56 protein-coding genes (2 of these 56 cut by a window edge) are annotated in these 56,575 nt (G+C 58.3%); 16 read left to right on the top strand and 40 right to left on the bottom strand.

What is annotated here, in order from left to right:
- The 3 genes from J2S62_RS04685 to J2S62_RS04675 all read right to left on the bottom strand — a co-directional run.
- Positions 1 to 1,596, bottom strand: partial view of a peptide ABC transporter substrate-binding protein gene (locus J2S62_RS04685; RefSeq protein ID WP_310171968.1) — the 5' portion only. It extends 42 nt beyond the left edge of the window; the window shows 1,596 of its 1,638 coding nt (coding positions 1-1,596); its start codon is at positions 1,594 to 1,596; its stop codon lies beyond the left edge, outside the window.
- A gap of 240 nt (positions 1,597 to 1,836) precedes the next feature.
- On the bottom strand, positions 1,837 to 2,202 hold the full coding sequence (locus J2S62_RS04680) for a GntR family transcriptional regulator (RefSeq protein ID WP_310171964.1): 366 nt from the start codon (positions 2,200 to 2,202) through the stop codon (positions 1,837 to 1,839).
- Complete coding sequence (locus J2S62_RS04675; RefSeq protein ID WP_310171961.1) at positions 2,199 to 3,122, bottom strand: hypothetical protein; 924 nt, start codon at positions 3,120 to 3,122, stop codon at positions 2,199 to 2,201. The genes J2S62_RS04680 and J2S62_RS04675 overlap by 4 nt, the downstream gene beginning before the upstream one ends.
- 235 nt (positions 3,123 to 3,357) lie before the next feature.
- Here J2S62_RS04675 and J2S62_RS04670 point away from each other — a divergent pair, with 235 nt between their 5' ends.
- Positions 3,358 to 5,898 carry an ATP-dependent Clp protease ATP-binding subunit gene (locus J2S62_RS04670; protein ID WP_310171957.1) on the top strand — a complete coding sequence of 847 codons (2,541 nt, stop codon included), beginning with the start codon at positions 3,358 to 3,360 and terminating at the stop codon, positions 5,896 to 5,898.
- An 85-nt stretch (positions 5,899 to 5,983) separates the two neighbouring features.
- Here the strand turns inward: J2S62_RS04670 and J2S62_RS04665 are convergent, their stop codons facing one another.
- The 17 genes from J2S62_RS04665 to hemE form a co-directional block, all read right to left on the bottom strand.
- Positions 5,984 to 6,772 carry a GvpL/GvpF family gas vesicle protein gene (locus J2S62_RS04665; RefSeq protein ID WP_310171955.1) on the bottom strand — a complete coding sequence of 263 codons (789 nt, stop codon included), beginning with the start codon at positions 6,770 to 6,772 and terminating at the stop codon, positions 5,984 to 5,986.
- Positions 6,772 to 7,101: a gas vesicle protein K gene (locus J2S62_RS04660; protein ID WP_310171952.1), complete on the bottom strand. Its 330-nt coding sequence runs from the start codon at positions 7,099 to 7,101 to the stop codon at positions 6,772 to 6,774. The genes J2S62_RS04665 and J2S62_RS04660 overlap by 1 nt, the downstream gene beginning before the upstream one ends.
- Positions 7,094 to 8,047: a gas vesicle protein GvpJ gene (gene gvpJ, locus J2S62_RS04655; RefSeq protein ID WP_310171950.1), complete on the bottom strand. Its 954-nt coding sequence runs from the start codon at positions 8,045 to 8,047 to the stop codon at positions 7,094 to 7,096. The genes J2S62_RS04660 and gvpJ (J2S62_RS04655) overlap by 8 nt, the downstream gene beginning before the upstream one ends.
- Complete coding sequence (locus tag J2S62_RS04650) at positions 8,044 to 8,517, bottom strand: gas vesicle protein (RefSeq protein ID WP_310171948.1); 474 nt, start codon at positions 8,515 to 8,517, stop codon at positions 8,044 to 8,046. The genes gvpJ (J2S62_RS04655) and J2S62_RS04650 overlap by 4 nt, the downstream gene beginning before the upstream one ends.
- Positions 8,518 to 8,546: 29 nt before the next feature.
- Positions 8,547 to 8,987 carry a gas vesicle protein GvpO gene (locus J2S62_RS04645; protein ID WP_310171946.1) on the bottom strand — a complete coding sequence of 147 codons (441 nt, stop codon included), beginning with the start codon at positions 8,985 to 8,987 and terminating at the stop codon, positions 8,547 to 8,549.
- Between the two features lie 40 nt (positions 8,988 to 9,027).
- Positions 9,028 to 9,261, bottom strand: coding sequence for a gas vesicle protein GvpG (locus J2S62_RS04640; RefSeq protein ID WP_310171944.1), 234 nt, complete (start codon positions 9,259 to 9,261; stop codon positions 9,028 to 9,030).
- Between the two features lie 14 nt (positions 9,262 to 9,275).
- A complete protein-coding gene (locus J2S62_RS04635) occupies positions 9,276 to 10,025 on the bottom strand; it encodes a GvpL/GvpF family gas vesicle protein (RefSeq protein ID WP_310171942.1) in 750 nt (249 codons plus the stop codon).
- A gap of 23 nt (positions 10,026 to 10,048) precedes the next feature.
- On the bottom strand, positions 10,049 to 10,459 hold the full coding sequence (gene gvpJ, locus J2S62_RS04630) for a gas vesicle protein GvpJ (protein WP_310171939.1): 411 nt from the start codon (positions 10,457 to 10,459) through the stop codon (positions 10,049 to 10,051).
- A gap of 47 nt (positions 10,460 to 10,506) precedes the next feature.
- Positions 10,507 to 12,408 carry an SRPBCC family protein gene (locus tag J2S62_RS04625; protein ID WP_310171937.1) on the bottom strand — a complete coding sequence of 634 codons (1,902 nt, stop codon included), beginning with the start codon at positions 12,406 to 12,408 and terminating at the stop codon, positions 10,507 to 10,509.
- Positions 12,409 to 12,410: 2 nt separating this feature from the next.
- Positions 12,411 to 12,842 (bottom strand): hypothetical protein, encoded by a 432-nt coding sequence (locus J2S62_RS04620; RefSeq protein WP_310171934.1) that lies wholly within the window; start codon positions 12,840 to 12,842, stop codon positions 12,411 to 12,413.
- A gap of 220 nt (positions 12,843 to 13,062) precedes the next feature.
- Positions 13,063 to 14,361 carry a glutamate-1-semialdehyde 2,1-aminomutase gene (hemL, locus tag J2S62_RS04615; protein ID WP_310171932.1) on the bottom strand — a complete coding sequence of 433 codons (1,299 nt, stop codon included), beginning with the start codon at positions 14,359 to 14,361 and terminating at the stop codon, positions 13,063 to 13,065.
- A gap of 9 nt (positions 14,362 to 14,370) precedes the next feature.
- Positions 14,371 to 15,339: a porphobilinogen synthase gene (hemB, locus tag J2S62_RS04610; RefSeq protein ID WP_310171930.1), complete on the bottom strand. Its 969-nt coding sequence runs from the start codon at positions 15,337 to 15,339 to the stop codon at positions 14,371 to 14,373.
- A gap of 15 nt (positions 15,340 to 15,354) precedes the next feature.
- Complete coding sequence (locus J2S62_RS04605; protein WP_310171928.1) at positions 15,355 to 16,098, bottom strand: uroporphyrinogen-III synthase; 744 nt, start codon at positions 16,096 to 16,098, stop codon at positions 15,355 to 15,357.
- Complete coding sequence (gene hemC, locus J2S62_RS04600) at positions 16,095 to 17,099, bottom strand: hydroxymethylbilane synthase (RefSeq protein WP_310171925.1); 1,005 nt, start codon at positions 17,097 to 17,099, stop codon at positions 16,095 to 16,097. Before hemC ends, J2S62_RS04605 begins: the two co-directional genes overlap by 4 nt.
- The gene (hemQ, locus tag J2S62_RS04595) at positions 17,099 to 17,809 is read right to left on the bottom strand and encodes a hydrogen peroxide-dependent heme synthase (protein WP_310171923.1); all 711 of its coding nucleotides are present in this window, start codon (positions 17,807 to 17,809) and stop codon (positions 17,099 to 17,101) included. The genes hemC and hemQ overlap by 1 nt, the downstream gene beginning before the upstream one ends.
- Positions 17,810 to 17,854: 45 nt before the next feature.
- Positions 17,855 to 19,273, bottom strand: a complete 1,419-nt coding sequence (locus J2S62_RS04590) for a protoporphyrinogen/coproporphyrinogen oxidase (RefSeq protein WP_310171921.1) — start codon at positions 19,271 to 19,273, stop codon at positions 17,855 to 17,857.
- Entirely contained in the window at positions 19,274 to 20,407 is a 1,134-nt protein-coding gene (hemE, locus tag J2S62_RS04585) for a uroporphyrinogen decarboxylase (RefSeq protein ID WP_310171919.1), read from the bottom strand.
- Positions 20,408 to 20,538: 131 nt separating this feature from the next.
- Between hemE and J2S62_RS04580 the strand changes: the two genes are divergently transcribed.
- The 5 genes from J2S62_RS04580 to J2S62_RS04560 all read left to right on the top strand — a co-directional run bounded on the left by J2S62_RS04580 (position 20,539) and on the right by J2S62_RS04560 (position 25,522).
- Complete coding sequence (locus tag J2S62_RS04580; RefSeq protein WP_310171918.1) at positions 20,539 to 21,900, top strand: glutamyl-tRNA reductase; 1,362 nt, start codon at positions 20,539 to 20,541, stop codon at positions 21,898 to 21,900.
- A gap of 31 nt (positions 21,901 to 21,931) precedes the next feature.
- Positions 21,932 to 22,624 (top strand): TetR/AcrR family transcriptional regulator, encoded by a 693-nt coding sequence (locus tag J2S62_RS04575; protein WP_310171915.1) that lies wholly within the window; start codon positions 21,932 to 21,934, stop codon positions 22,622 to 22,624.
- Positions 22,625 to 22,719: 95 nt separating this feature from the next.
- Positions 22,720 to 22,944 (top strand): DUF3107 domain-containing protein, encoded by a 225-nt coding sequence (locus J2S62_RS04570; protein ID WP_310171913.1) that lies wholly within the window; start codon positions 22,720 to 22,722, stop codon positions 22,942 to 22,944.
- 177 nt (positions 22,945 to 23,121) lie between these two features.
- Positions 23,122 to 24,648, top strand: coding sequence for a DEAD/DEAH box helicase (locus tag J2S62_RS04565; RefSeq protein WP_310171911.1), 1,527 nt, complete (start codon positions 23,122 to 23,124; stop codon positions 24,646 to 24,648).
- Between the two features lie 7 nt (positions 24,649 to 24,655).
- A complete protein-coding gene (locus tag J2S62_RS04560) occupies positions 24,656 to 25,522 on the top strand; it encodes a DNA-methyltransferase (protein WP_310171909.1) in 867 nt (288 codons plus the stop codon).
- Here J2S62_RS04560 and J2S62_RS04555 read toward each other — a convergent pair.
- Positions 25,519 to 26,376: a PHP domain-containing protein gene (locus J2S62_RS04555; RefSeq protein WP_310171906.1), complete on the bottom strand. Its 858-nt coding sequence runs from the start codon at positions 26,374 to 26,376 to the stop codon at positions 25,519 to 25,521. The genes J2S62_RS04560 and J2S62_RS04555 overlap by 4 nt on opposite strands.
- A gap of 141 nt (positions 26,377 to 26,517) precedes the next feature.
- Here J2S62_RS04555 and J2S62_RS04550 point away from each other — a divergent pair, with 141 nt between their 5' ends.
- The gene (locus tag J2S62_RS04550; RefSeq protein WP_310171904.1) at positions 26,518 to 28,074 is read left to right on the top strand and encodes an aminopeptidase P family protein; all 1,557 of its coding nucleotides are present in this window, start codon (positions 26,518 to 26,520) and stop codon (positions 28,072 to 28,074) included.
- Here the strand turns inward: J2S62_RS04550 and J2S62_RS04545 are convergent.
- A complete protein-coding gene (locus J2S62_RS04545; protein WP_310171902.1) occupies positions 28,071 to 28,742 on the bottom strand; it encodes a general stress protein in 672 nt (223 codons plus the stop codon). The genes J2S62_RS04550 and J2S62_RS04545 overlap by 4 nt on opposite strands.
- Positions 28,743 to 28,823: 81 nt before the next feature.
- Between J2S62_RS04545 and J2S62_RS04540 the strand changes: the two genes are divergently transcribed.
- The gene (locus tag J2S62_RS04540) at positions 28,824 to 29,990 is read left to right on the top strand and encodes an Mrp/NBP35 family ATP-binding protein (RefSeq protein WP_310171900.1); all 1,167 of its coding nucleotides are present in this window, start codon (positions 28,824 to 28,826) and stop codon (positions 29,988 to 29,990) included.
- Here the strand turns inward: J2S62_RS04540 and J2S62_RS04535 are convergent.
- Together J2S62_RS04535 and J2S62_RS04530 are read right to left on the bottom strand one after the other, a co-directional pair.
- A complete protein-coding gene (locus J2S62_RS04535) occupies positions 29,983 to 30,627 on the bottom strand; it encodes a Sec-independent protein translocase family protein (RefSeq protein WP_310171898.1) in 645 nt (214 codons plus the stop codon). The two genes, J2S62_RS04540 and J2S62_RS04535, sit on opposite strands and share 8 nt — an antisense overlap.
- Positions 30,628 to 30,678: 51 nt before the next feature.
- Positions 30,679 to 31,710: an anti-sigma factor family protein gene (locus tag J2S62_RS04530; RefSeq protein WP_310171895.1), complete on the bottom strand. Its 1,032-nt coding sequence runs from the start codon at positions 31,708 to 31,710 to the stop codon at positions 30,679 to 30,681.
- Positions 31,711 to 31,905: 195 nt separating this feature from the next.
- Here J2S62_RS04530 and J2S62_RS04525 point away from each other — a divergent pair, with 195 nt between their 5' ends.
- Entirely contained in the window at positions 31,906 to 32,562 is a 657-nt protein-coding gene (locus J2S62_RS04525) for an O-methyltransferase (protein WP_310171893.1), read from the top strand.
- A gap of 4 nt (positions 32,563 to 32,566) precedes the next feature.
- Here the strand turns inward: J2S62_RS04525 and J2S62_RS04520 are convergent, their stop codons facing one another.
- Both J2S62_RS04520 and J2S62_RS04515 read right to left on the bottom strand, forming a co-directional pair.
- Complete coding sequence (locus J2S62_RS04520; RefSeq protein ID WP_310171890.1) at positions 32,567 to 32,740, bottom strand: DUF3117 domain-containing protein; 174 nt, start codon at positions 32,738 to 32,740, stop codon at positions 32,567 to 32,569.
- A gap of 48 nt (positions 32,741 to 32,788) precedes the next feature.
- A complete protein-coding gene (locus J2S62_RS04515) occupies positions 32,789 to 33,133 on the bottom strand; it encodes a DivIVA domain-containing protein (RefSeq protein ID WP_310171888.1) in 345 nt (114 codons plus the stop codon).
- Positions 33,134 to 33,306: 173 nt separating this feature from the next.
- Between J2S62_RS04515 and J2S62_RS04510 the strand changes: the two genes are divergently transcribed.
- Positions 33,307 to 34,260 (top strand): substrate-binding periplasmic protein, encoded by a 954-nt coding sequence (locus tag J2S62_RS04510; protein ID WP_310171886.1) that lies wholly within the window; start codon positions 33,307 to 33,309, stop codon positions 34,258 to 34,260.
- 47 nt (positions 34,261 to 34,307) lie between these two features.
- On the opposite strand, the gene J2S62_RS04505 is transcribed toward J2S62_RS04510, so the two are convergent.
- The 5 genes from J2S62_RS04505 to typA form a co-directional block, all read right to left on the bottom strand.
- A complete protein-coding gene (locus J2S62_RS04505; RefSeq protein ID WP_310171884.1) occupies positions 34,308 to 35,594 on the bottom strand; it encodes a citrate synthase in 1,287 nt (428 codons plus the stop codon).
- 131 nt (positions 35,595 to 35,725) lie between these two features.
- On the bottom strand, positions 35,726 to 36,856 hold the full coding sequence (dapC, locus tag J2S62_RS04500) for a succinyldiaminopimelate transaminase (RefSeq protein ID WP_310171881.1): 1,131 nt from the start codon (positions 36,854 to 36,856) through the stop codon (positions 35,726 to 35,728).
- Positions 36,856 to 37,182, bottom strand: a complete 327-nt coding sequence (fdxA, locus tag J2S62_RS04495; protein ID WP_310171876.1) for a ferredoxin — start codon at positions 37,180 to 37,182, stop codon at positions 36,856 to 36,858. Before fdxA ends, dapC begins: the two co-directional genes overlap by 1 nt.
- A 38-nt stretch (positions 37,183 to 37,220) precedes the next feature.
- Positions 37,221 to 37,745 (bottom strand): hypothetical protein, encoded by a 525-nt coding sequence (locus J2S62_RS04490; protein ID WP_310171874.1) that lies wholly within the window; start codon positions 37,743 to 37,745, stop codon positions 37,221 to 37,223.
- A complete protein-coding gene (gene typA / locus J2S62_RS04485; RefSeq protein ID WP_310171872.1) occupies positions 37,690 to 39,609 on the bottom strand; it encodes a translational GTPase TypA in 1,920 nt (639 codons plus the stop codon). Before typA ends, J2S62_RS04490 begins: the two co-directional genes overlap by 56 nt.
- A gap of 304 nt (positions 39,610 to 39,913) precedes the next feature.
- On the opposite strand from typA, the gene J2S62_RS04480 reads away from it, so the two are divergent.
- Positions 39,914 to 40,990 carry an acyl-CoA dehydrogenase family protein gene (locus J2S62_RS04480; protein WP_310171870.1) on the top strand — a complete coding sequence of 359 codons (1,077 nt, stop codon included), beginning with the start codon at positions 39,914 to 39,916 and terminating at the stop codon, positions 40,988 to 40,990.
- A 10-nt stretch (positions 40,991 to 41,000) separates the two neighbouring features.
- Positions 41,001 to 42,227, top strand: coding sequence for an MFS transporter (locus J2S62_RS04475; protein ID WP_310171868.1), 1,227 nt, complete (start codon positions 41,001 to 41,003; stop codon positions 42,225 to 42,227).
- Here J2S62_RS04475 and J2S62_RS04470 read toward each other — a convergent pair.
- From J2S62_RS04470 to J2S62_RS04450, 5 genes are all read right to left on the bottom strand, one after another.
- Entirely contained in the window at positions 42,224 to 43,753 is a 1,530-nt protein-coding gene (locus tag J2S62_RS04470) for a S1C family serine protease (RefSeq protein ID WP_310171865.1), read from the bottom strand. The two genes, J2S62_RS04475 and J2S62_RS04470, sit on opposite strands and share 4 nt — an antisense overlap.
- A 17-nt stretch (positions 43,754 to 43,770) precedes the next feature.
- A complete protein-coding gene (tpx, locus tag J2S62_RS04465) occupies positions 43,771 to 44,271 on the bottom strand; it encodes a thiol peroxidase (protein ID WP_310171861.1) in 501 nt (166 codons plus the stop codon).
- Between the two features lie 29 nt (positions 44,272 to 44,300).
- Positions 44,301 to 44,858, bottom strand: a complete 558-nt coding sequence (locus J2S62_RS04460) for a PACE efflux transporter (protein WP_310171855.1) — start codon at positions 44,856 to 44,858, stop codon at positions 44,301 to 44,303.
- A gap of 67 nt (positions 44,859 to 44,925) precedes the next feature.
- Complete coding sequence (locus J2S62_RS04455) at positions 44,926 to 45,741, bottom strand: alpha/beta fold hydrolase (protein ID WP_310171853.1); 816 nt, start codon at positions 45,739 to 45,741, stop codon at positions 44,926 to 44,928.
- An 89-nt stretch (positions 45,742 to 45,830) separates the two neighbouring features.
- Positions 45,831 to 46,484 carry a hypothetical protein gene (locus J2S62_RS04450; RefSeq protein ID WP_310171851.1) on the bottom strand — a complete coding sequence of 218 codons (654 nt, stop codon included), beginning with the start codon at positions 46,482 to 46,484 and terminating at the stop codon, positions 45,831 to 45,833.
- A 214-nt stretch (positions 46,485 to 46,698) separates the two neighbouring features.
- Here J2S62_RS04450 and J2S62_RS04445 point away from each other — a divergent pair, with 214 nt between their 5' ends.
- A complete protein-coding gene (locus J2S62_RS04445; protein WP_310171849.1) occupies positions 46,699 to 46,992 on the top strand; it encodes an amphi-Trp domain-containing protein in 294 nt (97 codons plus the stop codon).
- Positions 46,993 to 47,045: 53 nt separating this feature from the next.
- On the opposite strand, the gene J2S62_RS04440 is transcribed toward J2S62_RS04445, so the two are convergent.
- Positions 47,046 to 47,777, bottom strand: coding sequence for a DUF429 domain-containing protein (locus tag J2S62_RS04440; protein ID WP_310171847.1), 732 nt, complete (start codon positions 47,775 to 47,777; stop codon positions 47,046 to 47,048).
- Positions 47,778 to 48,247: 470 nt separating this feature from the next.
- Between J2S62_RS04440 and betT the strand changes: the two genes are divergently transcribed.
- From betT to J2S62_RS04425, 3 genes are read left to right on the top strand one after another with little or no spacing between them, the layout of a single operon-like run.
- Positions 48,248 to 50,500, top strand: coding sequence for a choline BCCT transporter BetT (gene betT, locus J2S62_RS04435; RefSeq protein ID WP_310171844.1), 2,253 nt, complete (start codon positions 48,248 to 48,250; stop codon positions 50,498 to 50,500).
- Positions 50,490 to 51,983: an aldehyde dehydrogenase family protein gene (locus J2S62_RS04430; RefSeq protein ID WP_310171842.1), complete on the top strand. Its 1,494-nt coding sequence runs from the start codon at positions 50,490 to 50,492 to the stop codon at positions 51,981 to 51,983. The genes betT and J2S62_RS04430 overlap by 11 nt, the downstream gene beginning before the upstream one ends.
- Before the next feature lie 23 nt (positions 51,984 to 52,006).
- On the top strand, positions 52,007 to 53,563 hold the full coding sequence (locus J2S62_RS04425) for a GMC family oxidoreductase (RefSeq protein WP_407649893.1): 1,557 nt from the start codon (positions 52,007 to 52,009) through the stop codon (positions 53,561 to 53,563).
- 46 nt (positions 53,564 to 53,609) lie between these two features.
- Here J2S62_RS04425 and J2S62_RS04420 read toward each other — a convergent pair whose 3' ends face one another.
- The 3 genes in view from J2S62_RS04420 to J2S62_RS04410 are tightly spaced (each overlapping or abutting the next) and all read right to left on the bottom strand, a layout consistent with a single transcriptional unit that may run on beyond the window.
- Positions 53,610 to 54,125, bottom strand: coding sequence for a Na+/H+ antiporter subunit E (locus J2S62_RS04420; RefSeq protein WP_310171836.1), 516 nt, complete (start codon positions 54,123 to 54,125; stop codon positions 53,610 to 53,612).
- The gene (locus tag J2S62_RS04415) at positions 54,122 to 55,930 is read right to left on the bottom strand and encodes a complex I subunit 5 family protein (RefSeq protein ID WP_310171834.1); all 1,809 of its coding nucleotides are present in this window, start codon (positions 55,928 to 55,930) and stop codon (positions 54,122 to 54,124) included. Before J2S62_RS04415 ends, J2S62_RS04420 begins: the two co-directional genes overlap by 4 nt.
- On the bottom strand, positions 55,920 to 56,575 hold the 3' portion of the coding sequence (locus J2S62_RS04410; protein WP_310171832.1) for a complex I subunit 5 family protein. Its footprint extends 847 nt past the window's final position; the window shows 656 of its 1,503 coding nt (coding positions 848-1,503); its start codon lies beyond the right edge, outside the window; it ends in the stop codon at positions 55,920 to 55,922. Before J2S62_RS04410 ends, J2S62_RS04415 begins: the two co-directional genes overlap by 11 nt.

The following is a 56,575-nucleotide window of genomic DNA, read 5'->3' as shown; positions in this document are numbered from 1 at the left end:
TCGCGGATCTACGTTGATACTCTCACCGTCGATGCGATCTGAATACACCGTGTGGAAGTCTTGGAACCACAGTGGGACAGCTGGCATATCTTCTAGCAGTATGTCTTCAGCTTGCTGATAGAGCTCGTCGGATTCGCCTTCTTCGGCGGCGTTGGCTTCGTCGATGAGGCTGTCGAACTCTTCGCTTGAGTAGCCGAAGTAGTTCGATGAGGCGTCAGTGGTGTAGATCGGTTCCAGCGCGTACTGCGGGCTGGGGTAGGACAGTACCCAGCCGAGACGGTATGGACCGGTGATCTCTTCGCTCTCCTGCAGATCCAGGTACTGCGCGAATTCCAAGGATTCGAAACTAATTGAATCGATCGGCAGATTCTGCTGCAACTGGTTCGCAACAGCTTCCATCCAATCCTCGTGCCCCGCACCCGAGTTGAAGTACAAGGTCAATTCGGAGGGTCCACCAGCTTGTTCATAGAGATCAGAGGCAGCTTCCGGATCAAATTGACACTGCTCACCACAGGCGTCCTCGCGACCTTGGGGCAGCGTGGGTGGAATGATGCTGTGAGCTGCCGTGTGGCGTTCATCAAAGATCGAATCGAGAATCGCTTGCCGATCAATGGCCATCGAAACCGCATGCCGGATGTCGGCGTCAGTGAATTCTTCCTGATACATCGGGAAGCCCAGGTAGGTAAACGATGAGGTTTCGGAGGCTACCCAATTGTCACCGAAGTCGGCTTCCAAGCTCGCAAACCGATTCGGTGGTGCGTTATCGACAATGTCGAGTTCGCCTGATTGAACGTCCATGTACGCGGTGTCCACATCGCTATAGATTCGCCATTCGATGCTCTCGGGTACACCCGGTTCCTCACCAGGCCAGTCTTCGTAACGGGTCATCTTGATTTCGACATCGTGAACCCATTCGCCATCCATCTGGTATCGGCCGTTACCGACCGGGGCGGATTCGAAGGTGTCGATGTCGTCTATGGCGTCTTGAGGAAGTGGATAGAACCCGGTGTAAGAAAGCATCATGGGCAGATCCCCGAAGGGCTCTACCAGTTCGATTTCTAGCGTGTAGTCATCAACAGCGCGTACGCCTTCCAGTTCTTCCACGTCACCATTGACGACTTCGTCGTAGCCGAGGAAGCTGTCGTAGAAGCCGGCGTTGGCTTGGGCATTGTCGGGATCCACGGTCCAATTGAAGGTGTCGACAAAAGTCTGAGCATCAATGGGATCACCGTTGTGGAAGGTCCAGTCTTGGTTCAGCTCAAAGGTCCACGTGATGTTATCGTCACTCTCCCAGCTCTCGGCGACCCCGGGGACGACTTCAATATCTTCGTAGTCAACTGAAGTGAGCCCGGTAAAGAGTTGTTCGAGAACTTTAGACCCGCACACTTCGGTGCTGTTACCGGGCAGTAAATTCTGCGGTTCACAGTTGTAAATCGAGACAGCGCCGCCCCCGTCAACGGGCTGGGCTGCCTCGCCATTAACAGCACCGTCATCGGTGCCACCGTCTCCCCCATTGCCGCCCGGGGCACAGGCTGAAAGGGCCAGCGCTGAGGCAGCTGTTATGGCAAGGGCACCTACTAATTTGCGATGTTTCATGCGTCGATCCTCCATCAAGGTGCGATGTGATACTCATTACTACAAGTAGTGATGAGTGTGATACATATTACATGAATGACACGCTAATTTCAGGTATCCCTGCAGATGAACCACTGATTTAAGCGAGAGTGGAGCTATGTTAGCAACCATGCACCTGCCGGACGTGGCAGTGGTGCCAGTTCGCCTAACGAGGGCGCTGAAATCTACATCATGGTACTGGGAACCCACCCACCTCGCCTGTCAGTCGTGCGGTAAAGCCCGGTGCACTGCTGCGATAATCTCGTTAGGTGTTAGCCCTAGCTGCTGCATCCGTTGGACATAGTGGGCAGTCAGCTCTTGGGCTTTTGGCCCGTGCTCCCCTTGGGCTTGAGCGGCGACGATCGTTCCGTGGCGACCCCGAGTTTCGAGATAGCCTTCGGTTTCTAATTCCTTATATGCTCGAGCCACCGTGCCGGGAGCAACCCCTAGGTCTGCCGCCAACCGCCGCACCGCAGGGAGTCGTGTTTCTTCAGGTAGCTGACCAGACTGGATCTGCTGGATAAGTTGGCGTCGCAGTTGCTCATATGGTGGCACCTCAGCTGCCGGATCAAGGCGCAAAACCGTCACGACGACACCCCTGTCGGCCAGAGCTGGCGTTGTTCATAGCCCTTCCGTTGACCGGTCAGCCATGCTGACATCGGACCCCAGGCCATGACCGCGATCAATAGCCCATAAAAGGCCAGCGAGATGCCACCCATCATCCAGGCCAGTGGTTCGTTCTCACGGTAGAAGCCATCGAAGATGAGCGCTTCGCTGATGCAGATAAGCCAGAATACTAACGAAAGCCCGCCGACGGCGATCGTGAGGTTCGTGACTTGGCGCAACCCGTCAGCACGTTCGGCATCGTCCCAGGCGAGTTCGAGCTCGGATGCACTGCGAGCCGGTGCGTCCAGCACTTTCCGGATCGCAACGAAAGCGATACCCCATGTCACCAGCGCCGCAAACGCGATGCTACTGCCCATTAGCACACCGTTTACCCCGGGCATCTCGGGGAGCTGCTGCAGCAGGACGGCCCCGCCGAGCGAACCAATCACCATGACCAGAGGAACCAGCCAGAAGCCGAATCGTTCACCCCTGGTGAGGTAGTCCGATAACCCAATCGAACGGGTGCGCGCCACTGTCGGACGATCGGCTTCGGGGTCTGGCCGAAATGCTGCAATCGCCCAGGCACCACCAAGCGCCGTACCTGCGCCGGCGAGGAAAATCAGTAAAGCGGGGGCCACCCCGTCCTCATTGTCGAAAAACACGATGAAGATCAGCGTGGCGATCACGATGCCGGTGGCGCCGCCAATTCCCATGCCGCGCTGACGTCGCTTGATACGCTGAACCACCGCCGGCACCATAGCAGCCGGCAACGGCAGTCCCACCTGCTGGGCGTGCGCCGCAAGCTGCTTACGTTGCGGATTTCGACTCCCTCCTTGGGTCAGGGCGGTAGCCGGGATAACGAAGCACACCAAAGCTATAACGATCCAGATAGCGATACTCATGACGAACCTTTCAATGTATCAATACAATCACCGTACTCCTCCCAGCTTGATTGTGTCAATACAATCTATGAGCGCGCAGCAGGGACGCTGGCCGGATACCTGAGTCACTATGACTCAACTTTCTTGCAAAATTCGAACCTTTTCGGAATAATCCAAATCAACGATGCGTTACTTGAGTTAGATGCACTCAACTTTCGAGGTGGGCAGGATGCTCACCTGTACTAGGAGGACAAGAATGCCTGCATTTTTCGGCCCCGCCGGTTCAGATGGCGGATCCTTCGACGATTTTATTGCTCGCTTCCTACAGGGCCAGCGCCCGGGACGACAGGCGAGCCCCGTCGACATCAACCGCTTGCTGAGCAAGCGGACCCACGAGATCGTAACCAATGCTGCCAAATTTGCGGTAGAACGCGGTCAAACTGAAGTCGACGCACTGCACATTCTGCGCGTCATGCTCGAAGATGACCCTGCGGCAGCCGGCGTCCGCCAGGCTGGCGTCGAACCAAAAGCCATTATCAACGCTGTGGATGAGCAGCTACCCGCCCCGGTGGAAGATCAAGGTGCCTCTGCTGCAACTTTGAATGGCTCTGCACAAAAAGTGCTCTTGGATGCATACCAAGTGGCTCGCGGCATGGGTTCGACCTATATCAACCCTGAGCACGTGTTCTTCGCATTCGTGTTGAACCAGGACTCCCCTGCCGGTGGTCTGCTGGCTCAAGCCGGTGTAACCCCGCAGTCGCTGCAGGCTGGGGCCCAGCAAGCCCACGCCCAGCAAGCAGCCCAGCAACAGGCTGGGGGCGACTCTGAGGAGTCCATGCTTGAAAAATACGGCCTGGATCTGACAGAAGAAGCCAAAGCCGGTCGCCTGGATCCAGTTATCGGGCGCGACCAGGAAATTGAACAAACCATTGAGGTCCTGGCTCGTCGAACCAAGAACAACCCGGTACTCATCGGTGAGGCCGGTGTCGGCAAGACCGCCATTGTGGAAGGTCTGGCTCAAGCGATCATCGAAGAAAAAGTCCCCGCACAGTTGAAGGGGCGCCGTGTCATCAGCCTGGATCTTCCCGGCATGATTGCTGGGACCCGGTACCGCGGTGACTTTGAAGAGCGCTTGACCGGCGCGATCGAGGAGCTGGCGGAAGACAGCAACACGATCGTCTTTATCGACGAGCTGCACACGGTCGTCGGCGCCGGTGGCTCTGGTGAATCCGGTGGTATGGATGCCGGAAATATCCTGAAACCACGGCTTGCACGCGGTGACCTGCACATGGTCGGAGCGACCACGCTCAAAGAGTACCGCACGATTGAAAAGGACTCGGCGCTTGAACGTCGCTTCCAACCGATCACCGTGGGTGAACCTTCGGTTGAGGACGCGGTGCAGATTCTTCATGGGCTTGCCGATCGGTACGCAGACCATCACCAGGTGACCTACACCGATGACGCGCTACGTGCCGCCGTTGAATTATCAGACCGGTACATTACGGATCGGTTCTTGCCCGATAAGGCCATTGATCTGATTGACCAGGCCGGAGCCCGCTTGTCATTGCAGCGTGGTCCGGTTGGCGATTCGGCAACTGACATTGAAGCGCTGCGCTCGAAGTTGGCTGAGTTGGAAGCGGAGAAGAACTCTGCCGTCAACGCAGAAAACTACGAACGCGCCGGGGAACTCCGCGATCGGGTGCAAGAGGTCAGCCAGCAGCTGGCCGAAGCCGCCGCTCGCCCGGCCTCGACCTCATCGGTAGTCGATGAGGCCGCAATCGCTGAAATGGTCTCTCGTGCCACCGGTATCCCGGCGGCACGCATGACCGAGGCGGAGAAATCTCGTCTGGCGCGGTTGGAAGCCGAACTCCACGAACGGGTCATAGGCCAAGACGATGCGGTCACTGCGATCGCCCGAGCCGTGCGTCGTTCCCGCACCGGGATGGCTGATCCATCCCGTCCGGTCGGCAGTTTCTTGTTCCTCGGCCCGACCGGTGTGGGGAAAACCGAACTGGCCAAGGCCCTGGCTGAGTCGCTGTTCGACGACGAAGACGCCATGGTGCGTTTCGATATGTCGGAATTCGGCGAACGCCACACGGTGTCTCGTCTGGTCGGTGCCCCTCCGGGCTATGTGGGTTACGATGAGGCCGGTCAACTGACCGAACGGGTGCGTCGTCGTCCGTACTCGGTCATCCTACTGGACGAAATCGAAAAGGCACATCCAGATATCTTCAACCTGCTATTGCAGGTATTAGATGATGGACGCTTGACCGATGGACAGGGTCGCACCGTGGACTTCCGCAACACCGTGGTCATTATGACTTCGAACCTGGGCTCGGAGCACATGTCTTCGAATGCCCCATTAGGGTTCGTCTCCGGTGATGCCGAAAGCACTCAGCGTGACATCAAGCAGAAAGTTATGGGCCGGTTGCGTGAATTCATGCGTCCGGAGTTCCTCAACCGCATTGACGACACGCTGTTGTTCAACCCGCTGACCCGTGAGCAGTTGCGCGACATCGTTGGTATGCAATTGCAAGCATCCGAACAGCGCTTGGCCGCCCAGGACATCAGCCTGGAAGTCGATCAAGCAGCTCGGGACTGGATTGCCGAAGAAGGTTACGAGCCAGCTTATGGTGCTCGCCCGCTGCGTCGCGTCATTCAGCGCAAGCTGGACGATCAGGTGGCGGATCTGTTGGTTGCCGAAGCCGTTGGAGCTGGCGATACCGTACAGGTCACCGTGGAAGACGACGCGCTGGTTGCCAAACCGATTCGAGCAGAGAAGGCTATTGCCGCCTAATCTCCGCGTCTAGGCGGTAAAACATGACCAGGCCGGGTGGTTGCTGTGTTGACAGCAACCACCCGGCCTGGTCATGTTTGAAGGGCTACGCCTGTTCGCTCATTTCTGGCAGGTCAGAAAATGAGTATGGCGGCCATGGTCCGAGGTATCGGATGTTGATCCCCGGTTGGGTGTCTCGAATGTCGGCCAGCTCAACGCCCACCGCGTCGATTTGGTCTCTGTGGACCAACAGCGAGGCGGTCAGCACGGTGACGTTGCCCGGGGTTTTACCCAAGCGTGCGTTTTCGACCATGTCTTCTGCTAGGGCGACTAGTCGTTGCCGGTATTCGGGATAGAGTTCGTCCGCCATGCGATCTGCGACCTGTTTGGTGCGCTCTTCTATCCGCTTTCGGTAGAGCCGTTGCACGCCGGCCGGACGCGTCTCGGCCTCCTGGCGCATCTGCACGAGATCTTCGTGCGAGGCCGTGGCGGCTTCTTCGTCTAGTGAGATGTCGACGCGTAGCTCCACGTATTCGCGCAAGCGTTCGAGGTGGTCGCGAATGGTGGCACCGGATGCAGCCAGCCACTGTTCGAGTCGCTGTGCAGCATCCTGTTGGGTCTCAGGGTCCGGCGCGACGATCACGTTGAACGTCATCGGTAGCACCGTGCCGGCAGCGTGCCAAGCCTCATCCACGACCTGACTGTGTTCGAGGATCCAACGTTGCACATCAGAGTCAGCTCCCTGGTACGGCTCGGTTTCAGACTCGTGCACAATCGCGGTGATCCCGTCGCTATTGACGAGCCGAAGCTGCGCGCCATCGATTCCAGCTGGCAGCTCTGAGGTGGCGACACTGTCCGCGGGCACTAGGGCGTACACGTATAACCCGGTGGTCATTATGGCATCGCCTGCCCTTCTCCTTGTGCTTCTTCAGCCCACCGTGCGGGGTTGATTAATTTATCTATGACTTCATCCACCACATCATCGAGCCCACGGTGTAAGTCTTCCACTGAAGCGGTAATCCCGTGTTCGGCTTTGATCTCGTCCATAGCTTCATCGAGTTCCATGAGTGCGTCTCCGAGGCGTTCTTGTTCTTCTTCCGTGAGGTCTCCGCCCTCAAGACGACGCACTGCTTGGGTTTCTAGCGCCTCTTGGATCACCTCGACCAGGGTCACGACGAGAGTAAGCACCCCGTGTTTGAGACTGTTTTCATCGATTTCAAGCATCGGACCCCTCTTTCGTGTCGACATGCTGGGGCATTTTGGAGCGGAAGGTTTGTAGCCATTGTTCAGGCTGTGCGATCGCAAGATACGCGGCTGTGTTCTCACCCGTGAGGTATAAGACAGCGTTGTGACCGGAGGGGGCTTTGCGTTCGACCAGTTCGATACCGGTCAGTTCTTCCCACGCCAGGTTCACGGCGGGACGCGCATCAAGCGGTGCTTGCCATGTGAGACGATCATCGTCTACTTTTAGTGAACCGCCACGCCAGGTTTCTCCGCTGGCTCGGGTTTCCAGTGCCCAGGCATGAGTACTTGATTTCGTCTCGGCATCTGGGGTTGCTGGGGCCCCTGGCAGTTTTACCATCGGGCGGGATTGTGCGATCAGTTCGCGCATGCGTTGTGGTGCAGCAGCAGAGAGCATCGTTGTCGTCCCGTCTGCTGTCTCGACGAGTAGCCGGGTGCGAGTTTCTGAACCGATGGTGCGCTGGTCGTGAAGTCGCAATGCATAAATATGTGCCAAATCGATCTCCCACAGCACTTCTTTTGGGTCGCGTCGAAACACGACCAAGCGTTGGTTGGTCAGATACAGCCCACCTGGGCGCCACGTCTTGGCAAAGTCCTCTTGATAGTGGCCGCCCGCCATTTTGGCTACTATTTCCTCGCCTTCGGCCAGGGGGAAGTGGCGTGCTACCGATTTACGGACCCAAGCACGCGTTTTTTCGTCCCAGTCGCGCATCATGCCGTATTCCAGCATGGTTTCCATGCCGGCGATGGTGGCGCGCAGATTGACTCCGATGAGGGGAATGTCGGCGACGGAGATAATGAGATCAACGTTTAGGTAGGTACCCTTATCGAGCAGGACGGTTATGAGATCAGCCAGCGTTACATCAGGGTTCCGGACCGGCTCCATGGGGGCCCTTGACTCCGGGGGACGAGATGCCAGGTCACTCATGATTGCTTCCGTGCGGGTTCTTCTTCGTCCTCAGCCGTTGCTGCTGCCTGCTGGTCCTCATCCGTTTCTACGGCTTGTGCGCTCGAGTGAGCCGGTTGCGAATTGTTCTGGAGAGCCTGTGCCGACTGCCAGCCGCACCACGGGCAGAATTCGTTGAGGAGTTTATCGACCGGTGAGGATTTACCACATTCAGGACATGTTTCTTTGGTTTCGATTGCTTGTCGCCAGGCAACGGTTTCTGTATTCGTACCGGCGGGAAATTCCAGGCCGTAACGGGCCGCAGTTTCAAATGATGCCAAGGCAGCTCGAATACGGATACCCAGCAGTTCAACCCCTGCCACGGAGACCATGATGTCTGCATTGAGCACGAGGCCTTTGTCCAGGAGCGTCTCCACCACGTGAATGAGGGTGCCTTCACGGCTTCGTTGCGGTTCCATTCCGCGATTGGATCCACCACGTGCGACCGTCATGTAATGCAGCCTCCTTGAAGACCCGTCGATTAATCAGCTTGTGTGCGTCCTCGGAAGTAACGAGACTTACGGGAGTAGCCGGTAAGATCGCCGCTACCATCGACATCTACCTCATACTCGGCCATGATGTCGGCGGTATTCGGGATACGGGCAGATTCCACGACTTCAACCGTAATCCGCCAGCCATCCTCATGAGCTTCCAGACCCACGACTGATTCGGGCGTACGCGTGGTCAATAACTGGAGTTGTTTTAGTGCTGCCACCGTGGCCTTACTTGCTGAAATTTTTGGTTTCGATTGACGTTTTGTCGTTGTCTGCCCGCTCTTCGAAGTGTCAGAGGAGCGCGTTGAACTCTTGGTCTGAGTGCGTTGTTTCGGCGCGGATTCCTCACTGGAGGAGCTCGGGCGCCGTGTCCGAGTCGTTTGGCTCGTCTTCTTCGTCTCGCTGCTGTCTTGCCGCTGTTCCGTCATGTTTCTGCCGATCTGTTAGGGGTCAGCATCTGGGTAAGGGTTATTCCGCCTCGCGCCTGCGTGCCGTGAGCAGCCGCTGAACGAGTTCCTTTTCTTGCTCGGTTGCTTCCTCATCAGAAAGTCTGCCATCTTCACGTGCTCGGGCGACCTCTTCGAGTTGCCGACGAATCGCTCCGGGGTCATAGAACTGGCGCTCGGCTTCTTCTTTAAGTTGTTCAGCCACCCAAATAGTGCCCTTGATGGGGCCAAAAAATATGCCAGAAAATAACCCCATGTTCGTCCCTCCTGCTATTGCTCTCCTACGAAGTCGTAGGGGGCCTGCGGACCGAGTAATTGAAAGTGTATTCTGCGATGCAGCTGTCCGGCTACAGTCTCGAGAGCATTTTCAAATTCCGTAACAGTATCTCGGTGAACCAATACGGCTAGCTCAACAACGTCTTCGACTTGGCCAGCCTCTTGCTCTACGAGATCTTCGACCGTGGGTGAGACTGCATCGATGATTTGCTGTGCATGATCGACCCGAAGACGGTCGAAAGCACCTACGATAAGTTCGCCAAGCTCAATTCGTTCTTGCCGGGTCTCATCCTCGGTCGTTCCGGAAATTCGTTCCCGCAATCGTGCCACCTCAGGATCCTCTTCGATCAAGTCGCCTAAGACCGCATCGCGGATATAACGGGCCCGCACAGTATATTGTGCGGTCCCGTCTAATCGCTCTAAAGCCTCCAAATAGTTCGCTTCGTTCTCGACTAAGACCGTTTCGTGAAGCTCCTCAGCAGTCGGCACGATCGTTCCGAATGCCATTGGCAGGACGGGGATCTCAGCTGCAATACCATCTAAGACCGTACTGTGCGCCAAGAGGTTATCCGGGGTCCCTATCTCTGCATCCGGATCGACCGGAGTCACCACAACTGCCAAATCATCGAACCGGCTGACTTCTACAGGCGATCCTTCGATACCAATAAGCTGCGCCGGAAGCTCTGCGGAAGCAGGAATGATGCCGTACACGTACAGCTGGTCTGACTCCTCGTTCACGGTCATTTATGTCCTGTCTATACTTCTCGTTATTCAGAGGATTGTTTTTGACGCTTGGGAGCGGCTTTCTTCTGCCGTTCTTCGTCATCGTCATCGTCGTCAGAGGTCAGTGCATCTTTAATGCCTTCAACCGCTCCTCCGACTTTGCCTTTAGAACCGCTCTCGGTGACACCCTCCAACATTTCGGTAAGGTCTTTACCGCCCTGTTGCGTCAGGTCCAGACGGTTTGTGGCTTCCGCAAACCGCAGGTAAGTGTCAACGCTCGCGATGACAATTCTGGCGTCAATTGTCAGAATTTCGATCCCAACCAACGAGACGCGCACGTAGATGTCGATGACTAATCCTTTATCAAGAATCATCTCGACAACATCCGCAAGCGAGCTCGACGATGGACGATCAACATAACTTCCCTGAGAACGTCGTGTCGGCGTTTGTGTCATGGTGTCTGCCTTTCGCTCAGTAGCATGGGCCGACTTCAAGCAGCCGCTTAGCTACTCTTGGGGGATTTCCGGGTCGTACTGGATCGTTTGCTATTTGAACTCTTCGTATTCTTGGAGCCACCGGACGAGCTCTTAGACTTCGACGATCTCGAGCTTCTGGACCGTCCGCCGGTATTTTTCGAACGACCGCCGGCAGATGAGTTTCTTGTTCCACCGGAAGTCGATTTCTTGGATGAACTCCGCGTAGATCTCGAGCGCGTCGAAGATCTCGTATCGGAAGTTTCCTCACCGTCGTCTTCGGCAGAACCTTCAGCCTCTTCTTCCTCGGCGGGTTCTTCCTCAGCGACTGGCTCCTCGTCTTCAACTGGCTCTTCTTCGCCCGCTTCTTCCTCGAGGGCTTCCTCGTCCTCTGCGGGTTCCTCCCCCGCGGCAGCTGCTTCGGAGTCCTCTTCTACAGGCTCGTCTTCCTCAGCGGGCTCTTCTTCAGCAGGTTCTTCATCCTCAACCAAGGGTTCTTCCTCAGCAGCAGGTTCCTCGTCTTCAACAGGCTCTTCTTCGCCCGTTTCCTCCTCGAGGGCTTCCTCGTCTTCTACCGGTTCCTCGTCCTCTGCAGGTTCCTCTTCTTCGGCCGGTTCATCTTCGGCTGCGGCGGCTTCGGAGTCCTCTTCTACAGGCTCGTCTTCCTCAGCGGGCTCTTCGTCCTCATCCAAGGGTTCTTCCTCAGCCGCAGGTTCCTCGTCTTCAACAGGCTCTTCTTCGCCCGGTTCTTCCTCGAGGGCTTCCTCGTCTTCTACCGGTTCCTCGTCCTCTGCAGGTTCCTCGTCTTCGGCCGGTTCATCTTCGGCTGCGGCGGCTTCTGAGTCCTCTTCTACAGGCTGGTCTTCCTCAGCGGGCTCTTCCTCAGCAGGTTCTTCGTCCTCATCCAAGGGTTCTTCCTCGGCAGGCTCTTCGTCTGCGGGTTCCTCCTCAGCAGAAGTCTCGTCAACCGGTTCTTCTTCGCCAGCTGCCTCCTCTGCGGACTCCTGGTCAGTGCCTACGGACTCGTCCTGGGTTTCCTCGTCGGTACCGTTCTCGGCTTCTTCTTGTTGAGCTTGCTCTTCTTCAACCACTTCTTCGTGTGTCCGAACGACTTCAGAATCACGGATTTCTCCGCGCCAGCCTTCGACGCTGTCGGGATCAAGAATGGTTTTGGTCATAACCTGGCGGACGTAGCGTTTGAACTCGACTTGGACACGACGTCCAACGGCTCGCCAGATATTGCCGGTTTTCTCCATGAAACCTTGCGGGTAGTACTCGACCACCGCGACGATACGTGTCAGATTCGGGGTGAGTTCATGGAAGGTCACCGCACCGTCAAAGTACCCTTTTTGACCGGTCGAGCGCCAAACGATTTGCTCGTCCGGCACCTGCTGGATAATGGTCGATTCCCAGGTGCGGTGGGACCAGAATACTTGGCCCTTGAAACTAAGTTTTTCTTCAGATTTTTGGTCGACGTTTTCGACTTTTTTCATAAAGTCGGTCCAGTCTTGGAACTGCGTCCACTGGTTATACGCCACGGAAACGGGGACACCAACATCTACAGTTTCAACAATGTTCGTGACTTTCTGTTTCTTTCCGCCACCGCTGCCTTTGGAGCCGCCGCCGAAAGCTTCTTTGACTTGCTCTTTGGCGCCGGTAGCTGCTCCAGAGAGGCCGGCCTTGAGTGGTGATTCCCCTTCGGCCAGTTTTTCGGCACCTTTTGCGGCGGCCTGACCCATTGGGCCTTGCCCGGAGCTCATGCGATCAACGAAGTCGTGGACTTTATCCCCTACGCCTTTGAGTGCATTTTCTCCCCAGGCGCTGGCAAATTCGGAGACGTTTGATTTGAGTTCATCAAGAGGAAGCGAGTCTAAGATGTTGCCCCAACCGCTTTGCGTTTGCTCTTGGCTCTGATCAGATTTCTCAGCCATTGTTATTTGCCTCCGCTCTTCTGGGTCTTCGAGGACGATTCTTCTGAAGCTTCAGTGTCTTCAGATTCTTGGTCAGACGATTCTTCTTCGTCGGTCTGGTCTTCTTCGGCAGAAGCGGTGTCTTCCTCCGACTGACTGTCTTCGTCTGACTCGCCTTGGTTCCTCATCGACTCTGTGCGGCTCTGGAGATTTTTGTTGAGCGTTTCGAGGCTTTGTGAGGCGGTTGAGACCACCATCTCCCGAGCAGAGTTTGCCAAGCTGGAGTTCGCTAAGCCGCTCAGCAGTGAACCTGACCCGTCATCACTATCCCGGGAGGCCGTCATTCGTCCGAATGCAACGCCACCTGCAACCAGCAGTGCTGTCCGCATTGTCTTGGATTTTCCTAGCGCATAGCCTGCCGCTAGTAGTGCTAACTGTCCTGCGTTGTTACCCATCGGTCTCCAATGTATAGCTAATCAATGGCCGTTGTAAGCACAGAATACGCCGGGGGGTGTGGCGCTTACAACAGTTCGCAACTTATTCCAGCAGACTCGGTTGGGGTGCACAGAGGGCTCTCAGGTTGAAGGAAAGCGTCCCTCCAAGTCATGCACCTTAAACGCCAACATCCGCTGGTCTTCCCGGAGGAGGAGGGCCAGCGGATGTTGTCCGATGATGTCAGGCAGTGGCTGCTGCTGCGGCCTTTGCCGCGGCAGGCAATGCCTCGGCAATCTTGTTCATTGCCTTGTCATCGTGAGCGGCTGAGACGAACCAGGCTTCGAAGACAGATGGAGCTAAATACACCCCACCGTCGAGCATGGCGTGGAAGAACGGACCGTAGCGGAAGGCTTCTTGGGCCTGCGCTGTGGCGTAATCCACCACAGGGGTGTCGGCGGTACCGAAGGTGATGGAAAACAGCGAACCGGCGTTTTGGATCGAGTGATTGACCCCTTCGGCTTGTAGTGCCTCGGTGACCATCGCTTGCAATTGGGTGGACCGCTGCGTGATGGTCTCATAGACCTCATCGGTGGCATTGGTCAGGGTTGCATAGCCTGCTGCCATTGCGATCGGATTTCCCGACAGCGTGCCGGCCTGATAGACCGGCCCCACGGGTGCGAGCAAGTCCATCACGGCAGCGGAGCCAGCTACTGAGGCAACCGGCAGTCCCCCGCCAATGACTTTGCCGAAGGTAAACAGATCTGGTGTCCAGGCGGCGCTTTCCAGCCCCCAACCACCTTGAGCTGAGGCGCGGAAACCGGTTAGGACTTCGTCCATGATAAAGACGGCCCCGTGTTGGGTGGTGATGTCGCGCAGGAACTTGTTGAACCCAGGTTTCGGCGGGACGACACCCATATTTGCTGGTGCGGATTCGGTGATAATGCCCGCGATCTGATCGGGGTAGGCTTCGAATGCTTGCTTGACGGCTTCTTCGTCGTTGTACGGCAGCACAAGCGTCTGACTGGTGACGGCCTCGGGTACCCCGGCTGAATCTGGTAGGGCGTGAGTTGCCAAGCCGGATCCGGCAGCGGCCAATAAACCATCGGAGTGACCGTGGTAGCAGCCAGCGAATTTGATGATGAGGTTTCGGCCGGTGGCGCCGCGTGCCAGCCGAATTGCGGTCATCGTCGCTTCGGTTCCGGTCGACACGAACCGCACGCGTTCTACGGGCATGATCTTGGCGATCAGTTCAGCAAGTCTGGCTTCGCTGGGCGTCGAGGTGCCAAACGATAGTCCGGCATCAACGGCTTGGTGTACAGCTTCGACAACCGCCGGGTGGTTATGACCTAACAGCATTGGCCCCCACGATCCGACCAGATCGACGTAGGTGTTGTCTTCGACGTCGGTTAGGTACGGGCCGGTGGCTTTGACCATCGCGGCCGGGGTGCCGCCGACGGAGCCGAAGCCACGCACCGGGGAGTTGACGCCACCCGGGATAATGGCGCGGGCGGTATCAAAGGCTTGTTGGTTTGTTGTCATGCAAAACTCCTAGGCAAGTAGACGAGCAGCTTCGGTGGCGTAGTAGGTCAGAATATTTTGGGCTCCCGCGCGGCGAATCGCGGTGAGGGATTCCAGCATGGCCGGTTCACGTTCAATCCAGCCGTTGGCGGCAGCAGCTTCGATCATCGCGTATTCGCCCGAGATTTGGTACGCGGCGACGGGGACGGTGGACATGTCGGCCACATCGCGCAGGATGTCTAGGTATGACATGGCGGGTTTAACCATGACCATATCGGCGCCTTCTTGGATGTCCAGCTCGGTTTCTAAGATGGCTTCGGTGCGGTTGGCTGAGTCCATCTGGTAGGTTTTCCGGTCTCCGGTCAACGCCGAATCCACGGCTTCGCGGAAGGGGCCGTAGAATGCCGAAGCGTATTTGGCCGAGTAGGCCAGAATCGCGGTGTGCTGATACCCGGCCTCATCAAGGGCCACGCGGATGACGCCGACCTGGCCGTCCATCATGCCCGACGGCGACACCACATGGACCCCAGCTTCGGCCTGTGCAACAGCCATTCGAGCGTAGATCTCGTTGGTGGCGTCATTGTCGACATTGCCAGCTTCGTCGAGCACACCACAGTGCCCGTGATCGGTGAATTCATCCAGGCAGGTGTCGGCCATGACCACCATCTCGTCGCCCACTTCAGCGATGACTTCGCGAATCGCGACATTGAGGATGCCGTTGGGATCGACCCCGGCGGTGCCCCGGGCGTCTAATGTTTCGGGCACCCCAAACAGCATGATGCCGCCGACGCCGGCGGCTGCCGCATCACGAGCAGCAGCTTTGAGAGACTCCATGCTGTGCTGTTGCACCCCGGGCATCGAAGAAATATCGATGGGTTGTTCGGCGCCTTCTTTGACGAAGACCGGCAGGATGAGATCGGCCGGGGCCAATCGGTTTTGAGCGACCAGATTGCGCATGGGCCCCGATTGGCGCAGGCGGCGCGGACGGTGAGTAAGCATGGTGTCCTTTCGACGTTAGAGACGAGTCAGAACCTCGGCGATGCCTGTTGCATCCGGTGAGGTCGCGGTGGCTGCGAGGTCCAGGGAATGTTCAAGGGCGGCCCGTCGGGTTGGTTGCCCGATGGCGATGACCGCGGTGACCGGCACGGCACGTTGTGCCCAGCGGCGCGCTGCCGTCGGGGCGGTCAGCACAATGACGTCATCGCCGGTGACATCGTCGGTGGTAAGTACCTGATCGTGGGCGGGCAACAGGGCGCGGTTGGGTGCGGCGGGGTAATCAACGGTGTGGTAAGCGATCACATGCGTGACGTCCCAGCCACGGTGCGTCAGTCCGGTGCGCATGGCATCGCCGGCGGCTGCACCCTGTGGGAGTGCAAGGCTGCCGGGACCGGGTGGAAATTGTTCCAGGATGCCGGCGGCTGACGCATCAGCGTTGGGCATCCAGGGGGTATTAGTCGCACCGTGATCGGCAAGGACTCTGGCGGTGCCTGGCCCGGTGACCGCGATGGTCGTGTGTGCTTCGGTGCGCGCGGGTTGCCAGCCGCGAGCGGCGAGGGCTCTGATGGTGTTTGGGCTGGTGATCAGCAGCCGCTGCCACCGGCCTTCGTGCAGCCCTGTGACCAGGTCATCGAGTGCGCGCAGATCGGTAGGGAGTTGAAAATCGGTCAGCGGGAGAAAACCGATCTGATAGCCCAACCGCTCAAGACCGGCCTCAATCTGGCCGGCTTGAGCGGGCTGACGGGTCAGAATAATTCTCATCGAGTGCCGCGAGCGGGTCCCGGTGGGAGCAGATCAGCGCCGTCGTCGATCATCATTTGGGCGACTTCGACACCCAACGCGTAGGCGGCGTCCGAGGTCGCCTCGGTGACTGCACTCTCATCCAGTGTGGTGGATGCTTGGCGCCGGATGGTCTTGGAGCCGTCCATGGCTGCCACCACGGCATCCAAGTGCAGGGTGCCGTTGACAAATCGGGCCAGCGCGCCGATTGGTGAAGCACACCCCGCTTCGAGCGTGGCCAACAGGGCACGTTCGGCGGTTGCTTCCAGGCGGGCGCCAGTGTCTTGGTGCGCGGCGAGCGCGTTCGCCAGTGGAGCGTCGAGTGTCTTGTTGGCAGCGATTTCAATGGCTAGTGACCCTTGGCCGGGGGCCGGCAGCATGATATCCGGGTCGATGCGCTCGGTGATGGCCCAGTCCATGCCGAGCCGGTCGATTCCGGCACAGGCAAGCACAACGGCATCCAGGTCACCCTTGGGTGATCCAGCGGCTGCCGGGGCGTTGTCGTGGTGGTGTTCATAGCCCGCAACGCGTGCCAGACGGGTCTGTACGTTGCCGCGGATATCGATCATTTCCAGGTCGGGACGATACGCGAGCAGTTGGGCGACTCGACGGGGCGAACCGGTGCCAATCTTGGCGCCCTTCGGTAAGGTTTCCAGCGTCATGCCGTTGGCCGCGCACAGGGCATCTCGTACGTCAGCCCGTGCGGGGATGGCCGCGATATGCAGCTCGGCGGGTTGTTTGGCCGGCAGGTCTTTCAGGGAGTGGACCGCCATGTCGACTTCACCATCAATGACCGCTTGACGCAGGGCGGTGGCGAACACGCCGGTGCCACCCAGATTTGCCAGCGACCCGGTCGTCACATCACCTTTGGTTTTAATGATGACCTGTTCAAAGGCGGTGTGCTCGTCGCTCATCGCATCGGCCACCCACTGGGTTTGTGTGGTGGCCAATGCCGATCCGCGGGTTCCAATACGGTAGGCCATTAGGCCAGCACCTCAGCAACTTCGTCGACTTCAACATAACGGCCGGTATAAAACGGCACTTCTTCGCGTACATAGTGGCGGGTCTCATTATTGCGCAGCGAGCGCATCATGTCGACCAACAGATCCAGGCGTGGAGATTCCAGGCCCAGTAGCCATTCCCAGTCGTTGAGTCCGAACGCTGAAACGGTGTTGGCCCAGACGTCCGGGAATTCTTGGCCCAGCTGGCCGTGGTCCCGGAGCATGCGGGCACGTTCTTTCGGGTCCAGGGTGTACCAGTCGTAAGAGCGGACAAATGGGTAGAAGCACAGCCACTTGCGTGGTTTGCGACCTTCGGTGAACGCGGGGACGTGTTCTGGGTTGAACTCCGCCATCCGGTCGGCGCCCATGGCGGTGAAGACCATCTTGGTGCCTGATAGGAGTCCCGAGCGGCGCACCTGACGGATCGCATCCTGCAGGGCTTCTGGGGATTTGGACCACATCCAGACCATGATGTCGGCTTCAGCTCGCATCCCGGACACATCGTAGAGTCCGCGGACTGTCACACCTTGATCGGCCAGGCGTTCGATCAGCGTGTTGAACTCGGCGTTGTCTGTGGCCGCTTCTGCATCGGATTTCAGGGGGGCATCGTCTTTGCGGGCAAACACGGTGTAGGTCGTGAACCAGCTGGTCGCTGATTCTTCACCTTGAACGACTTTGGTTGTTTCAGTCACGTATGCTCCTCGTACTGCTTGAGATTGTTCTACAGTCTGTAGAACTTACTGTAGTGGATAAAGCTCGGTTGCGTGTTTGGTGATGGCGGCAAGCCCGGTGCCCGCAAACCATGCGCCGGTAACGTGCAACCAGTCGGTGGCCCGGGCTGCTTGCGTCATGGCTTTGAGCCGCTGTGCGTTCTCGGGGGTGGTCAACGGCATTGCTTCACGCCAACGTATGACTTGCTGGGCGACGACTGCTTCTGCCAGCTGAGCCTGCTTGAGACCAAACATGGCAGCGGCATCGCTCAGCGCCAGGTCGAACAGCTGGGCGTCAGCGGTGTCATGACCGGGGGCTGAGCCGTCGGCCGGGTCGGTGATGCGACCGTAGCTCAGACGCAGCACATGGCGGTGATCAGCTTGTGCTGTGGCGGCTTGCCTGGCCCAGTCCCATTTGGCTGTGACGTGGGTGGCGGCTTTTGCAGCGACCGTCGTAGCGGCCGGTGACACCAGCATGCCGGTGCCACGCGGATGATCATTAAGTCTCGGATCATCGACGACCAGCGCTACCAGAGCTACGCCAGCCCCAAGCTCAGGCCGGTCGGTCAACTGCGCAACCGGTGCCATGAGGTCAAAGGCGCTGGGACCGTTGATCGCCACCACGATGCGGTCTGCGGTGATGCGCTCGCCGGCTGCGGTAAGCACCGCCGGTCCGTCAGCTGCCAGCGCGGTGACTTCGGTATTGAAACGCACTTGGGCGCGATCTTGGAGGTACTCAACGAGGGCTGCGACGAGCCGGTGCATCCCACCGGCCAGCGTTTTCACGGCTGCCCCGGGTGGGGCTGCCGCACGGCGCTCGGCGATGGCCAGGGCCACGGAGTCGTGTTGGATTGCTGCATCGATCAAGCCCGGGGCGATCGTTTCGATGTCGACATCGTAGGGGTCGGCAGAGTGCACTCCGGCAACCACGGGCGCAACCAATCGGTTCAATACTGCGGTCCCGAACCGGTCTACGACCAATTCCCCCACGGTGATGGGCTCCCCCGCGGCTCGGCGCAGAGCCCAGTTATGCATGGGCATGGCCAGTTCCTGGGCGGCACGAGCTGCCCCGGCTGGCCCGAGCGCTTGGATCACTTCTGGCGCACTGGGATGGCCGGGGATGCCCCACATGCCGACCTTGGGCGCCGGCACAGCCCCGACTTCGGGCAAATACAGCCACGATCCGGCAGGATCAGGCGTTACCAGGTCCTCCCCGAGGCCCAGTTCCGCAATGAGTTCCTCGACCTGTTGGGAGCGTGCCGCATACGCCTCGGCACCGGCGTCGACGGTTAAGGGGCCCTCTGGTAGGTCAAAGGTCAGCGGTTGGATGGCACCGCCAGCGGTTGGCGCGGCTTCAAGCACGGTTACGCTATGTCCGGCTTGAACCGCGGTATATGCTGCAACGAGCCCGGCGTACCCTGCGCCGACAACGACGACGTGTGCCATTTAGTAATCGATGGAGTGGATCAGTTCCACCACGCGGGTCAATACGGTGGGATCCGTTGTGGGCGGGACGCCGTGACCCAAGTTCAGCACGTGGCCTGGGGCCTCGGCACCCTGGGCGATGACATCGCGCACATGAGCTTCCAGGACCTCCCAGTCTGCAGTGAGCAGCGCTGGGTCAATATTGCCTTGCAGCGGGACGGTGGTGCGCCCGTCAGGTCCGGGCGCATTGCCCAGCCGACGGTTGGCCTCATCAAGGCGCAGTCGGTAGTCCACACCCACAACAGAAGCACCCGCGTCACGCATGAGGTCTAATATTTCGGCGGTACCGGTCCCAAAGTGCACCAATGGGACGCCGTTCTCTCCGGTGAGATCCGCGACCTGTTTGATGGCTTGCTCGGAGTACGGCATGACTTTTTGCTCGTAATTGGTTCGTGACAATGAACCGGCCCAGGAATCGAACAACTGCGCAGCCGAAGCGCCGGCCATGACTTGGGCCCGCAGGAATCTACCTGAGGCCTCAGCGGTCCAAGCCATCAGACGGTCCCAAGCCGCTGGGTCGTTGTGCATCATCGTGCGGGGGCCTAAATGATCCCGTGACGGGCGACCTTCGACCATATATGCGGCCACCGTATACGGTGCTCCAGCGAAACCGATCAGTGGGCGTGTACCCAACTCGGCCACGGTGAGTCTGACCGCTTCGGTGATGGGCTCAAACATGTCATCGGTGAGCTCGGGCAGTTTATCAATGTCTTCGGCGGTGCGAATCGGGTGGTCTAGCACCGGACCGACACCGGGTTGAATCTCGACACCAATACCGGCGAGTTTGAGTGGGATGACAATATCCGAGAAGAAAATCGCAGCATCAACGTCGTGGCGACGGACCGGCTGCAATGTGATTTCGGACGCCATTTCTGGAATCAAGCAGGATTCCAGCATCGTCGTACCTTCGCGCAGCTTGCGATATTCGGGCAATGAACGCCCGGCCTGGCGCATAAACCAGACTGGTCGACGGTGACCCTGCTGGCCTCGATAACCTTGAATCAGCGCCGAGTTGGCGGTCGAGCGCGCAGAGTCTTCGGTTAGGAGTGGGTGGTCGGTCGGCAGCGCCGGGGTCTGAGAAAACGCTTGGGTCATGGCAGTTCATTATTCCAGGAAGCACTGGGCGATTCCTGCACGTGTCCTCTCAAAGCCCCCGATCACCCCAACAGCGAAACGTCAGCGCCCATTTTGCTACGACAACCAAATTTCGTACGATGGGAGGCATTGTGGTGATGTTTTCTTTAGTCGCAGCGCATACCTGGTTGGACCTCGAAACGGTGGCGCGGTTAGCAAGCGGCGCTTCAGAGGTCTCCGAGACGGTCTGTCCTGATGCAATTTCCGGTGTGGTGACCCTCTCGACCTGTAACCGGGTCGAAGTGTACGCCGATGCCGGTTCGAAAGACATAGACCAAGCAGCCGACGAGATTTTATACACCATCGCTGATTCCACCGGGTTGTCCTATGACGAGGTCTCCTCGGCGTTCCGGCTGTATCGCAACGATGCGGCAGTGCGCCATCTTTTTGAGGTGGGATCCGGATTGAAGTCCGCTGTGGTTGGCGAACGCGAAATCGCCGGCCAGGTCCGTCGCGCATTAGCCGAGGCTCGTGAAGCCGGCCACACGACGGGCTCACTGACAAAACTTTTCGAAACCGCTAGCCGGACAGCCAAGGATATTGGCGCACAGACAGCTCTTGGTTCCACTGGTCGATCGATCGTGTCGGTCGCCTTGGACTTAGCCACCGAACTGCGCGCCGGCACCTCGGTCGTGGGTGCACGACGGTTCTGGGAAGACGCAAATATCCTGCTAGTCGGCACCGGCGCTTATGCGGGCACCACGCTGGCTCAACTTGAGGCTCGCGGAGCCAAGAATGTCGCGGTGCATTCTTCGTCGGGACGTGCACAACAATTCGTGGCCGATCGTGGCGATTGGGCCATGGCACTTGGCGGCGCGGAAGTCGAAGGCGCATTTGCTGAAGCAGATGTGCTCATCGGGGTTTCCGGTGGGGAACGCACCGTGAGTGCTCAACAACTTCAGCGGTTACGTGAGGGCGCATCACACCGCCTGACCGTCTTGGATCTAGCCCTCACCCACGATTTCGATCCGGCGATCGGCGACCTGCCGGCTGTGGATTTGATTACGCTGGAGTCAGTCAAGATGGCGGCCCCGTCAGAACAGCAAGCCTCGATAACCCAGGCGCAACAGCTGGTTGACCGCGCAGTCGATGACTACCTCCACGAAAAGCGCGAACGGACCGCATCTGACGCCATCGTTACGCTGCGCGGCCACACCATGGCCGTCCTAGAAGAAGAAATGGCCCGCGTTCGGGATCGACACGGTTGCACTGCTGCAGCTGAAGAAGTGCAACTGGCGATGCGTCGCATGGTCCGTCAGATGCTCCACGAGCCAACCATTCGAGCACGTCAAGCCGCCGCCAATGGCACACTTGATGAGTACGAAGCCGCGCTTGAAACGGTCTTTGGCCTCGATGTCGCTGAAACCATGAAGCAGCGGCGTAACAACAACGGTGTTCAGCACCCCGAATCTCCAGCGCTTGACGAGGTTCCAGCACAACAACGCACCGCTTAATCTGTTCGTAGCTGTCGCCGAGGTGACCTCTGTGTACGACTCATCCGAAACGGAAAACCGAACCATGTCGAAGACCACCACGTCACCCGCCCGCCTGCCACGCGATCAACGCCGCGCACAACTGATCGACGTCGCCATGGATGTCTTTGCAGACCACGGCTATGCACAGACCACCATGGACGAAATCGCCCAGCGTGCTGCCGTATCGAAACCTGTGCTGTATCAGCATTTTAAAAATAAGCGTGACCTGTTTTTCACGCTGATCGACTTTCAGTTCGACACCCTCCGTGACCGGGTGATTGAACGGATGGAAGCCGTCGATCCAGCCTCTAACACCGCAGACGAAGAAACCGCATATCAAGCGGTGTGCGGGGTCTTTGACTTTGTCGCCGAGCCGCGTGGACTGTACCGCCTGATCCTTGACTCCTCAATGGATGAGCCCGAAGAACTTGAGGCTCGCAAAGAACGGTTTGTCAGTCAGATGGTTGAGGCCGTATCACCGTACATCTTGGATAATTCGATTCTGGATCCGGCCAGCTCGAAGTTCATTACTCGTGGCATCGCCTCGGTGGTGATGTTTCTGGCCACCCGCTGGGCCGAAGAACATGTGCCTGGTAGAGGAGGCGCCGAACCCATTCCGTTAGAGAAAGCGGTCGAGCACACCGTGCGTTTCGTTGCTTACGGAGCCATCGGGTTCGATTTGTCCAATAATCCTTCAGCGTAGTGATGACCCGGCTCAACCCCCGGTGACAAATCTGATCTAAGCTGAAAGGTGGAATAAAACTCTCCACCATCAACTTTCCTAGGAGGACCCAAACCGTGGAAATTCACATCGGCATCCAAAATGTCAGCCGCGAGATCGTGTTTGAAACAGATCTGTCCAAAGACGAAGTGCTGGAACGCGTTCGCGCAGCCGTCCAAGATAACACGCCCCTTGAAATCGCCGATAACAAAGACGGCACCATCGTCGTGCCAGCCGGTGTCTTAGGCTACGTCGAAATCACCGACACCACCTCGCGCCGAGTCGGTTTCATCGCCGGCTAACCGCCCACTACCCACTACCAGGTAGACTGAGGTACCGATCCACATGTTTGGATCTACTTTTTTACACCCCGGATGACCGGTCGTACGTGTATGCGTATCTGTTACTTTTGACTTATCCACGATCGGCTCCGCCAGCACGCAAGCGTGCAATATTTGAGCTAAAGGACTATATCAATCGTGACAAATACCGCTGAAGAAACGTTTGCTGATTTCGGCTTACGCACTGAAATCGTTGAAGCACTTGCAGAGCAAGGCATCGACAAACCGTTTCCCATTCAATCCATGACGCTGCCCATCGCACTTGATGGCCAAGACATCATCGGACAAGCCAAGACCGGTACCGGAAAGACCCTCGGCTTTGGGCTACCAGTACTCAATAACGTACTGGGACCCAAAGACGAAGGCTACAACGACCTCGAAATCCCCGGCGCACCGCAGGCACTGATCGTGGCCCCCACCCGTGAGCTGGCAGTTCAGGTCTCCAAGGACCTCGAAGGTGCGGCCAAAAAACTTTCCGTGCGGATCGGTTCGATCTACGGTGGGCGAGCTTATGAGCCGCAGATCAGCGACCTCCAACGAGGCGTCGACGTCATTGTTGGCACCCCGGGTCGTCTGATTGACCTCATGAAACAAAACCACCTGGATCTTTCCCAGGTCCGGTCGGTGGTCCTGGATGAGGCTGACGAGATGCTAGATCTCGGTTTCCTCCCTGATGTTGAAACCCTGCTGCAGCAGATTCCTGAGAAACGCCAGACCATGCTGTTCTCGGCGACCATGCCCGGCGCCGTGATCACCATGGCACGCCGCTACATGGTCCAGCCCACCCACATCTCGGCCTCCGATCCAGCAGATGAATCCCTCGTCAAAGGGGATATCCGGCAGTTGGTCTACCGCGCCCACCACATGGATAAAGACGAGCTGTTAGCGCGCTCGCTGCAGGCACGTGATCGTGGGCTAACCATTATCTTCACTCGCACCAAACGCAGTGCAGCACGGGTCGCTGAAGAACTAGAACGCCGCGGCTTTGCGGCCGGAGCCCTGCACGGTGACCTGGGCCAGGGTGCCCGTGAACAGGCACTGCGTGCTTTCCGTAACGGCAAGATTGACGTCCTGGTCGCCACCGATGTGGCCGCCCGTGGGATCGACGTCGAAGAAGTCACCCACGTGTATAACTTCCAGGCGCCCGAAGACGAAAAGACCTACCTGCACCGGATCGGCCGTACCGGTCGTGCCGGCCATAAAGGCATTGCGGTGACGCTGGTGGACTGGGAGGATGTGCCCCGCTGGCGCCTCATTGCCCAGGCCTTAGAAATTGAACAGGTCGAACCCGTCGAAACGTACTCGGCCTCCCCGCATCTCTACGAAGACCTCAACATCCCAGAAGGTGTGAAAGGCAAACTGCCGAAAGCACAGCGCACCCGCGCCGGGCTGGATGCTGAGACCCAAGAAGAACTGGGTGGACCCGATAAGCAACAGCGCGGCCGCAGCGGCCAAGGTGGCGGTCGCGGTGGTCGTGGCGGCAAGAGTAGTGGCGGCGGCAAAGGCGGCCAAGGCCGTGGACGCCAACGGCAACGCAGTGGTGGCGCCTCCGATACGCAGCGCAGCGAGAACCAAGAGCGCAGCCAGAAATCACGACGTTCCCGCAGTCGCACACGGCGCCGCAACGGTGAAGTCGTGCAACGTGATGCTCGCGGTGACAACTAACTGACCTATGAGCGCGTTTTTTGCTGGTGCGAATAAGGTCATCCACGCCGACAACATGGACTTTCTGGCTTCGGTGCCGGATGAGTCCGTCACGATGATTTACATCGATCCCCCTTTCAATACCGGTCGAACCCAGTCCAGAGCTGCTACCACCACGGTGCGGGTAGCTGACGGGCAGGGCGACCGGGTGGGGTTTGGCGGTCACTCCTACGAAACGTTGCGCGGTGCCTTAGCCTCCTACGATGATGCCTTCACCAACTACTGGGATTTCCTGGAACCCCGTCTGGAGCAAGCCTGGCGGATCCTGGCCGAAGATGGCACGTTATATTTGCACCTCGATTACCGAGAAGTGCACTATGCCAAAGTCATGCTGGACATGATCTTCGGGCGTGATCACTTTCTCAACGAAATCATCTGGGCTTACGACTACGGTGGGAAATCCCGGAGCCGGTGGCCAGCAAAACACGACACCATTTTGGTGTATGTCAAAGATCCTAAAAAGTATTGGTTTGACTCGACCGAAGTCGACCGAGAGCCCTACATGGCACCGGGGTTGGTGACGCCAGAAAAACGCGAGCGCGGCAAAATGCCCACCGACGTATGGTGGCACACCATCGTCTCCCCCACAGGCAAAGAAAAGACCGGCTACCCCACCCAGAAACCCGTCGGCTTAGTCCGCAGAATGGTGGCCGCCTCGTCACGCCCAGGTGACTGGGTGCTAGACTTCTTTGCCGGTTCAGGCACCCTTGGAGCCGCAGCTGAACAGCTGAACCGACGCTACGTGCTCGTGGATCAAAATCCGCAGGCTATTGAGGTCATGGCCCAACGGCTTCCGAAAGCCGAAGTCGTCTCCTCGGAACTCGTCAGGGACTAACGCCCATTCCACAACACGGTGTAGCCCGAAGTGGCTTCGGCTTCGATCGCTTCAACGGTCTCACGTGAGGTGACGTGCTCGCCCAATCGATTCGGCTTTCCGTCACCGTGGTAATCCGATGAGCCGGTCACCAGCAGGTCGTGTTGTTTTGCGAAGTCCAAAAGCCAAGCTTTTCCACTGCCAGAATTATCGCGATGGTAGACCTCTACCCCCGCAAGCCCAGCATCCAGCATGTCATAAAACAATTGATCGCTAACGGTCCGGCCCCGGACTTTGGCCTTTGGGTGGGCAAAGATGGGCACCCCACCGGCTGCCCGGATCAACTCGACGCCCAGCACCGGATCAGGAGCATAGTGCGGCACATAGTACTTTGACCCACCGCGCAGGATCGAGTCGAAAGCAGCAGAACGGTTTTGCACGGCGCCGACCTGGACCAGCGCATCGGCGATATGGGGCCGCCCGATCGTGGATTCCACGGTTGTTTGTTTTTTCACCAGATCCCAGGTGATGGGAAAATCCGCTGAAAGTAATTCTGTCATGCGTTTGGCCCGCGTATAGCGTGCATTCCGCGACCTGGCAATTTCGGCCAGCAGGTCAATATTGGTGGGGTCATGTAAATACGACAGCACATGCACGGCGATCCCGTCGTGCGTGACCGTGGACAGCTCCATGCCGCGAACGAGTGCTATTTGGTGTTGAGCTGCGGCTTCTTCTGCCACGTCCCAGCCGGCGGTCGTGTCGTGGTCGGTCAGCGCGACACCGTCCAGACCGGCGCGCGCCGCTGCGGCAACTACTTCCGTGGGCGAGGTTGTACCATCCGAGAGGTCCGAATGAGTGTGCATGTCGAAGGCCATAGACGGTCATTCTACTAGCCGCGCCAGGTTTGGGGCAGGTTCCCCTCGCGCCGTGACAAACCTCTGTCATCTGGCCATAGCTGGCCGCGAATTTCGTTACAGGTCATAGACAGTTTTGCCAATCGTGGGAAGATTACAGGTATGACTCAACCATCAGATCACGCACCGACCCAAGATCAGCCTCTCGAAGAACGTGTCGAAAACCGCTCGCATCGCCCCTCTTCGGATGCGTTCAAAGCGTTTATGGCTTCGAACTGGGCCCAAACCCAAGATACGGAGTTCCAGCCTGATGCAGCGGCTTCCTACGCTGCGCAGCGCCGAGTCGCCCTGTCGCGTAGGTTCCCAACCGATCGACTCGTGATCCCAGCGGGCGCCCCGAAGGTACGCTCCAACGATACCGATTATCGATTCCGTCCCCATTCGGCGTTTGCGCACCTGACCGGTCTAGGCGTAGACCACGAACCGGAAGCGGTATTAGTTATGCAGCCGGTCGCGGAAGGCACCGGCGACCACGGCAGTCATCACGAAGCCACCCTGTTCTTCCGTCCCTTAGCTGGCCGAGATTCTGAAGAGTTCTATTCCAACACTAAAACCGGTGAATTCTGGGTCGGGCCGCTCCCAACCCTCAAAGAGCTCCAGCAGCGCACGCAGATCACGACCAAGGACCTCTCCGAATTAGAGTACGCGGTCACGGTCGACGCCGGCGTGGTCGAGGTCGGCGGCACTCGCATCCGATTAGTGCGCGAAACGGACCCCAACATGGACGCACTCGTCGATACCTCTCGAATCAACACGGGGGTCGATTTAGAACATTCTGATGCTCTCGATGCTGAGCTTGCCGAGTTCCTGTCCGAGCGGCGCTTAATTAAAGATGACTACGAAATCGCCGAACTGCGAAACTCGGTGGAGTCGACGATTCGCGGATTTGAAGACATCGTGCGTGCGATCCCCCAGGCAACGCAGCACACTCGCGGTGAACGCGTCATCGAAGGTGCTTTCTTCGCCCGGGCACGCCTCGAGGGCAACGACCTGGGCTACGATACGATTGCTGCCGCCGGCAATAATGCCACGGTGTTGCATTGGATACGCAATACGGGACCCGTCAACGACGGAGAGCTGTTGCTCGTGGATGCCGGAGTCGAGGCAGATTCCCTCTACACCGCAGATATCACCCGAACCCTGCCGGTCAACGGGAAATTTAACCCGGTGCAAGCCAAAATCTATAACGCTGTCCTGGCAGCAGCAGATGCTGCCTTGGCTGCAGCCAAACCCGGCGTGCTGTTCCGCGACATTCACAACACGGCGATGGAAGTTTTGGCTCAGCACTTGGACGCGTGGGGAATTCTCCCGGTCTCCATAGACGAAGCCCTCTCCCCCGAGGGACAGCACCATCGCCGGTGGATGCCCCATGGCACCTCGCACCACTTAGGCCTAGATGTCCATGACTGCGCTCAGGCTCGCCGAGAAATGTATCTTGATGCCCCGCTGCGCGAGGGCATGGTCTTCACCATTGAACCTGGCCTGTATTTCAAACAAGAAGATCTCGCGGTGCCCGAAGAATATCGGGGTATTGGGGTGCGCATCGAAGATGACATCCTGGTCACCGCTGACGGGGCTGAGTCTCTCTCAGCTCACCTGCCACGCACCGTGGAGGATATCGAAGCGTGGATGCACCGTCTGTGGCAGAACGAAAGTTAGCGAGATGTATCGGACTCGTCTGAGTCTTGCTGTGGGGCATCAGGTTTCGGGTCCACCCGGACCCCGTACTGCGGACGTCCATCGGGAAGATCCTGAATGCCGCCGGTGGGCTCAGACGGGGTCGATGACGGTTCGCTGGCTTCGGGCTCTGGACTCGGTGCTGCCGGCGTGTTCGATGGTTGCTGGGCTCCCGGCTGGGGCCCTAGTGCCGCGGTGACTTGTCCTGCCACAGCGTTGTCGACCACTAGGTCGAAACTGACAGCCGTCATTGATGGGATCATGGCGTATTTCATCTGGCGGCGACGCATCACTTCCCCGATCACCCCGAAGATCACCCAGATGATCGCACCGAGCAACATCGTCGACCCCAAGGTCAACAGCATGTCTTGCCCAGCGGTCATCATCGACATTAACAGCCCGATGAACAGGCCAAAAAATGCGCCTTGGAGTGCACCACGACCCGCGACCGCAGCGTAGCTTGGCCGGTGACGTAGTCGATAGACCGAACGTAGATCACGCCCTACGATAGAAAGAAACCGTGGATCCACGCCGGCTTCTACGGCCCGATCAACCGCAGCGGTGGCGGCTTCATACGAACGGTAGTTGCCGACCAGCTGCCCCTGCGGCAGTGGCGACCCAATGTGTGCTCCAGGACCAAACATACTCATAGTGTCCATTTTCTACCCTGTAGGGCAGACTTTCCACCACCCCGCCCACATTGCGCTGTGAGCAAGGAGAAGCATCATCCCATGACAGACTCAACAGACCTGCACCCCGGTGGGGTATTAGCCCCGGATGTCGCACCGAGCACACCCCGCGAGATTGAAGCATGGCGTGCCCTGGACACCGTGATCGATCCAGAAATTCGGCAACCGGTCACCACGTTAGGCATGGTCGCTGCCGTGGAATTTTCCGGCGACGACATCACCGTGACCATCCGGTTGACCATCGATGGGTGCCCTATGCGCGATACGATTCAGGCCGATGTTGGTGCAGCGCTGCAGAACGTCACAGAGGGGAAAGTATCGGTGCGATTGTCGACGATGACCCCTCAACAACGCGTCGCACTGCAAGAAAACCTCACCGCTGCTCGACCAAAGAACCCGTTTGGGGCGGACTCATTGACCAAGGTCTATGCGGTGGCCTCCGGCAAAGGTGGGGTCGGCAAGTCCACGATTACCGCGAATCTCGCCGTGGGCCTGGCAGCACGTGGTCTGGCCGTTGGACTTATCGATGCCGATATCCATGGGTTCTCTATCCCAGGGCTGCTCGGCGTGACGGATAAACCGACCAAGGTCGAAGACCTGATCATGCCACCGATCGCTTTTGGTGTGAAAGTCATGTCCATCGGGATGTTTTTAGATACCGACCAGCCGGTGGCCTGGCGAGGACCAATGTTGCACCGGGCGTTAGAACAGTTCATCACAGACGTCTACTGGGGGGATCTAGATGTGCTACTCATCGATCTGCCCCCGGGCACCGGTGATATCGCGATCTCGACTGCCCAGTTGTTGCCCACAGCGGAGCTATTAGTAATCACCACACCGGAGCACACGGCAGCCCAGGTCGCGGCACGTGCAGGCCAACTGTCAACACAGACAAGCCAGCCGGTGGCCGGGGTGATCGAAAATATGGGGCCCTTGCAGCTGCCCGACGGAACATTTTTGGAAGTATTTGGCTCAGGCGGTGGGCAAGCGGTGAGTGATCGACTCACCGCCGTATTGGACCAGCATGTACCGTTACTTGGTTCAATTCCGCTGGACCCGGTGTTACGGGCCGATAGCGAAGTCGGCACCCCATCGGTGCTTTCCTCCCCCGAAGCTGCAGCGGGTCAGGCCCTGCAGTCTATTGTCGCCCAGTTGGCCACGACGCCGCGCGGCCTATCGGGCCGGAAGCTGCCGGTGTCCCCTAAGTAGCTTCCGCGTCAAAGGGCGTGGTCAATGGTTCGGACTCAGGGACGATGGCATCCTGTTGCAGGGGGCCTTCTGTCGGTGCGATCTCTGGCTGCGGGGCGGTGGCAGCTGGGTGTGATTCGGCTGGCGGCGTGACAGCGTGTGCGTTGATCGGTTGCTGCGGCGCCGGTGATGAGCCGTTGCTGAGTTCTGGCCGGCTGGGATCTGGGAAGTGGACTTGTTGGTCGAGATTGGCCTGCTGGTCGAGCTGGTCAATCGGCACTGCGGCTGCGATGATTTCGGCCTGCGTCAATTCGGGACGCTTGGGCTTATCAACGACTGTGTCGGCCGCATCTTGGACCGTGTTTTTGGCGTCTTTGAGTGAAGCTTCGAGATCTTCAATAGGTTCAGCGAGGGCTTCGCGGATCACCCGGCGGGGGTCGTACTGCCGCGGATCGTATTTTTGCCAGTCGACTTCATCAAAGTCTGTGCCGGTTTCTTCCTTGAACTGCTCTTTGGCGCCTTCGGCGAGCTTACGGGCTTTGTGAATCCATTCCCGCAGGGTCCGTAAGTATTCTGGAATCTTTTCGGGTCCCAGCAATAACAAGGCGAGCACGACCAGGACAATGAGCTCGCCACCATTAATACCGAAGATGTTCATACTGGTCTACAGCTTACCCGAAAGCGTGGAATCCGCAGATTTCTGCGCTACTTACCGGCCCATGAGACGCTCTAAACCGCGTTCGAAGCGGTGGCTGACGTCTTCACTGTAATCTTGGCTTCCCGAGCTCAGCCGGGACTTCTCTTCGACGTACAGCGTGGACATGATGCCTCCGGCGTAATCGGCATCGGAAGTCGAATCCACTCGGTACTGGGACTTGCTTGTGGCCATGTACGCTGTCCACGAACCGTCGGGGTAGGTGTAGAGCCAGACATTTTCTGCGACCGGTAGGGAAACTTCAGTTGCTTCAGATTTCGTGAAATCTAATTGGTTGCATGCGGTCACGGAGCCGTCTTCATGTTCGACCCGACACTCGCGTACTACTGTCTGGTCTTCGGCATTCGTGGAGGAACTATTAAACACGGACATGACATACACTTGGCCGTCTTCTTCATCGACGACCGCGGACTCAAACGCCATACCCAGGGCTTGGAATTGCGGGATGGTCCACCCGGCTGCTCGGAGGTCACTGACCGAGGTGAGCCGCACTGGTGTGCCATTAATACCTAATGGAGCACTGCTATAGGACAGTTGTGCTCTCGAGGCACCGAAATCGTTGGGGATTTTGGTCGAGTCATCGCTGGGGGTCGGACGGATGAGATCTTGTGGGTCTGCTTGGACCACTTCGACTTCCTGCGGAATGAGCGCAGGGGACGACGAATGCGCTGATTCATAGGAGCGATCTTCCCCGCCTAAAATCCATAGGCTAACAACCAACCCGACGAGGACTAGCCCGACCACGCCGGCACCGGCAAGAACCTTCCATCCAGCTACACCATCAGATTCCATAACGGTATGTGTTGCTGGGGCTGGATAATTAACTGGTTCGCCGCGAGAAATTTTATCGAGTTTCTGCGTGACGAATAACGCCGAAGACCGTTGTTCGACTTCTCGAGCGCACTGGGGGCATTCGGCCAGATGCGCACGCATACGCTGATCGGCGGAGGCCGAGAGTTGCCCCTCGAGAAACGCGTCGAACCTGGAGCGTGGATGAAAAGCGAAGCCGGAAGAACTTCTGCTCATCAACGAATCCTCGCTTCCATTTCTCGGGGCAACGTATGTCCAGTCAAGACTGCACTCATTGTGACAAATGAAACTGAGAATATTCTGAAACTGTCGTGGTCGTTTGGCATGAACGAGATAACGTGTGCGGCTACCTTTACAATAAAGTGAGCATCTACCGTGCGCATGGCAACTTTTTACGGGAGTACATAGACTATGAAGGCGCTGAGCCCGCAACAGACCGGCAAATACGCTAGCTGGGCTTTTGCTGAAGCACGTCCGATTGAAGATGACGTCTTACTGATGGCTCGTGACCGATCGGCCGAACTCGGGATCACCCCGGTGTCCGAGGGTACCGCCTCTGTCTTAACCTTCTTGGCTGCCGCGTCGCGGCCGCAAACCATGGTCGAACTGGGCACAGGTGCCGGGGTATCCGGTCTGGCCCTGATGCGTGGCGCTCCCACCGGCGCGGTCTTAACGTCCCTGGATCCCGATGCCGAAGCCCAGCGGGCAGCGCGTGAAGTTTTCGGAGCGGCTGGGTACCCCAGTTCCACGACTCGGTTGATCGCGGGTCGAGGCCGTACCGTGTTGCCAAAGCTCTCAGCCAGCGCCTACGATCTGGTCTTTATTGATGCGGATCCCTTGCTGCTGGAATACCACGTCACCGAAGCGGCTCGTGTGCTCCGCTCCGGTGGCATGGTCATCATTCATGATGCCCTCGATCAGGACCGGGTCCCCCGTCCGGCGGTCCGCGAGGCAGCGACCGTCATGTTGCGCGATGTGGGCAATAAACTGCGCGATGATACGACGGTCTGGAAAACCTCGACGTTGTTACCAACCGGCACGGGTCTGTTGCTGGCAACGCGTGTCTAAGGGGTTAGGCCACTTTGATGACGCCGTCTAGGGCGTCTTTGAGTTCTTGGGCCTCTTCGTCATTGAGTTCGACTACCAGGCGTCCGCCACCATCGGTGGGGATGCGCATTACGAGTTTGCGTTGTTCACGAACGACCTCCATTGGGCCGTCTCCAGTACGAGGCTTCATTGCAGCCATTCTTATTCCTTTCAATACGCGCCGTAACCGCGACGCGTGCGGTTGACATTACTTGGGTGCTGATTCGTTGGCCTGGTGTCGAGCATCCTCAACAGCTGAGCGTAGTGCCGCAATTTCTTGATCGCGTTCTGACAAAGCTGTCGTGAGTCGGTCCAACACTTGATCGACTTGATCGGTGCGGTATCCTCGCAAGCCAACTGCAAAACGAATGTCTTGAATATCGTGGGCGGATATCTCGTCTGCATCCGGTAAGAGCACCGGTGGCAATGTGGGAAGTGGCTCAGCCAGCGGCTTGACCAACCGCTGGTCGCCACGGATGATAATGAGTGCTAAAAATCCGATGACGAGCACGCCCAACACCAGAATTTCTATCATCAATATCGCATCGCCCATGTATCCATTATCTCACGAATTAGCCAACTGTGCTTGTCGGAAGCCACAACGTGTTACCACTCGGCGAGCCAGTGCGGGCTTCGACCACGTCAGAGGCCACCACGTTGGCCACTGCCCCTTCCGTGTGGCGATGCTGAGATGCTGCAAAGTCAGAAGTGAGATAATGTCTGAACGTGGCCATTCCTCACCCATATCATTTGCAAACTCGCGGGCGCGCAACGATCGCCCTGTCGGCTGTCCTGGCGCTCACCGGGTGCAGTGGCGATGACGAGACCATCCTTGATGAGACGCCAGCAGAGCCTCAAGAGGTCTTCAACATCGGTGTGGCGATGTCCTCGCCCGGTCTCGTCTCTGGGGTCAATCCCACTGAGGTCAGCGGTGCTGAAGTCGATCTTGCGGCTGCCGTGACCGAGCGCATGCAGACCCTCCCGCCTGGAGCGGATCGTACGTGGGTGCCCACCGGTGTCGATACGGTCGCCGAAGAGCTCGCCGCCGGAGAACTAGATCTTGCTATTGGCCAGTTCAGCGAGGCTCTTGTCTCCGATGACGTCGCCCGGGTGGGACCATATCTCACCGTGGAAGCCGGTGTGCTGATTCACCAGGAAGCCCAGGAACCTGATGCGGCACCCCTGGAGGTTTTGCAGCCGACTATTGTGGACTCCTTCGATGAGCTGGCCGATGCCTCGGTATGTGTGGTGGCTGGCTCGCTAGCTGCGACAGTTGAAGCCGAGAAAGCCGTTACGGAACCTTCGGTTACTGAATGCGAGGTCGGGATGCGCTCTGGACGCTACGATGCCATACTGGCCGATGATGTGCAGCTGGCCGGACTGCTCACGGATCCTGTATACGCGGCTCGCTATGAACTACTATCCCTGGCTGAGCTGGGGTCCGAAGCAGCTGGCGAGGAAGCGGCGGAAGGATTCGGTGCTGCGCTATTCGAGAGTCGCCAGTATTGGATTGGCGCAAGCGCTGACTATTGTGCGGATGCCGGTCAGGCGTTGGAGGCTGTTGCTGCCGATGGTGTGCTTGAGGGTCTCTTCGGGGCGTGGGATCAAGTTGAGGGATTCCAGGTCGAGCCAGTGGACCCCGCAGAGCTAACCATCGAAAACTGCGTCGCGGAAGATTAACCCCAAACGCCCCACACGTGGTGGGGCGTTTGTACGGTGATGAGCGGTTAGTTTGCGCCGGGGTAATTGCGCAGGTCTTCACCGACGTAGACCTGGCGTGGGCGACCGATACGGGTCTCGTCGTCGGTGATCATTTCACGCCACTGGGCGATCCAGCCTGGTAGACGTCCGAGTGCGAACAGCGGGGTGAACATCCGGTTCGGGAAGCCCATTGCGCTGTAGATCAGGCCGGTGTAGAAGTCGACGTTTGGATACAGCTTGCGCTCGATGAAGTAGTCATCGTTGAGTGCGCGTTCTTCGATCTGCATGGCCATTTCGAGGCGCTCGTCGTTGCCACCGAGTTTGTTGAGAATCTTCTCGGCGGTGGACTTCACGATGCGGGCGCGGGGGTCGTAGTTTTTATAGACGCGGTGACCGAAGCCCATCAGACGGATGCCGGATTCTTTGTCTTTGACCTTGTCCATGAACTGTTCTGGGGTCAGGCCTTCTTGTTTGATTTCATCCAGCATGTTCAATACGGCTTCATTTGCCCCACCGTGGAGCGGGCCGAACAGCGCGTTAATGCCAGCTGAAATCGAGCCAAAGATGTTGGCCTGCGACGAACCGACCAGGCGAACCGTGGAGGTCGAGCAGTTTTGTTCGTGGTCGGCGTGCAGGATGAGCAGCATATCGAGCGCATCAACCATGTCCTGATCGAGCTCATATGGTTCAGTTGGCACCCCGAAGGTCAACCGCAGGAAGTTTTCGGTGAAGTTCAGCGAATTATCCGGGTACAGGAAGGGCTGGCCGATGGACTTCTTATATGCGTAGGCGGCCAATACAGGCACCTTGGACATCAACCGGATGGTCGAGATGTGGACCTGTTCCTCGTCGAAGGGGTCCAGGGAGTCTTCGTAGAACGTTGACAGCGCAGAGACCGCTGATGACAGTACGGCCATGGGGTGCGCGTTGCGCGGGAAACCGTCGAAGAATGCTTTGATGTCTTCGTGCAACATGGTGTGGGAACGAATGTTGTTGTCCCAGTCAGCAAGCTGATCGGCGGTTGGGAGCTCACCGTAAATCAGCAGGTAGGCAACTTCCAAGAATGAGGAGTGCTCTGCTAGCTGCTCGATCGGGTAGCCACGGTAGCGCAGGATGCCGGCATCGCCGTCAATGTAGGTGACCGCTGAGCGAGCATTAGCGGTGTTCATGAAGCCAGGATCGTAGGTGACCGTATCGGTGTCACGCAGAACCGTGGCGATGCTGAGACCGTCGTTACCGACCGTGGATGCAACACGTGGAAGGTCTACGTTGGTATCGCCTACCGTAAGCTTGCCGTCATGTGTTTCAGTCATGATTTTCCCTCTTGTCCGTGCAGCACGCAGCTTGCACTATGGCCACGATCGGTGGCGCTGTTCGATATGTCTCTGCTGTACAAATTTATCAATTTTGGTGACGTTTAAATCATTATGGCCAAACGTCGTAATCATACCGTCGTGAGCCGAGCCACCGCCTGGTGTATGTCATCATCGGTTGCCGTCAGCGATAGTCGAATGTACCCGTTGCCCGCGGCTGAGTAGAAGACGCCAGGGCCCACCAGCATGCCGGCTTGAGCGAATCGGTCGACCAGCGCCCACGAGTCGTCGGCGGTGGGTTCCGTCACTGCAGGATCGCGCACCCACAAATATAAACCGGCCTCGGAATGTTCGACACTAAGGCCCGCCGCCACAAGGGCTGTCAGTAGCTGCTGGCGTCGAGACCGATAGCGTGCCTTTTGGTCTACCACGTGTTGGTCATCGCTCAGGGCTGCGATCATGGCGTGTTGAATTGGCCCCGGTACGACCATCCCGGTGTGGGAGCGCAAGTTGATGAGCGCGGCGATGAGCTGGGCATCTCCAGCAACGAAGGCTGCCCGGTAGCCGGCCATATTCGACTGTTTAGACAGCGAATACACCGACAGCAGGCCGGTCAGGTCCCCACCAGACACGCTGTCATGCAAGATCGACGGGATCGGGGTGTCCTCCCAGGCGTCCCAGCCCAATTCGGCGTAGCACTCATCTGAGGCCACCACGGCTCCCAGTTGACGCGCGTCATCCACGATGGCGCGCATGGTGGCAGCGTCCTGGACGATGCCGGTCGGGTTGGCCGGAGAGTTGAGCCACACGAGCTTGACCCGTGCACGGGTGTGCTCATCGAGCTCGTCGAGCGCATCAGCGGTGACCGACGTGGCACCAACAATCTTGGCGCCTATATCGTAGGTCGGGTAAGCGACCGTCGGGTAGACGATGACATCATCTGGTCCCAAACCTAAGAGCACTGGCAACCAGGCGATGAATTCTTTGGACCCCACGGTGGCTGCAATATGTTCGACACCTAAGCCGCTGACATCGCGGCGGCGGTGATACCAGCTGGCGATCGCTTCGCGTAGCGCATCGGTACCCGAAGACCCCGGGTAGCCGGGCCAGTTGGCCGCTGAACGCAAAGCGTCTTGGATGACGTCCGGGGTGGGGTCCACCGGCGCTCCGATCGATAGATCGACGACACCCTCGGGGTGCTGTGCGGCGGTGGCTTTATAAGGGGCAAGCAGCTGCCAGGGGTACTCTGGAAGGTCGAGCATTAAAGGTCGTGCTCCTGGGGCGGCAGGGCTTCAATGAGCGGATGATCTTTGGGGATCAGTCCGAGTTTGGCTGCCCCGCCCGGGGAGCCGATGTCATCAAAGAATTCGACGTTGGCGTCGTAGTAGTCGGCCCATTCTTCTGGTGTGTCATCTTCGTAGTAGATGGCTTCGACCGGGCAGACCGGCTCGCATGCCCCGCAGTCGACGCATTCATCCGGGTGGATGTAGAGCATGCGTTCGCCTTCATAAATACAGTCGACCGGGCATTCATCAATGCAGGATTTATCCTTCAGGTCAACACACGGCAAGGCGATTACGTAGGTCATGGTGGTGTTGCTCCTTCACACGTTGTTGTGCACTCAGTCTAACGGTTCTGCCACGTGCCCACAGCGGGTTGAGCAGTCGATGGCGCGGTTGCCAGCTGGGCTTTGGTGCGCTGGAGGGTGCGATTGATACGAAACATCAGCACGATCGTGAGTGCCAGCAGGCCAACGTGCCAGACCACCGTGGCGATGACCAGGTGCGGCACGAACTCCCAGGTTTGAGCATTGAGGGGAACGGTAAACAGATCGCCTCGGCTGAACAGGGTTAACACGGCCAGCGTGACATACTGGCCGATCCCGGTCAGCCCAACAGCGAGCACGTTGGCCGTTCGTAACCCGAGCCACCACTGGCCTAACCCGGCGATGAGCAGGGCAACTGCCACACCCCACGGGATACCAAAACTGCCGGTCCAATAAGAGTTCAGGTGCATCACGGTCCCCACGAGACCGGTGATCACACCGGTTACCAGGGCCACGAGCACCCAGCCGATGGGCAGGCGTCGGGTAGATTTACTGGGCTTCGGCGCGTGCTCGGGCGCGGGCGCGGGCGAGTTTAACTCGGTCATTACTATCCAGCACTACCTTCCGCAGCCGGATGGCCTCCGGTGTTACTTCGACACATTCATCATCGCGTACCCATTCCAGGGATTCCTCCAGGGTCAGAATCCTCGGTGGGGTGAGTCCCTCGAAGTTATCGGATGATGCCGCACGCACGTTGGTTTGTTTCTTTTCCCGAACGATGTTGACGTCCATGTCTTCGTTGCGAGAGTTCTCCCCTAAGATCATGCCCTCATAGACTTCATCGCCGGGCTGGATGAAGAATGACGCACGTTCTTGCAGGTTGATCATCGAATATGGGGTAGCGACACCAGAACGGTCGGACACGATCGACCCGGTAGCACGGTAGACGATGTGACCGGCCCACGGCTCGTAACCGGCCGAGTAGGACGACGCGATGCCAGCTCCACGGGTTTCGGTGAGGAAGCGGGTGCGGAAACCGATCAGGCCACGAGCCGGAACTTTGAATTCCATGCGAACCCAACCGGTGCTGTTATTGACCATGTTTTCCATAACGCCTTTACGCGCTGCCATCAGCTGCGTGATGGCCCCCAAGTGTTCTTCGGGGGTGTCGATGGTCATGATTTCCATCGGCTCGTGAATCACGCCGTCGATCTCCCGGGTGACCACCTGTGGTTTACCAACGGTCAGCTCAAAGCCTTCACGTCGCATCTGTTCGACCAGGATGGCTAAGGCCAGTTCACCACGGCCTTGGACTTCCCAAGTGTCGGGGCGATCAGTTGGTAGCACGCGTAGTGAGACGTTACCGATCAGTTCGCGATCAAGGCGGTCTTTGACCTGACGTGCAGTGACCTTTGCCCCTTTGACTTTCCCTGCCAACGGGGAGGTATTGATACCCAGCGTCAGCGAGATAGCGGGCTCATCAATGGTGATCTGTGGCAGCGGTTTCGGATCGTTGGGATCAGTGAGGGTGTCGCCGATCATAATGTCTTCGATACCGGCAACAGCGACAATTTCTCCGGGACTGGCAGATTCGGCCGGGACACGTTCCAGGCCTTTGGTCTGCAATAGCTCAGTGATCTTGACGTTTTTGATGCCGTCTTTCGACGACCATGCCACCGTCTGGTTCTTATGCAGTGTCCCGTTATAGACCCGCAGCAACGCCAGGCGTCCCAAGAATGACGAGTAGTCCAGGTTGGTCACATGGGCCTGCAGAACTTCGTCTTCATTATAGGTCGGGGCTGGGATGTGTTCCATAATCGTGGCGAACAGCGGTTCCAGATCCTCGTTGTCTGGAAGCTGACCATCGGCCGGCTGTTCGGTGGATGCTCGACCGGCTTTCCCGGAAGCGTAAACGACCGGCACATCAAGCACCGCATCAAGGTCGAGATCTGGGACCTCTTCCGAGACATCTTCGGCAAGCCCCAACAGCAAGTCCATCGAGTCAGATACGACGCCTTCAATGCGAGCATCGGGGCGATCAACCTTGTTGACCACTAGGATCACGGGTTTGGCAGCTGCGAGTGCTTTTCGTAGTACGAAGCGAGTCTGCGGGAGTGGCCCTTCGGAGGAGTCAACCAGCAGGACAACCCCGTCGACCATCGACAGGCCGCGTTCAACTTCGCCACCGAAGTCCGCGTGACCGGGAGTGTCGATCACGTTAATGGTGACGTTCTGGCCTTTTGCTGACGGGCCCGAGTAGAACACGGTGGTGTTCTTGGCCAGGATGGTGATGCCCTTTTCCTTTTCGAGTTCACCAGAATCCATCACACGGTCACCGACCTGTTGGTGGTCACCGAACGCGCCGGTCTCGGTCAACATGGCATTGACCAGGGTGGTTTTGCCGTGGTCGACGTGAGCGACGATAGCGACGTTGCGGAGATCATCACGTGTGTTGGTCTGATTGGTCATGGGCATACCTCGTTTGAAGGTAGAAATGTAAAGATGTGCAAGGCCGAAGCAACACGGGTTACCCGCGGTGGCCCCGCTACTAGTGTAAAGCACACAGTGACTTTGGCACGAAGTGGCGCCTTGGAGCGTAGTTCGTGACGAAACAATCACCCTGGTAGATCGGTGCTGTCGTCTCATAAATGACCGGCTATGACGCATAGGTCACATCCCCTGGGGCCCGGCTTAGGCTAGACGCGTCGACGCTTGGCAAACCGCCGGGCACAGTTCATGGCACACGACGCGATCAGATGAGGCGACCCATTAGATGACATCACCGCAGGCCCAGCAGCGGCTGACCAATGTGACCATATCCGACACCCTCCTGTCCGCGGTTGCATCCAACGCTGCCGCTATCGATCTTGGTCAACAGACGACTCGGCAATATTTGTCTGATCTTGCTGCAGCCGGTCTGGCCGATCTGGGCGCGGACCCCGACCACGGCTCGCTGTTAGAACAAGCTGCGGTTATCGAGAGGCTGGCCGAGAAATCCTTGAGCACCGCGTTTTCGCTGTGGTGTCATCGAATGTGTATCGCCTACCTCAGGGACGCCAAGGAGGGATATGCTCACAAGTTGCAGACTAAGCTGCGCTCCGGAAAACTGATAGGTTCCTCGGCGATGGCCTCGGGGTTTCAGTACGCTGCCGGACTGGGTGACCTCAGCCTGCGCGTGCATCGCGACACCTCAGGCACACTGCGGTTGACCGGCCACCTGGGTTGGGCCTTTTTCGCCCCTGCCTATGGGCCGTCTGAGTCCTTGGATCCGGTGGTGGTGGCCTTCCCGGTCTGCGCCGACGGAGTTGAGGTCGGACCAGAACTCGATCTGTTAGCACTGCGAGGGACGGCCTCCACATCGGTTGCGGTAACGGACGTGGTGTTACCCGAAGAACAGATTCTCACCACCGACCTGACCGCGTTTCTTGGCCGTGCCCGCCCGGTGCTGAGCGTACTGCAGGCCAGCTTTTGTGTCGGCTTAGCCAGCGAAAGCTACCGCCATCTCCGCACGCAGCTCACCGGGGTTAAACAGACGTTCACCGCTGAGTTCGAACACGTGGCGAACCGGTTGGCACAGGTCAAGCACCAGCTGGTCGAGTTGCTCTCCATGCTCGACACCGGTCAGCCGCCAGCGATCCAACGGCTCATTGCAGCACGGCTGGAAGCCGGAGTGGTGGCGACTGAACTCACCCGACTCGAGACCATCACGGCCGGCAGTCGAGGCTTTGTCACCACCTCAGCTGTGAATCGGCGGTCTCGCGAAGCTACTTTCATTCCACTGCAGGCACCCACCGAAGCCCAATTGCGGACTGAGCTTGCAAGCCTTCGAGCACCTGACCAACCCCGATAGAACCGAGACTATGGCCCACCCTTCCGTTTCCGCTCCGCCGAAAGCCCTCAGCTTGGGCTTGATGTTTGTTGCAGTGCTGGCGCTGGCACTCAATCTGCGAGCCGCCGCGAGCTCTGTGGGTCCTTTGCTGGCCGAAATCGATCAGGGCATGGACATCGGTGGCCCAGCCCTTGGGCTGCTGACCTCCCTGCCGGGATTCATCTTCGGCATCCTGGGGCTGTTTGCGGTGCGCATCGGAAAACAGTTCGGCATCTCAGCGACTCTATTGTTAGCTGCAGGGGCGTTGGTCTTCGGCATCGGGCTGCGCGCCTGGGTAGATAACTCCTGGCTGTTCTTAGCGTTATCTATCATTGGGCTGACGGGAATCGCTGTCGCCAACGTCCTGATGCCGGCATGGATCAAGATCCACGGCAGAAGCCACACCGTAGCGCTGTTGACAGTGTATTCGGTGTGCGTGGTAGCAGCCGGGGCACTTGGAGCAGCATTTACCGCTCCCCTTGCCCAATACGTCTCGCAGGTCATCGACCCCGATATCGGGTGGCGGGCCGCCCTGTCGTTCTGGGGTCTGTTAGCGATTGTTCCGGTTGTCCTGTGGTGGGTGGTCACCAAGCGAGTCGGTTACGATTACCCGGCCTCGGCCACCCCGGCTAGGGTGCCCAAGAAAATGTTCCGCTCCCCTGCCGCCTGGGCCATGACGGCATTTTTCGCGCTGCAATCCACCCAGGTGTATGTGCAGTTCGGTTGGCTCCCCCAGATGTACCGTGACGCCGGAGTCAGTGCGAACGAAGCTGGCCTGCTCTTGGCTACCACGGCGATCATCGGCTTGGTGGGCAGCATTATTATGCCCACGGTGGTGGACCGTGCCAAACACCTGTGGGTGTGGCCGGTCGTCTTCGGAGCGCTCAGTGCGGTGGGCTATGTGGGACTATTGGTCTGGCCCGCCCAGGGACGGTGGCTGTGGGCGGTTGCGTTGGGTATCGGTGGGATGGCATTTGCTACGGCAATCGCGCTGATACCCGCTCGCAGTGTGGATCACGAAATCACCGCTCGCCTGTCCGGGTTTGTGCAACCGGTGGGCTATATTCTTGCCGGCCTCGGGCCCATGCTGGTGGGCATGTTGTATGCCGCAGCGCAGAGTTGGACTACCAGTCTGGTAGTGCTGCTCGTGCTTGCATTGTTGATGGCCACTGCGGGGGCGCTGGCAGCACGCGATGTGAAAGTCGATGACCAGCTTTAGTTGATCTCGGCCTCATCCAAGACGGCTGTGTCTTGGTGGACTTGTCCATCGGGGCTCTGCCACACGACCTCGACTTCTTCGCCGGGATTCATGTCGCGCACATACCGTGAAATAAAGGACGAATTGACGACCTCCTGGCCATCAATTTCGACGATGACATCGTCGGGTTGAATCCCGATATCTGCCGCAGCGGAGTCCGTGCTGACCTCAATGACGCGGGCCCCGGCGCCTTCTTCGGAAGACACGACGATGCCCAGCGCTCCCCCGGCACCGATGACCACATCTCCAGAATCATCACCGGCCAAGACCTGTTCAACGACTTCTAAGGCGGACACGATCGGTACGGCATACCCGAATGCTTCATCGCTGTTGGTGGTGTTCTGACTAGCCGCGGTCGACACCCCGATCACCTGACCGTTTGCATCCACGGTGGGACCGCCGGAATAACCGGGCACAATGTCCGAGGTGATCATCAAAAGGCCGTCGAGCCATTGTGGTGGCGAACCGGGTTCTGGGGGTTCGATGTGAATCGTTTCATCGGTGGCATAGATCTCCCCCACCACGGAGGTGAGGTAGCCTTGGCCACCGGCATTGCCCACGCCGGCGACGGTGTCACCGACGCTGACCTCGTCGGGATTAATCGAGGTGACCTGGAGTGGTTCATCCGTGTCAATTTGGAGGACCGCAATATCTCGACTGGCGTCGCGACCCAGCACGGTCGCGGAGTAGGTCTCATTGGTGTCGGCCATGGTGATGGACACTGACATCGAGGACTCCACGACGTGATAGTTAGTGATGGCCAACCCGTCGGAACTGACCACCATGCCGGTGCCGAATCCTAAGTATTGATACACCTGGGTGTCGACCATGAAAATGCCCGGGGCGTCGGGGACTTCTTGACCGGGGTCTAACCCTGGTCCGGTGTGTTGGCCGCCGGCTTCCCAGTCCACGGTAATGCCCTCATGAACGTGGTCGAGCTGTTCGATCAGGTCCTGGGCCGCATTGTCGGTTTCCGGCACGACTTCAGGAGGTGGATCATTTGGGGCGGACGAGAAGAATTCTTCAAAACTTGCGCTGTCGTCATCCCAGTCGAAGACCAGGGAGAGAAATCCCAGCAGCAAGATCGCAAAACCCACCAGTCCGGCGCCGGTGATGAGTACTTGGAGCGGTCCGCGACGTTTGCGCGGCGGCTCGAAATAATGGTCCGGGCCGGTGTAGTCACCGCTGAAATACGGGATGGGCCGGGTCTCATCGCGCGGGTCGTGGCCGGTGTAGACCCAGCGCGGGTCGTGTCTGGGATCGGTGGGGTGGTACACCGGACCGTGAGCTTGGTTCCGGTACGGGCCCTCGCCGAATCCCTGGGTGTTATAGGGGCGGTATGGTTCCTGCTCGCCCGGACCGTATGGTGACGGTCCGGGCGGTGGCGGAGGTGGTCCAGCAGCGCCGTAATGCCGAGGGTACGGCTGATCAGGCCGACGGTCGTCCGATGACGACGGCTGATCTGAAGACGGGGGCTGCTGGTTCACGGGTGTTTGCTACTAGGTTAGGCACCTAGGTGCTCTACGACCGCGTCGTAGTCTGGTTCGGAGGTGATTTCATCGACGAGTTGCGTGTAAGTAACTTCGCCCTGGGGGTTGATCACGATAACTTTTCGAGCCAACAGCCCTGCCATTGGTGAATCTTTGAGTTGCACACCGTAGTCATCGCCGAAGCTGGAGCGGAAAGCGGAGGCTGTATGGGCGCGTTCGATGCCCTCTGCCCCGCAGAACCGCGCTTGCGCGAAGGGCAGATCCATTGAGACATTCAGGACCACAGTGTTGTCTAGATTTGCGGCGCGTTCGTTGAATTCACGAACGCTTGCGGCACATACGCCGGTATCCAGGGAGGGGAAGATGTTCAGCAGAACCCATTGACCTCGGTAATCCGATAGGGAGATGTCTGAGAGGTCAGTGCCGACCAGAGTGAAGTCTGGAGCTTGGGAGCCAACCGCTGGGGTCTCGCCGACGGTGTTTGCTGTCTTGCCTTTAAATTGTGTTGTAACCATGTCTCTACTGTAGGTGGCTGAAGCGGCTTTTATCGACGACTGTCTGACGCGGTGTGCAAATTGCGCGATTTCTGCACATAATGCTCTGCGGGTTCGGGCAGCCCGAACGTCCGGTCGAAACACCAGGCATAGATAGCGGTGTAGATCAGGAAAAACACCAACAGGAGCGCTTCCAAAAGGAACGCCTCCCACAGGCTGATGCCCAAAACCCAGGCGATCGCAGGGATGAGCATCAGGATGAGTCCGCCTTCGAAACACACTGCGTGCGCGACGCGCATGTACCACGGGCGATCGGTCACCCCGATGCGTCGTTCGAAGGCTTCGAAGAGCCAGTTGAAGATCAGATTCCAGGTCAGGGCCACGGTCGAGGAGATGACACCCACAACAAACGCTGGACCAGAGTCGTTCCCCAGCACGGCAAGGATAACGGTGGTGAATCCGATGGCGAGGATTTCGAAAATCACCGCGTAGGTGATCCGTCGTGCCAGCGGAGAAGGAAAAATGCGTCGCCCGATAAGAGCATCGCGGCCGCCTGGTCCTTTCGGAACGACAGGGATGCTCGAGGAATCTTCTTGTTGCGTGGTCACGACGTTAGGCTATCAAAGCCCGCTTCGGTTGGCTGGTCCGCTCGTCGTGGGCGCAATATTAGTCGTGTTACTCGTCGTAGCGGCCAGCAATATAGTAGTCGATCGTCTCGGTGAAAATTTTGGGCTGTTCGGAATGCACCCAGTGGCTGGCGTCGCGGATTTGTATCTTACGGGTCATAGGGAACAGTTTGCGCATCTCAACGGTTGCTTCATCGTTGATGTAATCTGAGTTTTCGCCCTTAATCCACAACACCGGGTGATCTTCGAACATCTCGTCCACGTCAGGGAACCCCACAATGGTGGGTAACGCGTTATAGAGCATCTGCAGGTTTGGTTGCCAGGTAAATCCGCCGTCGTCATTCCGAACCAAGTTTTGAAGCAGAAATCCACGCACCCCGGCGTTGTCGATGTCAGTTTTGAGTTTGGCGTGGGCCTCGCGTCGGGAGCTGATGTCGGTCAGGTCAAGCTCGAGTAAGGTACCCAGCAGGTGTTCGAACTCGCTCGTTGACGAGTCCAGCGGGGCGATATCTTCGATGATGAGGCCGGCTAAGAGCTCGGGATGTCGTAGCGCCAGCAGCATTGCGACTTTGCCACCCAGCGAATGTCCCAGGACCACGGCGGGTTCGTCCTTACAGAAGTCGCGTCGGAGCTCGTCTGCCACCAGATCGGCGATTTCGAAGTAATCAAAGGTCTCAGTCCAGCAAGACGCTCCGTGGTTGGGCAGATCTACCAGCAGCGAGGTGGTCGTGTCCGTCAGGCCGCGAGCGATCGTGGTGAAGTTTTTGCCTCGGCCCATCAGACCGTGGAGAAACACGACGCGTCGCGGGCCACCTTCGATGACTTCAGTATGGATACGGGCATCTGACTCCGAACAATTTTGCATGCCCTCTACCTTAGTGACTGGCTTTTCGCTTAGCAGTAATCGGCGGTCCCGCTACGAACCAGCAAGAGCTAACCGTGATGAGCCGAAACCTAGTCTGTGGTTGGCGGGGCCACCGGGTTCGGGGGTAACCGCTGGGCTTGGGCTTTTTTATTGCGCGAACTGTTAACTACGCCCATAATAAATAATCCGGCTGCTAGCAGCATGCTGCCCAATCCGATGAGTACCCCTTTGATGGCCGTATCACCCATGGGGTTAGCCGTGCCGTCACTGAGGAGCCCGTAGTCCTGACAGGTCACCAGATAGGTCCCGCTGCGGGCTTCAAAGTGGGTGTATATCACGTGATCGACATCGGAGAGTTCACCATCGAAACGGTCACGCTGGCTTGCTCCGAGTTCTTGAGTGGAGGTGTTGGTCGCAACCGGATCACCATGGGGGTCGATGATGGCGCACTGCTGGTTGAGTTCTGCCACCGATGGGGCCTGGGTGTCTTGCGAAAAAGACACGATGGCGTATTTGGCGTCCTCCAACTCAACCGCGGTGGTTTGCGGACCGACTTCCTCCCCGGTGTCAAAAATATCAACATATGCTTCGGAGACTTCGTCAAAAGGATTCATGATCCCCGAGACCGTCAGCCAAATTGCGGTCACCAAACCCACGGCGCCGACGGCAATGCTGGCCAGCAGATAGCCCGCGACAGGGCGCCGAGCAGAACGAAGCGACGGGACGTGAGTCGTTGGCGTCATGAATTTGGCCGATACTGTCCCGGCGGGGCGTGGTGATACGACACGGCACTCCTTGCGTTGGTCAATATTGTCATTGTGCCAGATCTCCGGGAGCTGGCAAATCAGCCACCAAAGCGCTCGCGTTGATCTTGTGTCATGTCAATTGCGGTATGGGAGGCAGTGGTGTGGGTCATTACACTGTGCACAAACGAACGCGACACACGGAGGAGAGCTCATGACTGAGTCGTCCAAGTACGTATTTGAATCTCAAGACACTGTCTCACGTGACGAGCTGGCCGAACTGTTCGAGACACTGGCGCAACGCATCCGTTCTGGCAGCGTCACCCTCGTGACTCAGCAAGTTGACGTGCAGCTTCCTGATGCTCTGAAGTTGAAGTTACAGGTTGAACACAGTGTGAAACGCTCGGATACCCGGCGCGAGCTCGAGCTAGAGATGGGCTGGGATGTGCACGACGATGGCACTCCGGTAGCCCAGCAATCGCCGAAGCGAGGGTTCACCATTCCCTAGGAATCGCAGAGCATCAGCGGGCAGCGAACCAGTCTGGAGCGTTGGCACCAAATTCATGACTCGGCAGGTTTTGGCACCCATATCCAGCCCTCCGTACGGGCGATATCTTGCAGGTGCGCTGGTGGACCTTCGCATTGACCTCGAAAGATCTGATAGCGAACTAACGCAGAGATGACCGCATCAAGTGCGTCGTCTTCGGCTAGTGCCAGCGCGTCAAAACCATTCCAATCCAACTGGTCAAAACGCGCCGAAAGGGCCTTGATAACCTCTGCTCGGACTGCTTGGTGTTTGCGCCCTTTGTAGCCTCTGTGGGGAATGCCCCAGCGATACAATGCCGCCGCTGGATATACTTCGGCGATAGCTCCGCTGCCGTCTCGGCTGACATCCACTCCCTGGTCCCGTAGCCGAGCCTCGATACCAGCCCAGCGGAAGGCCGGATAGGCAATCAGGTTGGCGGAGACACTGAGCGGGGTCAGCCCGGTACGACGGTGCAGATCGATGTCCGTGGTTCGCAGCGCCAGGGTGCGCCGCCATGCACCGCCGGTATCATCTGGTGTGACCAGAGCCTGGTTGCCGTGGTGGTGAATAAAGTCGATGAACGCTTTGGGCCACCCAACCGGAACATCCACCCCGGTGCCTTCTGCGGTGGTAACCGCATGGATAATCTGCTCATCGGTAACACCCACGGCGAGCGCTTCTACCCTGATTGATGAATCGTTGGTCGCTACGGTAGCCAAGCCGGTGAATTTCGCTTCAGCCGCCAGGTCTATCCCATAAAATCGCATATTGGCTAGCGTATCCGGCTGGCCAGTAGTTGGAGGGTTTCTAGCCGTCAGCCGCCTATCCAAGGGCTGTAGCGCGAATCAGTCTCGGCACAGGTGGCCCCGTCTCGACTTCTTCCTACTTGAAAACTGCGTGGCTCAACGCGCTCATAAACACCGCGACCGGGACGCAGTGGTTTACGTGAACAATGTGAAACTGCCCGGAATTCAACGTCTTGTCAAGCCAATCAATGCAGACCAAGAATGATGCTGTCATCGACCTTCCGTAGGCTTAACCCCGCACTTATCAGTGAGTATTGTCGATCTCACAGCACCATATGCTAACCATAACAACCAACTCCGAAAGTTTGATTCCCATCTATTAGCGACTCTATGGTTGCGAGAGAGCAGATGCCGTCACCCTCGGTGTTTTCCTTGCACGACTCTGCTCGTTGTCGCTCACCGATCCCTTGCACTTCGACGAGAGGAACATCATGGCTGATGCCGTGGGGTCTAGTACTACCCCTACTGAACCATCCCAAGAATCGAACAAACTCGACTACTCGCGGGAAAAATCGAAATACTCGCCGGTGAACAAGCCAGTTTTCATTACCTCGGCGGTACTGATTGTGGCTTTTGTCATCTGGGCGTGGTTATGGCCTGGCCAGGCTGAGACTGTCATTTTCGGCACGATGGACTGGGTAGCCACCAATCTTGGGTGGTACTACGTGTTGACGGTGACCATCGTCGTGGTGTTCGTCCTCGTGGTGGCCCTGACCAAAGTCGGGCGGGTCAGGATGGGCCCCGACCATTCAAAACCCCGGTTCAATATCTTTACGTGGGCCTCGATGCTTTTTGCCGCGGGGATCGGCGTCGACCTGATGTTCTTTGGCATTTCCGGTCCAGCCACCAACTATCTGACACCTCCGGAAGGTACCCCCGGGTCAGATGAAGCCGCCCGGATGGCACCATTGTGGACGATGTTCCACTACGGGATCCCTGGGTGGGCACTCTATGCCCTGATGGGGATGGGTATTGGGCTGTTTGCCTACCGGTACCACCTGCCCTTGAGCATTCGATCTGCACTGGCACCAATTTTCGGCAAACGGATCAAAGGCGTCCCGGGCCACGCAGTAGATGTCGCGGCCGTGTTGGGCACCATTTTTGGTATCGCAGTGTCCCTGGGCATTGGGGTGGTCTTCCTGAACTATGGTCTGGCGTATATCTTCGGGGTCCCGCAGAGCACCGCGGTCCAAATCGCGTTGATGGGTATAGCCGTGGGTATCACGATCATCTCCACGGTAACCGGTGTGGATAAAGGCATTCGTCGCCTCTCAGAGCTCAACGTCATTCTGGCGGTCGCGTTGATGATTTGGGTCGTGGTGTCCGGTAACACCGCCCAGCTGTTGAATCAGTTGGTCCAAAACATTGGCGATTTCTTCTCCCGGTTCCCCTCCATGCTGATGAACACCTTCGGCTATACCGAGGGCACGCCAGAGTACCCGGCGTCCGACTGGCTGCAGGACTGGACCTTATTCTTCTGGGCCTGGTGGATCGCCTGGGCAGCATTCGTGGGGCTATTTCTTGCCCGCATCTCGCGCGGCCGTACGCTGCGCGAGTTTGTGCTAGGTGTGCTGCTGATTCCGTTCAGCTTTATCTTGCTCTGGGTCTCCATTTTTGGAAACGGTTCACTGGCCTTCTTCCGCGCAGGGGACGAAGAGTTCCTCAATACCGCCGTCACCAACCCCGAATCTGGGTTCTATACCCTGCTAACGCAATACCCCGCGGCGACCTTTAGTATCGGTCTGGCGGTTCTGACCGGGCTGTTGTTCTACGTCACCTCGGCAGACTCCGGGTCACTGGTCATGGCCAACCTGACGTCCAAGCCATCCGTCAAAGATTCCGACGGGGCACCCTGGCTGCGGATTTTCTGGGCTGTGGTTACCGGTGCACTGACTCTAGCCATGTTGTTCATTGACGGGGTCTATACCCTCCAGGCTGCCACGGTGATCATTGGGCTACCGTTTTCGATAGTGATCTATCTGATGATGATCAGCCTGTTCAAGGTGTTGCGCACCGAGCGACAAAGTGTCGACTCGAAGAGGGCCACCATGCCCGGGGTGCTGACCAGCATTCGGGCTACCTCGGGGCGCCCCTCCTCAACGTGGCGACAGCGCTTAGCACGCCGCATGTCATGGGCCTCCGCCGAGCAGGCGCGTGAGTTCATGAACACCGTAGCGATCCCAGCGGTTGAAGAAGTCGCTGAGGAACTGCGGCAACTCGGCGCCGATGTCACCTGCCATCGGGGCGAACACCCGGACTACCCCATCCCATACGTGGATCTCGTGGTGGAATTCCCGGAGCAAGATGAATTCAAGTACCAGCCCTATCCGGTGGCGTACAACGTGCCCAACTACGCGGCCAACCTTGCGGCTGTCGAAGAAGTCTTCTTTAAAGTCGAAATCTTCAACCTCACAGGTTCCCAGGGCCGCGACATTATGGGATATACCAAAGAGCAGGTCATCTCCGACATCCTGGATGCCTACGATGCGCACATGATGTACATGTCGATGATCGGTGACAAAGGCTCACCCTCCAGCATCGTCAAGGTCGAAATTCCCGAAGAGTGGAGCGATAGCGACCAAATCGACCCCTCCACCAGTTCCCTGAAGATCATTCCGAAAACATCAACGAACCCGGACACACCGTCCGCCACAGAACAAGGAGAGTCCCAGCATGACCGCTAACTCTGTCGAAACGTTATTTATCGATGGCGCCTGGGTAGCCTCGTCTGACCATGGCACTCGAACCGTGTACTGCCCCGCCGACGGCTCTGAAGTCGGCGTGGTCTCAGAAGCAACCACTGAAGATACCGAACGAGCCATTATGGCAGCGCGCAAGGCGTTTGAATCCGGTGCATGGTCTGACCGTCCAGCGATTGAGCGCGGCGACTTCCTATTGGACGTCGCCGAAGCACTGCGCGAGCGCAAAGACGAATTCGCTCGGGCAGAATCACTGGATACCGGCAAACGCTTTGTCGAAGCCCAAGGCGATATGGAAGATATCATCGCCAGCTTCCGGCACTTCGGTAAAATCGCCGACCACTACCCTGGCCGTCTCGTCGACGCCGGCGATTCGAGTGTGGTTTCGCGTGTGGTCCACGAACCTGTGGGTGTCGTTGGGATGATCACACCGTGGAACTTCCCGCTGCTCCAAGCAGCCTGGAAAATAGCACCCGCATTGGCTGCCGGTAACTCATTTGTCATCAAGCCCGCCGAATTGACCCCACACACCACACTGCTGATGGCCGATGTGCTCGATAAGCTCGGACTGCCCGCAGGTGTAGCAAATGTGGTCCTGGGCGATGGCGGCACTGTGGGCGCGCCCTTGTCTACTCATAAAGAAATCGACCTGGTGTCATTCACCGGCGGCCTGGTGACCGGTCGCAAGATTGCCGAGTCGGCGGCCTACACGGTCAAAAATGTGGCCTTGGAACTCGGCGGAAAAAACCCCAACATTGTCTTTGCCGATGCTGATTTTGACGCAGCATTAGATAACGCACTGACCGCAGGCTTCCTTGATTCTGGCCTGGTCTGTTCCGCCGGAGTCCGGCTCATCGTGCAAGACACAATCGCCGAAAAATTTGTGGACGAGCTCGTGCGCCACGCGGGCAACATCGTGATGGGCGGCCCATTCGATGAACAGGCCGAAACCGGGCCCCTGATCTCGGCCGAGCACCGTGACAAAGTCACCGACTATGTCAATCGCGGTGTCGAAGCCGGCGCCCGCCTACGGGTCGGTGGACACTGGGGCGGCGAAGAGCACCAAGATGGCTACTTCTACGCACCCACGGTGTTAGACCAGTGCACCGCAGATAACCCAGCGGTCATTGAAGAGGGCTTCGGCCCGGTCATCACGGTGGAAACGTTCTCAACCGAGGCTGAAGCCATCGCGATCGCCAATGACACCGACTACGGTCTGGCCGGTGCCGTGTGGTCCTCAGATTCGGGCGTCACCAACCGGGTCTCCCGCAAACTGCGCCACGGTACCATCTGGATCAACGACTACCACCCGTACCTGCCACAGGCCGAATGGGGTGGCTTCAAACAGTCCGGTATCGGCCGGGAGTTGGGGATCGCTGGGCTCGAAGAATACACCATCTCCAAACATATTTATGAAAACACCGAGCCGGCCGTTTCCGGTTGGTTCCCACGCAAAGACGCGTTCTAGCACCCGCAGGAATGGAGTACAACGTGACAACAACGAATTACGATTATGTGGTGGTCGGTGGCGGTTCCGCCGGAGCAGTCGTGGCAGCTCGGCTCAGTGAAGACCCCAACGTAACGGTTGCCTTGCTTGAAGCTGGCCCCACCGATGTCGATAAGCCCGAGGTGCTACAGCTCAACCGGTGGCCTGAGCTACTAGAATCCGGCATGGACTGGGACTATACGATCGAAGAGCAAGAAAAAGGCAACTCTTTCATGCGTCATGCTCGGGCGAAAGTGCTGGGCGGTTGCTCCTCACATAACTCGTGTATCGCTTTCCACCCGCCAGCAGAGGACATGGATCTGTGGGAAGAAATGGGCGCCGAAGGATGGAACGCCGAAACCATGCTGCCGTTACTCAAGCGGCTCGAAACCAATGACAACACCGGTGAACACAACGGCACCGACGGTCCGGTAGAAATCATGAATGTGCCACCAACCGACCCCCTGGGTGGTGCGCTCTTGGAAGCCTGCGAACAACAGGGCATTCCGAAAGTGCAGTTCAACCAGGGCACCACGGTGGTCAACGGTGCTGGATTCTTTCAGATCAACTCGAAAAAAGATGGCACGCGCGCCTCATCATCGGTGTCGTATCTGCACCCCATTATGGATCGCGAGAATCTCGATATCCTGACCGATCACTGGGTGACCCGCATCCTGTTTGACGAGGACAACCGTGCCACCGGTGTGGAATATCTCGCCAATGCGTTTAGTCGCACGGCCACGCTGCACGCCAACCGGGAGGTCATCGTATCGGCCGGAGCCATCGATACGCCAAAACTGCTGATGCTATCCGGTATTGGTCCGGCAGACCACCTCAACGAAGTCGGCGTCGAAGTCCGGGTTGACTCCCCCGGTGTCGGTTCCAACCTGCAGGACCACCCAGAGGCCGTCATTTCCTGGGCGTCGAAGGTTGAAATGACCCGCGAAGCGACTCAGTGGTGGGAAATTGGGATCTTCTCCCCGACCGAAGACGGTTTGGACCTGCCGGATCTGATGATGCACTACGGTTCAGTACCGTTTTCGATGCACACCCGTCGCCACGGGTACCCGCACGAAGATGAGTCCTTTGCCCTGACCCCGAATGTCACGCACGCAAAGTCGCGTGGCACTGTGCGGTTACGCTCCCGGGACTACGCAGATAAACCGAAGGTCGATCCACGGTACTTCACGGACCCCGAGGGCCATGACATGCGGGTGGCGATTGCCGGTATTAGATTGGCTCGCGAGATTGTTGCCCAAGAACCGATGGCAGAATTCGCCGACCGGGAGTTATTCCCAGGCAAAGAGGCTCAGTCGGACGAAGAGCTGGCCGAGTACATCTCCAAGACGCACAACACTGTCTACCACCCGGCTGGCAGCTGCCGGATGGGCGCAGTCGATGACGACATGTCCCCGTTGGATCCTCAACTGCGGGTCAAAGGAACCAAGGGACTTCGCGTTGTTGACGCTTCAGCGATGCCGCAGCTGACCGCCGTGAACCCCAACATCACTGTGATGCTCATGGGTGAACGGGCAGCCGAACTCATCGCAGCCGACCAGTAACCTGCGCTACGCAAGCTGCACGCCGCGGATTCGTGAACCGAAGGGTTCAGGAATCCGCGGCGTTTGTGGTTTGAAAGGCCTGTTGGACGCGACGCTGCAGAGTTTCCCACTGCACTTTGGGGTTCAGATCCATCGACAGCGTGTGAATCTCCGCCACCGGTTTGCCGTCGACTTCTTTGACGTGTTGGACCATCGAGCCGGGTAATAAATTCATCAGGAGCAACGACAGTTGTTGCGCCGGACCGTCGGGTAGCGTCACATCCACATCCACGATCGCCGGGGCGATGTCCACTGTGGGCCACACAGCGCGTCTGGCGACATCTACCCCACCGATGACTGACTGCTGGAGAAACCAGCCGACCAGGACGATGGTGCCCCAGATGCGGGCGGGCCAGCGGCGCACACTTGGATCGGCCGGGGGCAGCAGCGCCAGACTCAGGGCGGTGGCTGCCGCCGCCGCGACGACGCCGTAGGCAAAGTTTGCGGGATCAGCTCCCGAGAGCGCTAGCCACACCAGCCCCAACGCGACAAAGCGGAGCGCTGCACCGATAACCCATTTCATCGTGTGCCTCCTGCAACCATCAGACTGACCACGACCACCACAGTGAGCACCACCACGGCCACGGTGCCAAATCTCGGCCAGGGCCGTTGGCTCGTTTCGACCCGGTCGGTGCCGTTGCGGAGACGTTCGGCCAGAACAGTACCGGCCCGGGCCGTGCCCTGACCAAAGCGTGTGGTCCCGTGGTGGATGCGATCCAGGGCGTGTCCACCATCCGAGGCGATGCGGCGCACTGCGACCTCTTCGACCACGACGAGATCGCCCGCCGGGATCAGCGGGTATTGCCGTGTGCTGGCGGGAATCCAGCCGGCCCGGTAAGCCAGCCAGCACCCGGCCCCGACAACCAGTCCCAGCAGGATGGGCCAGGTGGAGTCCCACACGGTGGTCAGATCAGTCCATTCGGGCAGATGCAAAGGCGACCAGAAGGCGGCGATCAGCCAGGGCACGACGATGCCCGTCAAACACACCACTAGCCAGGCCAGCAATTCGCCATCAATTCTGGAGTGTTGTTCGCGTTCGTCGCCCAGCACGACCCACAAGAATCGCAGCAGTAACAGGGTGGATCCGGTCGCGACGAAGGGTAGCAAGTAATAGAGATCAACGCCGGCGAGGGTCAGACCTTCAACGGCTTCTTTCGACACGTACTTCCCAATCCCGCCCGAGGTAATGGGCGCCCCGGCAACGGCCAAGCCGGCTCCCACCATGCCGATGGTTACCACAACACCCGCTGCGCCTCGCCCGTAGTGTTTAATGACGGGCACGCCTAAGAACAATGCCCCTTTGGCCAGACCGTGATGGACCGCGTAGAGCACGGCTGCGACGATCGTGTCTTGGGCCAGATCACCATCGAGCAGGCCTGCGGCAATCAGTGCGCCGATGAAACCCATCTGCGAGATGGTCGAGTAGGCCAGGATCGTTTTGGCGTCGCGTTGCAGCACGCCGATGGCCACGACCGCAAATGCCCCGAGTAAGGACAGCACCATCAGGACGGTGCCGAATAACTCGATGGTGGGGTCGAGCTCGGCGCCGGCCTCTTGTAATGGGAAAAACCGCAGAAATCCGACCATGCCGGCTTTGACCATCGCACCGGACAGTACAGCTGAGGCGGCCGGGGGTGCGGCCGGATGGGCCAGTGGCAACCAGACGTGCAGGGGTACGGTTCCGGCTTTAATGCCAAAACCGATCAGCAATAACGTCAGGATCAGTCCGGTGCGGGGCGAATCCAACACCGCGTCCGGTGCATCGGTGAGGAGTTTGCCACCGGCCTGCACGGTGAAGATCAGCCCGGCCAGCAGCGCGGTTTCTGAGATCACGGTCATGACCAGATAGATTCTGGTGGCCCGGTACGCCGCCCCAGTCCGATAGTGGACGACCAGTCCGGCCGCTGAAAAACTCATGATCGCAAAAAACAGGTAGAAGCTGACCGAGTCAGCGGCGAGATACACGCCGATGTTGCCGATATAGCTGGCCAACAGGAATGCTGTGAGGGCCCCAGAGACGGATTCGCTGTCGCGGATCTTCCGCCAGGACACGGCCATCAGGGCCGCGCCATAGAGTAATGCACCGATCAACACCAGGGACCGGGCGACATCATCAACGGCAAGTGTCACCCCGGTGAGCACCCAGTCCAGCGTCACCTGGCTACCGGATCCCCACAGGGTCATCGCCACGGCCGGCAGTGTTGCGATTGGGGCGGCTACCGAGACCGCGCGGCGAATGCGGCCTTGCATCGGGCGGGGTGCCAGACCGGCCAACGGGATCAGCGCCGCCGTCAGAGCTGGGACAAGAAGCGCGAGACTAATCCACATTGGCAAACACCCCTTCGCTGATTTGTTCGGCGATTTCTAACGGCGCGAATGGGATGCTAGCGCCAAGCCCCATAGCCAAGACAAAACCGGTGGTCGCCAGGGCCGGGAGCAGCATGGTCTTGGGTTCGGTGACGGCCTTGGGTTCGGCGTGATCGGGCTGGAAAAACCACATGCGGTAGATGATCGGCAAAAAGTACATGGAGTTCAGCAGTGAAGAAATCAACAAGATGCCCAGCACCCAGGGATTCTCTGAATCCAATGCGCCGATGCCCAAATACCATTTGGAAATAAACCCTGCCGTGGGTGGGATGCCGATCATGCCTAGCGCCCCCACGGTGAACGCGGTGGATGCCCACGGCATGCGATACCCCAGACCCCGGGTATCTTTGACGTTGTCAACGTCGACGGTTTCTTTAAACAGTCCCGCGCAGAAGAATAGTGTAATTTTCATCATGCCCTGGTGCACCAAATGGACCACTCCCCCGGTGGTGCCGGTCACCGTGGTTAGGCTCAAGCCTAGGACAACGTAGGAGACTTGCGAGACGGTCGAATAGGCAAGTCGTTCTTTGATATCGGTGTGCCGCAGGGCCTGGTAGGACCCGTAGACGATGGTCACGCTGGCAATAATCAACAGGGGTTGTAAGA

It is taken from the genome of Enteractinococcus fodinae (assembly GCF_031458395.1).
Lineage (GTDB): Bacteria > Actinomycetota > Actinomycetes > Actinomycetales > Micrococcaceae > Yaniella > Yaniella fodinae.
Note: the sequence above shows the minus strand (reverse complement) of the source record. Positions and strands in the feature narration are given on the sequence as shown.

What these genes read in the sequence shown, in the direction of transcription:
- J2S62_RS04675 (WP_310171961.1), bottom strand. Translation starts at nt 3,122, where the DNA reads ATGAGTATCGCTATCTGGATCGTTATAGCTTTGGTGTGCTTCGTTATC.
- J2S62_RS04670 (WP_310171957.1), top strand. Translation starts at nt 3,358, where the DNA reads ATGCCTGCATTTTTCGGCCCCGCCGGTTCAGATGGCGGATCCTTCGAC.
- J2S62_RS04665 (WP_310171955.1), bottom strand. Translation starts at nt 6,772, where the DNA reads ATGACCACCGGGTTATACGTGTACGCCCTAGTGCCCGCGGACAGTGTC.
- J2S62_RS04660 (WP_310171952.1), bottom strand. Translation starts at nt 7,101, where the DNA reads ATGCTTGAAATCGATGAAAACAGTCTCAAACACGGGGTGCTTACTCTC.
- gvpJ (WP_310171950.1), bottom strand. Translation starts at nt 8,047, where the DNA reads ATGAGTGACCTGGCATCTCGTCCCCCGGAGTCAAGGGCCCCCATGGAG.
- J2S62_RS04650 (WP_310171948.1), bottom strand. Translation starts at nt 8,517, where the DNA reads ATGACGGTCGCACGTGGTGGATCCAATCGCGGAATGGAACCGCAACGA.
- J2S62_RS04645 (WP_310171946.1), bottom strand. Translation starts at nt 8,987, where the DNA reads ATGACGGAACAGCGGCAAGACAGCAGCGAGACGAAGAAGACGAGCCAA.
- J2S62_RS04640 (WP_310171944.1), bottom strand. Translation starts at nt 9,261, where the DNA reads ATGGGGTTATTTTCTGGCATATTTTTTGGCCCCATCAAGGGCACTATT.
- J2S62_RS04635 (WP_310171942.1), bottom strand. Translation starts at nt 10,025, where the DNA reads ATGACCGTGAACGAGGAGTCAGACCAGCTGTACGTGTACGGCATCATT.
- gvpJ (WP_310171939.1), bottom strand. Translation starts at nt 10,459, where the DNA reads ATGACACAAACGCCGACACGACGTTCTCAGGGAAGTTATGTTGATCGT.
- J2S62_RS04625 (WP_310171937.1), bottom strand. Translation starts at nt 12,408, where the DNA reads ATGGCTGAGAAATCTGATCAGAGCCAAGAGCAAACGCAAAGCGGTTGG.
- J2S62_RS04620 (WP_310171934.1), bottom strand. Translation starts at nt 12,842, where the DNA reads ATGGGTAACAACGCAGGACAGTTAGCACTACTAGCGGCAGGCTATGCG.
- hemL (WP_310171932.1), bottom strand. Translation starts at nt 14,361, where the DNA reads ATGACAACAAACCAACAAGCCTTTGATACCGCCCGCGCCATTATCCCG.
- hemB (WP_310171930.1), bottom strand. Translation starts at nt 15,339, where the DNA reads ATGCTTACTCACCGTCCGCGCCGCCTGCGCCAATCGGGGCCCATGCGC.
- J2S62_RS04605 (WP_310171928.1), bottom strand. Translation starts at nt 16,098, where the DNA reads ATGAGAATTATTCTGACCCGTCAGCCCGCTCAAGCCGGCCAGATTGAG.
- hemC (WP_310171925.1), bottom strand. Translation starts at nt 17,099, where the DNA reads ATGGCCTACCGTATTGGAACCCGCGGATCGGCATTGGCCACCACACAA.
- J2S62_RS04590 (WP_310171921.1), bottom strand. Translation starts at nt 19,273, where the DNA reads ATGGCACACGTCGTCGTTGTCGGCGCAGGGTACGCCGGGCTCGTTGCA.
- hemE (WP_310171919.1), bottom strand. Translation starts at nt 20,407, where the DNA reads ATGACCCAAGCGTTTTCTCAGACCCCGGCGCTGCCGACCGACCACCCA.
- J2S62_RS04560 (WP_310171909.1), top strand. Translation starts at nt 24,656, where the DNA reads ATGAGCGCGTTTTTTGCTGGTGCGAATAAGGTCATCCACGCCGACAAC.
- J2S62_RS04555 (WP_310171906.1), bottom strand. Translation starts at nt 26,376, where the DNA reads ATGGCCTTCGACATGCACACTCATTCGGACCTCTCGGATGGTACAACC.
- J2S62_RS04550 (WP_310171904.1), top strand. Translation starts at nt 26,518, where the DNA reads ATGACTCAACCATCAGATCACGCACCGACCCAAGATCAGCCTCTCGAA.
- J2S62_RS04545 (WP_310171902.1), bottom strand. Translation starts at nt 28,742, where the DNA reads ATGAGTATGTTTGGTCCTGGAGCACACATTGGGTCGCCACTGCCGCAG.
- J2S62_RS04540 (WP_310171900.1), top strand. Translation starts at nt 28,824, where the DNA reads ATGACAGACTCAACAGACCTGCACCCCGGTGGGGTATTAGCCCCGGAT.
- J2S62_RS04535 (WP_310171898.1), bottom strand. Translation starts at nt 30,627, where the DNA reads ATGAACATCTTCGGTATTAATGGTGGCGAGCTCATTGTCCTGGTCGTG.
- J2S62_RS04530 (WP_310171895.1), bottom strand. Translation starts at nt 31,710, where the DNA reads ATGAGCAGAAGTTCTTCCGGCTTCGCTTTTCATCCACGCTCCAGGTTC.
- J2S62_RS04525 (WP_310171893.1), top strand. Translation starts at nt 31,906, where the DNA reads ATGAAGGCGCTGAGCCCGCAACAGACCGGCAAATACGCTAGCTGGGCT.
- J2S62_RS04520 (WP_310171890.1), bottom strand. Translation starts at nt 32,740, where the DNA reads ATGGCTGCAATGAAGCCTCGTACTGGAGACGGCCCAATGGAGGTCGTT.
- J2S62_RS04515 (WP_310171888.1), bottom strand. Translation starts at nt 33,133, where the DNA reads ATGGGCGATGCGATATTGATGATAGAAATTCTGGTGTTGGGCGTGCTC.
- J2S62_RS04505 (WP_310171884.1), bottom strand. Translation starts at nt 35,594, where the DNA reads ATGACTGAAACACATGACGGCAAGCTTACGGTAGGCGATACCAACGTA.
- dapC (WP_310171881.1), bottom strand. Translation starts at nt 36,856, where the DNA reads ATGCTCGACCTTCCAGAGTACCCCTGGCAGCTGCTTGCCCCTTATAAA.
- fdxA (WP_310171876.1), bottom strand. Translation starts at nt 37,182, where the DNA reads ATGACCTACGTAATCGCCTTGCCGTGTGTTGACCTGAAGGATAAATCC.
- J2S62_RS04490 (WP_310171874.1), bottom strand. Translation starts at nt 37,745, where the DNA reads ATGACCGAGTTAAACTCGCCCGCGCCCGCGCCCGAGCACGCGCCGAAG.
- typA (WP_310171872.1), bottom strand. Translation starts at nt 39,609, where the DNA reads ATGACCAATCAGACCAACACACGTGATGATCTCCGCAACGTCGCTATC.
- J2S62_RS04480 (WP_310171870.1), top strand. Translation starts at nt 39,914, where the DNA reads ATGACATCACCGCAGGCCCAGCAGCGGCTGACCAATGTGACCATATCC.
- J2S62_RS04475 (WP_310171868.1), top strand. Translation starts at nt 41,001, where the DNA reads ATGGCCCACCCTTCCGTTTCCGCTCCGCCGAAAGCCCTCAGCTTGGGC.
- tpx (WP_310171861.1), bottom strand. Translation starts at nt 44,271, where the DNA reads ATGGTTACAACACAATTTAAAGGCAAGACAGCAAACACCGTCGGCGAG.
- J2S62_RS04455 (WP_310171853.1), bottom strand. Translation starts at nt 45,741, where the DNA reads ATGCAAAATTGTTCGGAGTCAGATGCCCGTATCCATACTGAAGTCATC.
- J2S62_RS04450 (WP_310171851.1), bottom strand. Translation starts at nt 46,484, where the DNA reads ATGACGCCAACGACTCACGTCCCGTCGCTTCGTTCTGCTCGGCGCCCT.
- J2S62_RS04445 (WP_310171849.1), top strand. Translation starts at nt 46,699, where the DNA reads ATGACTGAGTCGTCCAAGTACGTATTTGAATCTCAAGACACTGTCTCA.
- J2S62_RS04440 (WP_310171847.1), bottom strand. Translation starts at nt 47,777, where the DNA reads ATGCGATTTTATGGGATAGACCTGGCGGCTGAAGCGAAATTCACCGGC.
- betT (WP_310171844.1), top strand. Translation starts at nt 48,248, where the DNA reads ATGGCTGATGCCGTGGGGTCTAGTACTACCCCTACTGAACCATCCCAA.
- J2S62_RS04430 (WP_310171842.1), top strand. Translation starts at nt 50,490, where the DNA reads ATGACCGCTAACTCTGTCGAAACGTTATTTATCGATGGCGCCTGGGTA.
- J2S62_RS04420 (WP_310171836.1), bottom strand. Translation starts at nt 54,125, where the DNA reads ATGAAATGGGTTATCGGTGCAGCGCTCCGCTTTGTCGCGTTGGGGCTG.
- J2S62_RS04415 (WP_310171834.1), bottom strand. Translation starts at nt 55,930, where the DNA reads ATGTGGATTAGTCTCGCGCTTCTTGTCCCAGCTCTGACGGCGGCGCTG.